This window comes from Paenibacillus sp. plas6, assembly GCF_057221655.1.
The window spans coordinates 1,992,501-2,050,171 of record NZ_CM170151.1; the positions used below are offsets into that span (position 1 = coordinate 1,992,501).

A 57,671-nucleotide genomic window follows, 5' to 3' on the forward strand; every position below is an offset into this window, starting at 1 on the left:
CCTTCTTTATATAACCATCGATGTTGATGCTTGGATCTTGTTCATTAGCGGCATTTAATATATCAATAACAATTGGCTCACCATTTTCTAATTTGCTCGATTCTACTATACTAAAAAACCTTACAATGTTTTTATCGATAATTTTCAACTGATCGTAATAACTTTGACCTCCATCTACTTTTTTCCTTATAACTGAACGATAAGCTTGAATATAGACGATTCCCTTATTATCGCTTTTTTCAACCATTTTATTAATTTCATACCCATCTTTAGTCTTTAAGCGATAAGATATATTTCCGTTTGCTAATTGATATACTTCACTAATTTCGATATCTTTTGGGGCTACAGCAACAACATACCATTGTGTTAAGCCAATATACAGCATGACTAATCCAACACATAGGATGGTTGCAACAACACTTCCCATTATCCATGATAACTTTTTGGATTTATACCACGCTTTTGCGAGTTGTCCAAGCACTTGAGCCTCTTGTTCTTTGTTAATTGGTTGGATAGGCATTATATCTGCCTTCATCATATGAAGCTGCTGGCGACAAGCATCGCACCCGTTAAGATGCTCCTCCACTAATAATTTGCTTGATTCACTGCAACATGAATCTGCGTATAGAGGCAATAAATCTTGAATTACATCACAAGAAACATCTTTCATTGTACGTTTTCCTCCTCTAACTCTTTGACAATCATTCTTTTGGCACGAAAAAAAGTTACTCTTGCCCAGCTTTCTGTTTTGTTAAACAATGAGCTAATTTCTATAAAGGACAGCTCACCAAATATTCTTAATGTAAACACCTCTTTGTAAGGCTCTTTTAACTTATGTAAAATGGCATGTATCTTTAGAGCTGTTTCTTTATGTGCGATAGCCTCTTCCAATGCAAAGACCTGATATCCTCCTTTTTCCTGCTTCTCTTCCCAAGCCAGAAATCGCTTGTGCTTCTTTTGATAAGTGTAAAGCGTGTTTTTGGCAATTTCACATAACCATACTTTCATTCGTGCTCTTCCTTGATAAGAGTCAATATTTTTTAATGCTTTTACAAACGTTTCCTGCGTCACCTCTTCAGCTATACTTTCATTTCCACACATGGAATAAACAAAGCGATATACGTCCTTAAAGTACTGCTCGTATATAAAAGCAAAATCAATCAGTGTCGCTCCTCCTTTCTATTTATAAGACTAAGTAGAGAGGATTTCGTTACAACAAAAATGCAACTAAGAAAAAACGACTCCACCTTCAAAGGTAAGAGTCGTTTTCTTAGTTGTACTATGCAATTGTTAATTATGGTCTCATATGCGGGAACAACAGTACGTCACGAATAGATGCAGAGTCGGTTAATAGCATAACAAGTCGATCAATACCGATTCCTAATCCACCTGTTGGCGGCATACCGTATTCAAGCGCACGCAAGAAATCATCATCCATTTCGTGTGCTTCATCATTACCTTGCTCTTTCTCAGCAAGCTGAGCTTCAAAGCGTTCACGCTGATCAATTGGATCGTTAAGCTCACTAAATGCGTTCGCATGCTCGCGAGCGACAATAAATAGCTCAAAGCGATCGGTAAAGCGTGGATCTTCTTCATTCTTTTTCGCAAGTGGTGAAATTGCTACAGGGTGACCTGTTACAAATGTCGGTTGAATTAATGTATGCTCACAGAACTGTTCAAAGAAAGCATTTACGATATGACCAAATGTCATGTGCGGCTCAACAGGTACATTATGCTGTTTAGCTAGTGCATGTGCTTCTTCATCGCTCATTTGTACGCTGAAATCAACACCTGTAATTTCTTTTACTAGATCAACCATGCTAACTCGACGCCATGGAGGTGTTAAATCAACTTCCATACCTTGGTACTGAATTACGGTTGTGCCTAGAACTTCTTTAGCAATATGAGCAATCATATTTTCTGTTAGAGCCATAATATCTTTGTAGTCCGCATATGCTTCATACAATTCAATCATTGTAAACTCAGGATTATGTCTTGTTGACATTCCTTCATTACGGTATACTCGTCCAATTTCGTATACTTTTTCAAGTCCGCCGACAATCAAACGTTTTAGATGCAGCTCGATTGCGATACGCATATATAACTGCATATCTAGTGCATTATGATGAGTAATAAAAGGACGAGCCGCTGCTCCCCCTGCAATGGCATGCAAAGTTGGAGTTTCAACCTCTAAATAACCTAAGCTGTCCAAATAACGACGCATTGACTGAATAATTTTAGAGCGCAAAATAAATGTTTGTTGAACTTCAGGATTGACGATCAAATCAACATAACGTTGACGATAGCGAAGTTCTACATCCTTCAAACCATGATGTTTATCAGGAAGCGGCAGCAATGATTTTGATAATACTGCTAGCTCCTTAACTTTTACAGATACTTCACCTGTATTCGTTTTAAACACTTTACCTTTTACGCCTACAATATCACCAATATCAAGCATCTCGAACGCAGCAAATTGGTTAGCCTCAACTGTATCCTTGCGTACATAAATTTGAATACGACCGCTTAAATCTTGAATATGGGCAAAGATTGCTTTACCCATACCGCGTCTAGTCATAATTCGACCTGCTAAGCTAACCTCTACACCCATTTCTTCAAGTGTAGGCTTGTCCACATCAGCATATGCTTTCAGCAGCTCTTCCGCATTATTCGAACGCTCAAATTTACTTCCGAACGGATCTATCCCAAGTTCCTTTAAGGAATCTAGTTTATCCCGACGAATTTGCAGCAGTTCGCTTAGTTCTTGTGCATTTTCTTGTACATTGTTATCATGTTCCAAAATTCTCATCTCCTTGAATCTTGCGATAAACGCTCAAAAAGCTTCCTTAGGGAAGCTTTCTCTTGTAATCATTATACCTTATTTTTTAATATCTACAATTTTATATTGAATAGTGCCTGCTGGAACGTTAACTTCAACGATTGTATCTTTTTTCTGACCTAAAATAGCTTTACCTAGAGGGCTTTCATTGGAAATTTTGTTTTCAAACGGATTTGATTCAGCTGTTCCAACAATCGTGTAATCTACACGATCCCCAAACTCTAGGTCTTCTACGGTTACTGTACAGCCTACACTGACAGTATCCACATCAATCTCGTCGTTATTAATGATTCTTGCGTTACGTAACATTTTTTCTAGCTGAATAATACGACCTTCGATAAATGCCTGTTCGTTTTTAGCATCTTCGTACTCAGAGTTTTCGCTAATATCTCCGTAGCCAATTGCAATTTTTATACGCTCTGCTACTTCACGACGCTTGACAGACTTTAGGTTTTCTAATTCTTCTTCATACTTTTTCAAACCATCTTGAGTAAGAATTGTTTCCTTATCATTCATCTTTCCAAGTCCCCTAACATGTGACTTATTTTCATACCAAGTATGAATTCACTTTTAATTAATATATTACGGAAATTTGTTAACATGCCGACTGAAATGTATACGCTATTACGATTTATATTGCAAGATTATATTGCATACGAGAAGGAAATGTCAATGCGGTGGTTTAAAAACTATAAAATATCCGCGATTGCCCTTATACTCTTGTACCTGTTAAGCTGTCGACTGCTGTTTCTGCACATTTAAGGAGCTAACATATCTTTGCAATATCTCAACAAGCGCATCGCGACTTGTTTCTTCCTTAATTTGATCCTTAATTCGCGCCGAACCTGGAAGCCCTTTGAGATACCATGCCAGATGCTTTCTCATTTCTCGCACAGCAATGCGCTCATTACGTAAAGCGATAAGACGATCCATATGCAGCACAGCTACCTCAATCTTCTCCTCAGGAGTAGGTTCCGGGGGAAGTTTACCGTTAGTTAAATATTCGATAGTACGGTAAAGCATCCAAGGATTTCCTAGCGCAGCACGACCAATCATTACGCCATCGACTCCTGTTTCATCGAGCATACGGCGCGCATCCTCGGGCTCAAACACATCCCCATTCCCGATAACTGGAATTGAAACAGCCTGCTTTACCTGTCTAATGACACTCCAGTCTGCCTTACCGGTATATTGTTGCTCGCGAGTACGCCCATGCACACTTACGGCACTACCACCGGCCCGCTCCACCGCTAAAGCATTTTCTATAGCGTAAATATGCTCGGAATCCCAGCCAATTCTCATTTTTACTGTTACCGGCTTTTCAACGGCATCTACGACAGCTGCCACCATCTCATATATTTTATTAGGATCGAGCAACCAGCGTGCACCAGCATCACAACTTGTTACTTTAGGAACAGGGCAACCCATATTAATATCGATAATATCAGCATTCGTTTGTTTATCAACAATCTTAGCTGCTTCCACTAACGAACTTCGATCCCCGCCAACAATTTGCAGACTTAACGGTTTTTCTCGTTCATCGACATATAACATTTCCATCGTACGCTCGTTCCCGTGCAAGATGGCTTTATCGCTGACCATCTCAGCGCATACTAGCCCCGCTCCAAATTCTTTAGCAATTAATCGAAAGGCAGGATTGCATACTCCTGCCATTGGGGCAAGCACAACCTGATTTTTCATTTCAATCGGACCGATTTTCAGCATGCATCTCACTCCTCTCTTGTTAATACCAACTCCTCATAACTAATTCCTAATGTATCAGCAATTTTCTTTAATAATTTATCATCCTGCTTTCTCGTGCCACGCTCAAGCGATCCAAGCACAGCAACAGAGATCCCTAATTCCTTTGCTAGCTCTATTTGTGTATAGCCCTTTAGTTTACGAAATGCTCGAACTCGCTGGGCCAACTGATCGTTTTCCATAACGTAATGCCTTCCTTTCTCAATTTCAACGCTTCCTCAGCAATTGGCTGTACCTGTGGATACAACGGATGCTCTGCCTCGAGCACGTCAAAAAGTGGTACAAGCACAAAGGCTCGCTCCATCATTCTTGGGTGGGGCAATGTTAAAAACTGAGTTTGCACAGTATGTTGACCATACAATAATAAATCTAAATCTATCGTACGAGGTCCCCAACGTATATCTCGAACTCTGCCAAGCTTCTGCTCAATTAGAAGCTGTTGCTGCAACAGCTGCTCTGGAGTAAGCGTTGTTGTCACCTGAATCACCATATTAAGAAACGCATCCTGATCTGTATAGCCGACAGGATCTGTTTCATATATAGCTGATATCGCCTTAACTGTAATATCCGAATGAGCGTGAAGAGCCGCAATTGCTCGTAGCAATGTTTGCTCTCGATCACCCATATTGGAACCAAGTGCGATATAAGCGATCTGCTCATTGACCTTCTTATACATATTCGGCTCGCTTTCTCTTCATTTCAATTGTTACCCCTTCGAATTGCACATCAAACGGTGGATGCGGTTTAGTAACACGAACGGTAACTTCATTCACCATAGTATAAGTCTCTAGTATGCTCGATGCAAGATGAGCAGTTAATGCTTCTATTAGCTTAAAAGGGGTGCCCTCCATAATGCCTTTTACATACGCATGCAATGCTGAATAATCAAGTGCATACTGTAAATCATCTGTTTTTGCAGCCTGCTTCATATCCATAACAAGTTCTAAATCAACAAAAAAGATTTGACCTAAACGATTTTCTTCCGGATAAACTCCGTGATACCCGTAAAATCGCATCCCTTTCAATATCATCTTATCCATATGCTATTGCTCCTTTTTAAGTACACGTTGCTGTACAATTGCATCAGCTAACATTGCCGCCTTTTTCATCGCTGAAACATCATGCACCCGCACAATTTGACATCCTTGCAAAATTCCGACAATATTCGACGCTAATGTTCCTTCACCCGCTTCAGAAGCTTCCACCTGAAGTGTATCACGAATAAATTTCTTGCGAGATGTTCCTAGCAAAACAGGGTACCCAAGCTCCACAATTTCCTCTAAATGAGCATGCACCATTAAATTCTGCTCATAGTTTTTAGCAAAGCCAATTCCAGGGTCTAGCCAAATGTTTTCATCCGGAACCCCTGCAGCTAACGCCTCAGCAACGCTTTGCTTCAAATCTGAAATTACATCAGCTACAACATCTTGATATACAGCCTCACGTCGATTATGGCTTATAATTACTGGGCATCCAAAGCGTGCAGCTACTTCTGCCATTAAGCCATCATATTTAAGGCACCAAACATCATTAATAATATGTGCTCCTGCTTCAAGCGCAGCCGCTGCCGTTTGTGACTTATATGTATCAATCGACAATGGCATATGCGGAAAATGTTGTTTTATCGCTTCAATAACAGGGATAACACGGGAAAGCTCTTCTTCTACAGATATTGGTGTAAAGCCAGGTCTTGTTGATTCACCACCAATATCAATAATATCCGCGCCTTCCTCTATAAGCTGCTCCGCATGCTGCAGCGCCTTATCAATCGAATTATACTTACCGCCATCTGAAAAGGAATCTGGCGTAACATTTAATATTCCCATAATTAAAGTACGCTCTCCGAGCCGCAAACTGGCATGTTCGTTAAACGTGTAGCTTCTTTTATATGGTTGCTTCAAATTTGACACCTCGACTTTTTACGACAAATTTCTTCATTATATATTATATAAATAGATTAATTTACGGTTGCCCTACGATAGGCTGCAGCTAATTGACTAGTAACTGGTCCAGCTTCACCTTGAGAAATAAGTTTCCGTGTTCCATCCCAGTTTACTAGAGTAGTAATTGGCACAAGCTCCTGTATTGAATTGGTAATCCATATCTCTGAACTTTCTGTCAGCATCTCAAAACGATAAAAGCCCTGCTCAACAGTGAAGCCAAGCTGCTCGGCTAATTCAATGACAAACTGTCTTGTAATGCCTGGCAATATTCCTGTATCAAGATGAGGTGTATAGATTTGATCATTATGCACAAAAAATAAATTACTTACAATCCCCTCTGCGAGATACTCTTGTCCATTTAACATTAAGCCTTCTGCACCAGCAATTGTACGCTCACCCATAGAAAGCAATTCTCGCTTTGCCAATATATTATTCATATAATGTAATGATTTAAAACGGTAGCTACCTTCTGGGGTATTGCGCTTAGTCGTAAGAAGCTGCAATGCTTTACCTTGTTTCCAAGCTTCCAGCGTTGGACTAGCTATGCTTTTCACCATAATCACTATCGTTGGCTGCTCATAGTTGGCAGTCGGTAAACCTAACTCACCCGTTCCACCGCTTACAGTTAACCGCACATAAGCCTCGCTCAGTTGATTAAGCATTAGTAACTTGCTGACAATCTGCTGTACTTCACTCGCACTCAGTACTAGTTTTATTCCTAACTGTTCACAGCTCTCTGCCAGACGCTCCATATGGCGTTCTAATAAAAAGCATTTCCCGCCGTAAGTGCGAAATGTTTCAAACAAACCTAACCCGTATAAAAAGCCATGGTCATACACGGAGACCATGGCTTGTTCAGAATTCATCATTTGTCCATTAACATAAATGATACTCATCATTGTTCACCGTCTTATGCATTCACAGCGCGCATTTGCAAAAAGTTTTCTAACATTTTTAAGCCATGCTCAGTAATGATCGACTCAGGGTGGAATTGTAAGCCTTCAATCGGATACTCCTTATGACGTAGGCCCATAATTTCCCCTTCTTCTGTTTCTGCAGTAATTTCTAAACAATCTGGTAATGTTTCACGACGAACAATTAATGAATGATAACGCGTAGCTGTAAAAGGTGAAGGCAAGCCAGCAAATAAAGACTTTCCATCATGATGAATCAACGATGTTTTACCGTGCATAAGCTGCTCAGCACGTACCACTTCGCCGCCAAATGCTTGACCGATCGATTGATGCCCAAGACAAATACCGATAATCGGTATCTTCCCTTTAAAGTGATGAATGGTTTCTAAGCTAATTCCTGCTTCATTAGGGGAACATGGACCTGGAGAAATCATTATATGATCTGGTGCCAACTCCTCAATTCCAGCCATATCAATTTCATCATTGCGCTTAACGACAATCTCTTGTCCTAATTGACCTAAATATTGAACTAAATTGTAAGTAAATGAATCATAATTATCGATTACAAGTATCATCAGAACTCCTCCTCTACATTTTAAACGCGATTTTTTTCAATTTCACTGTATTGAATGGCTTTCCATAGAGCTTTCGCTTTGTTGAGTGATTCATAATATTCACGTTCAGGATCAGAATCAATTACAATTCCAGCTCCTGCTTGAATATGTACCTCACCATCAGCTACTACCATTGTACGAATAATTATATTAAATTCCATATCGCCATTATAATCAATCCAGCCAATCGAACCCGTATATGGTCCACGACGAACAGGCTCCAGCTCCTCAATAATTTCCATCGTTCTTATTTTAGGAGCGCCAGTTATCGTACCGCCAGGAAATGTTGCAGCAATGACATCATAATTGTCTTTACCGTTTGCTAGTTGTCCTTCAACTTGTGATACGAGATGCATCACATGGGAATAGCGCTCAATCACCATTAACTCAGAAACTTTTACTGTACCGTATGCAGACACACGACCAAGATCATTGCGCTCTAGATCAACTAGCATAATATGCTCAGCTATTTCCTTTTCACTGCTTAACAATTCATTTACAAATTGTTCTTCCTCCTCAGCCGTTCGTCCACGACGACGAGTGCCTGCGATCGGTCTTGTCGCTAACCTTCCGCTCACTTGCTCAACAAGCAGCTCAGGTGAAGCAGAAACAAGCTGAAACTTAGGAGTCGAAATAAAGCCCATATATGGAGAAGGATTAAATATCCTTAACCATTCGTACAATTCCGCCGGGCTTACGGAAAGCGACTTGCTTTGGCGCAAAGATAGATTAACTTGAAATACATCTCCAGCAGCGATATATTCCTTAATCCGTTCCACGGCTCTCATAAACGCTTGTTTATTAAAAGGTGAACGTAAGTCTTGCAATTGCTCAATATCAATATGCAGACTCTCACTATCAATAATCCCTTGCTTATAGGCTCGTTCTTGCTCAGCAAGCATTCTTTGCTCTTCCCCTTCAAACCATGTTAACCAGTAATCAAGCATACTACTGGCATGCCCAGCCGCTCGCTCATAACAAGCCTTTAACTGCTCCTCTGTCCAGCTTGCTTCAATTGGGCGATGATAAACACAATAAACAGCCTGCTCTTCATGATCTAGTACCCAGACTTCATTCATACGCATAAACAAATAATCAGGAACTGATAAATCACGCGCAGCAAACTCTGGCAACCGTTCAATCGTACGTATCACATCGTAGCCCCAAAAGCCAACACAGCCTCCATTGAATTTTGGCGCTCCATCTACACGCGGACTCCGATATGGCTTCATCCAAGCGCGGACTAAATCAAGCGGCTTGCCCTCTATCGTTTGCCATTCCTGCTCATAATCACTATCCTCAGCATAATGAATAACCTGTGCTTGCTGAGCTGTCCCTTGAATTACACTTTGAGGAGCTAGCCCAAGATAGGTGTATCTGCCAACCTTGCCGCTTTCTAATACAAAAGCATATGGTGAGGCATCTTTCCAAGCCTCTGTCCATGTTGCAACATAGCCATAATCCTTAAATTCAAGCTCAATCCTTGTTATATAAGGGAGTATGGTATAGCATCCTTCCTGATGCCACTTTTTCCAATTTTCCCAAGACGTCAGTATCATCGCAATCCTCCGATCACACTACTTTCGCCTAGTATACAAAACTGCTTGAAAAAAATAAAGATGAATACATAGAACCTTGCAATTTTTAGCAATAAAAAAGTAGAGGGCCGCCAAATAATAGTTATTGGCATTCCTCTACTTGAATACATAACGGTCTATAAATTAGTTATCAAAATTGAAAAGCGGTGTACTTAGGTAACGTTCACCATTACTTGGAACGATAGCAACAACGCGTTTGCCAGCGCCAAGCTCCTTAGCAACCTTAAGTGCAGCAAAGATAGCAGCACCAGAAGAAATACCGCAAAGAATACCTTCTTCTTTTGCAGCACGGCGAGCAGTTTCAAATGCTTCCTCATTCTCAACTGTAATAACTTTATCATAAATTTCGCGATTCAAAATATCTGGAATAAAGTTTGCACCGATACCTTGGATTTTGTGCGGACCAGGAGCACCGCCAGATAATAATGGCGAAGAAGCTGGCTCAACTGCAACAACTTGAATACCAGGGAATGCTTTTTTCAATACTTCGCCCGCACCAGAAATTGTACCGCCAGTACCAATACCAGCAACAAATGCATCAAGTTTGCCGTCCAAGGAGTTGATTGCTTCAACAATTTCCGGACCAGTAGTTTCACGGTGAATTTTTACGTTAGCTTGGTTTTTAAATTGTTGAGGCATAAAGTAGCCAGGATTTTCTTTAACTAGCTCTTCAGCTTTACGTACTGCACCATTCATACCTTCAGCGCCTGGAGTCAATACAAGGTTAGCACCATAAGCACGTAGCAAGTTGCGACGCTCAATACTCATTGTTTCAGGCATAACTAGAATTGCTTTATAACCTTTTGCAGCAGCTACTAGAGCAAGTCCGATACCTGTATTACCACTAGTTGGTTCTACAATTGTATCACCTGGTTTAATTAGACCTTTTTGTTCAGCATCTTCGATCATGCTAATTGCAATACGATCTTTTACACTTGCACCTGGGTTTTGATATTCTAGCTTAACATAAATTTCTGCACTACCTTCTGGAACTAAACGATTTAAACGAACGAGTGGTGTATCTCCGATAAGTTCAGTAACACTATTAACGATTCTTGGCATGGATATTAATCCTCCTTATTCCGACTAAATTAGTTGGCTTTTATTAATACTATCTTATCAACTTAAAACCTAGTTTGTCAATAAGATTATGCGATCTAATGGCAATGATTGTGTAATTTATTTACGTATTACCGTTACATAATGATTAAGCAGCTCTTGCTTAAACTCTGATAATGAGCCGATTTGCTGCAAAGCTAGCTGCTGCTTGGCCCATGCTCGCTGTTCAGCTTCTGATTTAACAGCTTCTTTTTGCTTGCCAAGAAGTTGAATAATCGCATAACCGTCTGAAACTGCAATCGGCCCAGCGATCGATCCAACCTTTAGCTTTTCTGCTTCAATTAAGATCTCTGCATCATAAAACGGATCGTCACTTTCGATTTCTCCCAAATAACCACCCTGCTCTGCACTATATAGATCTTTTGAATATTGTTTTGCCATAGTTGCAAAATTTGCACCTTGACTAATTTTATCTATCACTTCATTAGCTTGCTCATAAGTATCCGTTAATATCCAGTTAAGTGTATATATGCTTTTCGGTTCACTCGCATGATTTTTTAAAAATTCCGTAATACTTTCTTCACTTACTTCAATATCGTGTGTCGCAATTTTGATAAGTAATGCATCGTCTTCTATCTCCGTCATCACTCGTTTATGCGACATTCCAAACTGCTGCTTCATCATTTCAAAATACTGTTCTTCACTCTCATAGCCGTCAGTTGCTTCGGCAAGTGCTTGGCTCAATTCATCAGCAGATAATGTTATCCCTTTTTCATCTGCTGCCATACGAATTGCTTCATGTATAAGCATCTGCTCTAACATTTGGTCGCCGTACAGCTCGAGCATCTCATCAACAAGCTGTTGACGATATATTTCCTTATCGGCAATAATTGCGATAACTTCATCCTCTTGATGTTTATCGCCCTGTAGTTGATTCGTATCGCTGTTTTTATTATTTGCAGCCAAATACGGAATATAATAAACCATTACAACGACGGCAAGCGCAGTCATCCCAATTGCTTGAACAATAACGGCCAGCTTTAACCAATCGTATTTTTTCATTCTAGGTCAAATCCTTAATTAAAGTGTTGCTTGATCACGTAATTGTTCTAATTCTGCTTGATCAAAGTGGTATTTTTCATTGCAATAGTGACAAACTAATTCAGCTTGACCATCCTGATCAATGATCGACTGCAATTCTTCTTTACCTATACTAAGAAGAACAGCACTAACCCGCTCTTTATTGCATTTACATTGAAAGCGCGGCTCGATTTGTTCATGAATGACATAATTATCACCAACTAGCCACTGAATAATTCCTTCAGGTGTTTCTCCTTGATCTAATAGGCTTGTTACCGGCGGTAATGCAGCAACTGCAGCTTCTAGCCGATCAAGATCTTCATCGCTTAAGCCGGGCAATACTTGTACAATAATTCCACCTGCATGCAAAACAGAGTTATCGACATCAACAAGTACACCTACACCTACAGCAGACGGAGTTTGCTCAGACACTGTAAAATAATAAGTAAAATCCTCTCCAAGCTCTCCTGAAATTATCGGTACGTTACCGCGATATGGCTCTTTCAACCCTAGATCCTTTGTTACATAGATATTTCCGGAAGTACCCACAGCACCAGCAACATCAAGCTTACCATGCTCATTACTAGCATGATGAACGCGCGGATGATCGACATAGCCTCTTAGCTCTCCTGCAGCATTAGCGTCGACTACGATTTGACCAATTGGGCCATCACCTTTAACTTGAATTGTTAATCGTTCATTGCCTTTAAGCATAGCTCCCATCATTGCAGCAACAGCGGTAGTACGTCCTAAAGCTGCTGTTGCTGTAGGGAACATATCATGACGCTTGCGCATTTCTTCAACAATATTTGTAATACGTGTAGCAAACACACGCAATTTACCATCCCATGCAGTGCCTCGCACTAATACATCTTTCTCAGCCATTTCATCACTCCTGATTTCGTTCATATATAATGCGTAAACCCTCAAGTGTAAGCATTGGGTCTACTTCTTCAATTGTTTCCGATTCCGAATAAATTAAGTCTGCTAACCCTCCTGTAGCAATTACACGCGGTTGAACTTGCAGCTCTTTTTTTATTCGGTTGACTATTCCATCAACCTGTCCAACATATCCATAAATAATGCCTGCTTGCATAGAGGCAACTGAATTTCGACCAACGACGCTTTTCGGTTTTACCAGCTCAATGCGCGGCAGCTTAGCAGCACGCTGATACAGAGCTTCAGTAGAAATTCCGATACCAGGAACAATTGCCCCGCCTAAATAATTTCCATCAGCATCAATATAATCAAATGTAGTGGCAGTGCCAAAATCAACAACAATAAGCGGCGCGCCATATTTCTCAATTGCCGCCACTGAATTAACGATTCTATCTGCGCCTACTTCACGTGGATTCTCATAGCGAATATTTAGTCCAGTTTTAATACCAGGACCAACAACTAGCGGAGCTTTTTTCAAGTATTTTAAGCAAATCTGCTCCAGCAGTCCCATTAATGGAGGGACAACAGAAGAGATAGCAACCCCTTTAATACTGTCTAAGCTTAGACCAGCATATTGAAACAGATTATGAATCATAATGCCATACTCATCCACGGTACCTGAACGATTGGTGCTTATCCGCCAATGATGCAGGAGCTCTTTTCCTTGATATATGCCTAAAACAATATTTGTATTACCGACATCAATTACTAAAATCACGTAGCTGCTCCACCCTTCTTCTCGTTCAAATCTAAGCTAATGTCCAACGACTGAAAAGAGTATGTCAAACCTCCAACAGAAATTACATCTACTCCTGTTGCAGCTTTCTCATAAATGGTGTCTAACGTAATACCGCCAGATGCTTCTACTATAACATGTGGAGATTGTGCTTTAATATACATAACCGCTTCCTTCATTGCACTGCTTGACATGTTATCAAGCATAATAATGTCCGCACCTGCAGCAAGTGCCTCTTGAACTTGCTCCATCGACTCGGTTTCCACCTCAATTTTCATCGTATGAGGAATACGCTGACGCGCTGCTTTTACTGCAGCGGTAATGCCACCAGCACCTTTAATATGATTATCTTTAATCATCACAGCATCATACAAGCCAAAACGATGGTTATGACCTCCGCCAACGCGCACCGCATACTTTTCTAATAATCGATGACCTGGCGTTGTTTTTCTTGTATCGACTAAACGAGTTGGCAAGCCTTGCAAGGCATCAACAAACTGCTTCGTTTTTGTAGCAATCCCCGACATACGCTGCATCAAGTTCAGTGCAAGACGTTCGCCTGTAAGTAAGCTTCGCGTGCTGCCCTCTACCTCGATAATGACAGTACCCTTATCAACAAAATCACCATCGTTCACCAATGCTTTAAATTGCAAAGACTTATCAACGACTTCAAATACTAATGAAGCTACATGAATTCCAGCAATAACTCCTGCCTCTTTCATATGAATAATCGCCTTAGCTTGCGAATCTGCTGGAATAGTTGCCTCCGTTGTAATATCGCCATTTCCGATATCTTCAGCAAGCCAATTGCGAATTTGTGCCTTTAGATCCTCAGCATAACCGCCTGTTGTCCATTCAAACATGTTGAATCCACCCTTCTAATTGCCCTTGATTACGATTCATAATGGTGTGCTTATTCCAGTTTAGATCATCTCGTTCTGGAAAATCCTCACGATAATGACCGCCTCGGCTTTCTTCACGATAAAGCGCTGAGGTCATCGTGAGCAATGCGCATGTCAGCATATTGGCAAACTCAAACTCAGCACGCTCCATTAATTCCGTATCAAAAATTGAGCATTGTCGATTCAACTCCTCTAAACCTCTTAACAGCCCTTCCCGATTACGCTTCAAACCAGCAAAACGAACCATTACCTTTTGCAGCTTAAGCCGACGTTCAACAAAAGGCTGCATAGCATGCGGCTGTCGAGCGCTTTTATACACAATATGCGGAGTATATTCGATAGGCTCTAGTTTTGCAATTCTATCAACAATACGTTTACCAAATACAATTGCCTCTGATAAGGAATTACTAGCTAGACGATTTGCCCCATGGACGCCAGTAGAAGATACCTCACCACAAGCAAAAAGTCGAGAAATATTTGTTTCACCATTTAAATCTGTCTGTACGCCGCCCATTAAATAATGCATAGCTGGCGCAACAGGAATCCAGTCTGTTGTTAAATCTAAGCCATAGTTGAGGCAAGTTTTATAGATTGTTGGAAAACGATGCTTAACTAGTTCTGGTGATTCGTGTGTAATATCGATATAGACGAAGGTCGATTTAGTTTCCTCCATTTCACTTACAATCGCACGTGCCACAATATCACGTGGAGCAAGCTCTAGTCTAGCATCATATTTTTCCATAAACCGCTCGCCTTTAATATTACGCAAAATTGCACCTTCACCACGCACTGCTTCAGAAATTAAAAAGCGTGGCGCACCAGGATAACAAAGGGCAGTAGGATGGAACTGCACAAACTCCATATCACGAATCGTCGCACCGGCACGATAAGCCATTGCCACCCCATCACCTGTTGCTACATCTGGATTTGTTGTATAGCGATAAAGCTGCCCTGCTCCACCTGAGCATAACACAGTCGCTTTTCCACGAAGAAACAACCGTTCACCGTTATCCTTTTGAACGATAGCTCCATAGCAAACATTGTTTTCTGTTACAAGATCGATAATAAAGTGATTGTCCCATACTTCAATAGCTGGTGAAGCAATTGCTCTTTCTGATAGAGCACGAACAATTTCATATCCTGTCGCATCACCATTTGCATGCAAAATTCGACGCTGACTATGTGCACCTTCTTTTGTTAAAGCATACTCGCCATTTTCAATATCAAAATGCGTCCCAAGCTGAATAAGATGCTCTACACCCATTGGACCTTCATGCACAAGCACATTAACAGCCTCAACATCACATAATCCTGCGCCGGCAATTAATGTATCTTGTAAGTGATATTCCGGCGAATCATCCTCAGAAATTACCGCAGCAATGCCCCCCTGTGCATAGCGTGTATTGCTATCAAGCAATGATTTTTTTGTCACCAGAACTACCTTTGACGTTTCGCTAGCGCGCAATGCGGTAAATAAGCCTGCTATACCTGCGCCGATCACAATAACATCAGTGTCGACAATCGGCATTTTCTGTAGATCAATATCAACTAAATATTTAGGTATCACTGTAGTACCCTCCGTCAATTCCCTTCATAATAGGAATAACGCATGCTACTATTTAACTAGTAGCATGCGCTCCAATGATTGACGTGCCTGGTCAGCAATATGAGGCGGCACGTAAATTTGAGGCTGCATCGTTTCTAAACATTTCACCAGCTTTTTCAGGTTATTCACTTTCATATTTGGACAAACAAGATATTTCGATGCAAAATGGAATTTTTTATTAGGACTGTCTAAACGAAGCTGGTATCCTGTACCGTCCTCTGTACCAACAATGAACTCCTGACATGGTGATTCCTTACAATATTTAATAATTGCTGTTGTACTTCCTACAAAGTCACCTAATGCCACGACTTCAGGTCGGCACTCAGGATGAACAACAAACTGTGCATTTGGATACTGTGCTTTCATTTCTTCAACATCTTTAACAGTTAACATATCATGCGTATTGCAATAGCCTTCCCATATAATCATCTTTTTGTCGGTATGCTGTTGTACATAATGACCAAGATTTTTATCAGGAACCCAAATCACTTCGTCGCTTTCTACGGAATTAACGACTTTAACTGCATTGGCAGACGTACAGCAAATATCTGTCTCTGCTTTAATCTCTGCTGAAGAATTGATATATGTCACAACTGTGGCATTCGGATGCTGTGCTTTCAGCTTACGTAAGCCTTCTACATTCACCATATCTGCCATTGGACAGCCTGCGCGTTCATCTGGAATAATTACTGTTTTGTTAGGTGCTAATATTTTTGCACTCTCTCCCATAAAATGAACACCGCAAAATACAATGGTATCAGCATCCGTTTGTGCAGCTTTCTGCGCAAGCAAGAAGGAATCTCCTCTAAAATCTGCTACCTCTTGAATTTCATCGCGCTGATAATAATGAGCTAGAATAATTGCATTGCGCTCTTTTTTTAATTCCATCAAGCGTTCACGCAATAGGCGGTTTTGTTCCTGCTTGCGTTCAAGCGCCAAAGTTTCCACAATAATCCTCTCCTTAAGAATGCGTTAGTAAAGCACTTCCATGAGTAGCAACTTTGTGAAATCATGCACTTACTTTTCTAGTCGCTACCAAAGCTTTTAAAAGTTTGTGAACAATTGCAAATGATTCAAGATTTAATTTACATGTGTTACCGCTTCATGTCAATGGAATTGAGCGCAAATGTTCATCAATGTTTAAGAAAAAAATGTAATTAAAAATAAATAGGCTGTATTGCAAGCTCAATATGCTAACAATACAGCCTATCCTAATTTTTTCGGTTAGCGTCTAACTACTTAATGGTGTTATTCTTTCTTGTCGTCATTGTTAGACGGTTGCTCTTCAACAATGCCTTGCTGCTTCTCTGATTCATCTTGCTCACGCTTCTGAATCCGTACTTTTACATCGCCAATTTCATCGACAATTGGCTCAGTCGTTGTAACTTCAGCTACATTTGTCGCTTCTTTATTAGCGCTACTGCTTGATCCGTTATTACTTTTATTACCACCAGAGAATGGCTCAGGCAGTTCGCCTGTAGTAATTAACGATTTAATTTGCTCAAGCTCAAGTGTTTCCACTTCAAGCAAAGTATTTGCAATAAGGTGCATTTCCTTGCTTTTCTCTAGTAGCAACTTTTTCGTACGTTCATAGCAGCTATTAATAATTGATTGCATTTCTTGGTCAATTTCGTAAGCGATTTGATCAGAGTAGTTTTGCTCATGACCTAAGTCACGACCTAAAAATACTTGACCTTGCGAATTACCAAACTGCATTGGTCCAAGACGGTCGCTCATACCATATTCGGTAATCATGCTGCGAACAATAGCTGTTGCTTGTTTAAAGTCACTGTATGCACCTGTACCGATTTCACCAATAAATAGCTCTTCGGCAACACGACCTGCTAGCAAACCACAAACGCGGTCAAGCAGTTCATTTTTCGTTACAAGCATACGGTCTTCTTTAGGTAGCATAATCACATAACCACCAGCACGTCCACGCGGAATAATCGTTACCTTGTGAACTTGATCGGCATGTTCCATGAAAAATCCAGCTACAGTATGACCAGCTTCGTGATAAGCAACGATACGTTTCTCACGCTCACTGATCACGCGGCTTTTCTTCTCTGTACCTACGATAACACGGTCAATCGCATCATCAATATCAACCATATTGATTTCTTTTTTATTGCGGCGTGCTGCAAGTAGAGCCGCCTCATTCAATAGGTTTTCAAGGTCAGCGCCACTAAAACCTGTTGTACGTTTTGCAATTACATCAAGTTTTACGTCACTTGTTAGCGGCTTATTGCGTGCATGCACTTTAAGTACCGCTTCACGACCTTTCACGTCTGGACGATCTACCGTAATTTGACGGTCAAAACGCCCCGGGCGAAGTAAGGCTGGGTCAAGAATATCTGCTCGGTTCGTTGCAGCGATAATAATAATTCCTTCGTTTGCTCCGAAACCGTCCATTTCAACAAGCATTTGGTTCAATGTTTGTTCACGTTCATCGTGACCGCCGCCAAGACCTGCACCACGTTGACGACCAACAGCGTCAATCTCGTCAATAAATATAATACATGGCGCATTTTTCTTTGCATTTTCAAACAGGTCACGAACACGAGAAGCACCGACACCAACAAACATTTCTACGAAGTCAGAACCGGAAATACTAAAGAACGGTACGCCTGCTTCACCAGCAACAGCTCGTGCTAGCAATGTTTTACCTGTTCCCGGAGGACCAACTAACAGCACGCCTTTTGGAATACGTGCCCCTACCATATTAAACTTGCGCGGGTCCTTCAAAAATTCAACAACTTCGACTAACTCTTGCTTTTCCTCATCGCAACCAGCAACATCCTGGAATGTTACGCGTTTTTTCTCCTCATTGTATAGCTTGGCTCGACTTTTACCAAAGTTCATAACTTTACCGCCGCCACCTTGAGCTTGATTCATGAGGAAGAAGAATAAGATAATCATCAACACGAACGGAATTATCGTAATTAGGAAATTCGTCCAGAATCCTGCTGTCTTCATCTTTTCATACTTTAATGTAAAATTATACTGCTGCCTTAACTGCTCAAATTGATCTGGTGCATTTACCCCAGCTCGCGAAGTAAAGTTTTGACTACTGCCATCAGCAGGAGCATCCTTATACTTACCAGTTACTAAATAGGACTCATCCTCATACTTTAAAGTAATTTCTCCTACCTTACCAGATTCGATCGCTGTAATCAGCTCATCAAATCTTATAGGTTTAGATGAATCACTTGAATTATTGATGTAGTTATAAATCCCTATCGTAACTAAAAAAATGATTAAATAATAACCTGTATTACGGATGAACCGTTTCATCCCCTACCTCCTCTCAGACGCTTAAAATATTTTACCATAGCATGACTTTCCATCACAATAGAGGTTGCTCGGAGACTACATGCGTGGTTAAGAATAGATTTCCGGTTTTAAAACACCAATAAACGGAAGGTTACGATATTTTTCTGCATAATCAAGACCATAGCCAACAACAAATTCATCTGGAAGCGTATAGCCTTTGTAATGCGGCTGTAAATCTACCGTACGACGAGCAGGCTTGTCAAACAATGTAGCAATCGTTACGGAAGCTGCATTGCGATGCTCTAATACATCAACTAGGTAACTCAAAGTCAAGCCGCTATCAATAATATCTTCTACAATTAGGACATGACGACCTTCAACCGAGACATCCAAATCTTTAATAATTTTTACAACGCCAGAAGATTTCGTTGATTGCCCATAGCTCGAAACAGCCATAAAGTCAATTTCCAATGGAATTTTAATTTCTTTTACAAGATCTGCCATAAAAATAAAGGCACCTTTAAGAATACAAATTACAAGCGGATTGCGATCTGCGAAATCCTTTGTAAGCTGCTCTCCCAGCTCCTTAACCTTAAGTGCAATGTCTTCTTCGCTATATAGTACTTTCTCAATATCGTTTAACAACTGTGATCCCCCTACACTAAACTATGTTATGTTCATAAACGTGCTTCATTCCAATTCATCGCTTTCAGATGACCAGTACCGATCACATTTAAGATGTAGTAACCATTTTGAATTTTCGTTAACAAGTCCAAACAATGAGCGGCGAATACCTGGCAACCATAAAATCTCACCAGATCCATCAGCAATAATAGGATAATGATCACGCTTTGCTGCTGCAATTTTAGCATCCACGAACATATCTTGCACTTTTTTTGAGCCCTTTAATCCTAAAACTTGCATGCGATCTCCATTAATTCGCTTGCGGATCACTAGTGGCATCGTAAGTGCATCAATATCAAATACAGCTTCGTACTTAGAACGCAGCTGTGGCTGCTCATTTTTGTCAACTAGACAAGCTCGAATAAGCCAATCTCCATATTGCAGCTCGCACGGCAACTGCTCTTGATATAGAAGTAATGGCGTTATCACAGAGCCTGCATTTTCATAATCCTTAATATGTACAAATCGTAATTGTTCATATTCGCGAACACAGATTAAACCTGCACCAATATCCATTCTGCCTACACTTTTAGTGTCTAGTCGCGCCACTGTTCTTATTCGTTCAACACCTTCAAATGACACAACATCTTCATCTTGCGACAGATAACTTAATATTAGTTTAATAAGTCTCCTTTGTAAAGCAATCGGCTCGGCGTTTAACTGCTTGCAACGAATAATATAACTATTTCCATCCCTGGAAACAATTTTATTGAAACGCTGCTCGCATTGCTCCTGTAGCCACGCTTCATCCTCTCCTGCTATTTCCGCCAATCGGCAGAGAGAAGTAACAAGCTGAGGATTAAAGCGTTCGAGTTGAGGGATAATATCCATTCTAAGCGCATTTCTTTGATAATGTCTGCTCTTATTGCTGCTATCCTCTAGAAACGGAACCGCTTGCTGTTGACAGTATGCTAATAGTTCATTCTTTCTCATACGTAGCAAAGGGCGAATTAGTTCCACGTTTTTTTCATTCCGCATTCGTACAATTCCTTTAAGTCCATTCAGCCCTGTACCACGCAAAACATGCATAAGAATGGTTTCCGCCTGATCATCCGCATGATGCGCCAGCGCTATTGCGCTAGCCTTATATTTCGCTGCAACTTCATGAAAAAATTGATATCTTCTTGCACGCGAGGCAGCTTGACTGTTTTCCTTATTGTGCTGAAGATATTCCGGCATATTTAACTCCGCTATTTCTAGCCTAATACCTTGTTTTTTACAGTAGTCTTGCACCAGCTTGGCTTCCGCAGCGGACTCTTCTACACGAAACCCGTGATTAACATGAGCAGCAACTAATGTCAGCTCTGTTGAAGCCAGCACATGATGCATCACGTGCAGCAATGCCATTGAATCAACACCGCCTGACACAGCAACGACAATAGTTGCATTTGTTTTCAATAAACCACTTTCAGCAAGTACTGCCTTTACTTCTTCAACAATCCTCATGCTTCTCACCTTTTATTTTAGTAAGCCAGTATAGTCCAATACATAGAGTGAAGCCGATAATCCGAGCGTAATGATTGAAACAGCAATCAATATTTTTAACCAACGGGGCGTCGCTTTTTGCTTAGTTAACGCATTTTGTTTGTGCGCAAGTCTTCTCCATTCTTCCATTGCTTCCTTACTGCTAGTAAACTTCCCGTTAAATGCTTTTTCTAACCAGCGCGTAAAAGGTTTAAGAGGCGTTGTCTGCTTAACCAGCTCCATCAGCTCTTCATTAGAGCGATTTTGCGGTAATAGTTCTTTCGTCAACTGATGGAGCTTGAACGGAGCAAATAAATGTAAACAGAGCACGGCAAAAGAAAATAGATCATACTGTGGATCGGCTGAGCGGGAGCCGCAATTCCAATAACCTCGATCATAAATTTCCGTAAATTGCTTAACTCCCTTACCGATTTGTGTAGCACCACCAAAATCAATTAGCTCTGTTTCCCCATATTGCCCAACAATAATGTTCTCTAGCTTTAGATCACCAAAAACCCAGCCCGCTTGATGTAATTCTGACAAACAGCGGAGCAAATTAAGTCCCACTATCGGAAACCACTCATTGCCGTGTAATGATAAATATTTAACGATATCTGTTCCTTGTACGTAGCGCATTGTATAAAACGGGATTTCCTTCCCCTGTGGCGTGACCCAATCATCGACATCCTTGAGATAGACTTTCCGCAAACTATTATTTTGCGACAATGCTCTTAACGCATTAATTTCTGACTGCAAATCAACAGTGCTTTGGCCAATTTTCAATGCGTACCATTGCCAATCCTTCGACACTAAAAATACTTTGCCGTTTGCACCTTCACCAAGCAGACGTTCGACTCGATACTGTCCTTTTTTCCATTTGCCTACAATGACACTGCCTTTTTTTATCGGCAAATTAAATGACGTCGTCACCGCGCATCCCTTCCATTTCTCTGTCACGCAACAGCTTGCTCTCTATAAAATGTTCAACCACCTTCATTAGAGCAGGTCCAGTTGGTGTTGTACCACTCATATGCAGCTTAGGAAAGATGGAGTGCACTCCTTTCAAATGTGTTGTCCAGTCCAAATCTAACACGCAATCCTCTTGCTTTGATCCAGGAAAATGAAAAACTGAGATTTCACTTTTACCAGCTCTCGCCTGTAAACTTAACATTAAGTCATGGATCGCTTCCTCTACAGATGCCAGTTTAGGCTTCATACTAGCACTAGCATCAATTAAAAGGGCAACTTGTAAATCACTCGTTTCTGTAAGCTCATCCATTACCTTTACGACTTCTCCTCGCTTCTCAGGTGGCAATGCCTCAATGGAGTCATTACCTAACACTGCTTGCAGCTCTCTTTGAACAGCTAGTTGGATCGTTTGAACAACGGTTTTTCGTGTCATCATTTGAACGGTTTGTGCAAGTTCCTTTGCTTGAACGATTCTGCTAATGCCACCTCCAGCTCTAGCAATCTCATGAATCTCTGAAGCACCGTATTCACCAAGCTCACCATGATCAACAACACCGACAACATTTACTGCGATTCCTTCTGACTTTGCGTGAGCAGCAGCAACGATCGGGCTTACTCCTACGTTTGAACAACCATCTGTAATTAATAGAATTTGCTTCATTGCATTCTCCTCCTTATCCTGCAAACCATAATAGGACTTACGCCTACTAATAGCATTGCCTGATAAAAAGAAGATTAACCCTATCATTCTAGCTTATATACGTTTTATTATACATGAGTTGTGGTTAACAATGCTAATTCTACTAGTCCATAGCACAGCAGATAGCCCTTTCTAGCCTGTAAGCTAAAAAGGGCTATTATTTATGAAGCATGAAATGCTCAGCCAGCATTTCTTTTCCTTTCAATTTTACCAACTCCAGGCCATTTGAAAGTCGCCCACTGCGGCACATAATGATCAATTCTCGTAACAAGCACCGTCATATCATCATGAATTTCTCCATCATGATGGCGTACAACTCTGTCCAGCAAACAATCAGCAATTTCTTGCGGATTATCTGTGCGCAGTTCAGTAATTACTCGCTTCATCCATAGCTCCTTATTAACGGCATAGCCTGGTGCGTCATAGATGCCATCGCTTACCATAATTAATATATCCCCTGCTTGCAATTGCATATGAATAAAATCAACATCAATTTCTTGAATAATTCCTATTGGTAAATTGCTAGCGACAATTGGAATAACTTCATTCCCCCGCTTAATAAAACTTGGCGTCGAGCCAATTTTCAAAAATGTTGTATGTGCAGAATAGAGATCGATAATTGCTAAATCAACTGTTGCATACATTTCCTCTGGTGAACGCAATAGTAAAATAGAATTTACAGACTTTACTGCTAGCTGCTCATTCATTCCTGAGCGTAAAAGCTGTTGTAAAATATTCAGCGCCGCACTGCTTTCTTGGCGGGCACGTTCACCGTTGCCCATTCCGTCACTTATTGCAACCGCGAATTTGCCACTATCCAGCTCCATCATACTAAAGCTATCTCCAGATAATAGATCACCACCTTTAGCTACTCCTGCAACACCAATATCCACTTCAAATTGCTTTGCCGAAGTAAAGACTGCTCTTTGTAAATTATTATGAGGCGAAAGAGCTGTTTCACTTCTTACAGTAATATTTTCACCTAATATTTCACTTAATAGTGGAGCAATAATTTTTCGACATTCTTGAAAGCCTTGATCAAAGGTATGCTGAATTTCGATTTCTACATTGCCAACCTCCAAGCTAATAATATCAATACTATAAATAGACAATCCTAAGGCTTCTACAGCCTGCTTAATTTGCTCTTCTTGACTGTGAAGTGCTTGTCCTTCACGCTTGATTTCGTTCGATAAATCCTCCATCACTTGAGAGACGCCAAGCAATTGGTCTGCTACAAGCCCTTTAAGCTCATGCAGTTGGCGTTGCCATTTATAATTAAGCTGATATAGCTCATACTGGTGACGCATCGCCTGCTGCACCTCCTGCACATGTATACAGTGACTTTGCCATGCTTTCGGTGATTCCTTTAGACCGTGCTGATCTGATTCCATACTGCTCATCATTTCGCTCATCATTTTTCTTGTTTGGAACAGCTTTTCTCCCCAGCAAACCTTTTGGCGATGACAATTGGCGCAACTCTCCTCTGCCACCGCTTCCATAAATTGCGTCACTTGCTCCTCGTGGGTTAGCTCCTTCTCCGTAACATAATTAGGATAAAAGCTATTAGAAAGTGCTTTAAACATCTCTGAAAAATGCATGACTCGTGATGCCGTTGCGTTGCGAATATGCTTGGCATACTCATAGTGTGATTTCGTATGTTCAACCGAACCAGGCACATATTTACTTATCGCGCCAATTATTCCGCGCGGAGTTAATAGTAGTAACAACGCAGCCAGTGCAGATTCCCATACTGAAGTAAACATTTGCTCTTGTGTGCCAATATAGACTGTTAGTATTGTTGATCCTAGCAATAAGCCAAATGCCGCGCCCATCTTGCCACCCTCGCGCAGCAAGCCAGCTAATAAACCTGCGAAGCCCAGCACACCAATTTGCAGTACTGCACTAAAGTCAGCTAGGCTTATAACAAGCCCCGCTATAATTCCAACTGTCGCACCTAATGGCGCGCCACCTGCCATCGCAAAGATTAACAGCATGTAGCGAGACAACACATGCTCGATCGAAATACTTTGAATCGACCAGCCGACGGTTCCTGTCATTACACAAGCCAACAAAATCATGACACAAATAATTTCTTCATTTCTTAATCTGGCAGCTTTGCGAGCTAGTGTTATTACAGGCAAAGCGTGAATAAATACAAGAGTAAACACAAATGCAAGACCAGCTTCAATTAGAACCATCGTTAAGTTATACCAATCAACGACATTTCCAATAAACGCATGGAATAGCTGGACTAAAATGACGGAAATAAATACGATAAGCGGAACCTTGGATATTGACACTTTTTCAAATGCTTGCAAGCCGCGAAACAATAAATAAACAACAAGCAGTTCTAACGCCATCCAGAGCGGTGCTGGCTTAATAGCTAACATGCTACCGAGTACGATTGCAGCTCCTGAGTAAAATGCAACATCCCTTCGCATATAATAGACTACAGCGAAGTAAGCAACTGCAAATGAAATTAATGAATCCAATATAACCGTACGTCCAAGCAAAAAACCGAGTGTAACAAGAACAATATGCCACTTCTTATTCGCAATTTGCTCATACATCGCCTGCATCCATTTGTTTTGCATTAACCGTTCACTAACATTCACTCTTAATAGTGCGCCTTCACTCTTTTTCATCTTTACACCACCATCATTTATTTTCCATACGATTGTGTAACTCTCTATCCGCATCTTCACAATAGACTAGCAGTCTATTACGTAATTACACTATCACTAGACTTAGATTTAATTTCTGGTAGACATGATAGAGTAATTCACTTGTGTTCCTCATTATAGTGGCTTGGACAATCAATGTTTGTCAGATAACGTAAGCCTGAAAAAAGTTTTTTCCGACAAAAACCAAGCTCTTGCAACTGATGTCGGAAGCTTAGCAAATTCAGTTTTTGTAAGGGGTTAAACTTAACATCAGCGAATGCAGCGTATGCTTTGTTTTGTCGCTACAGGCTCAAATTATTGACGAATGATCAAGAGATACAAATCCATATGGTGAAAAGTGGCTAAAAGTTTTCGTTCTAACAAACTCTCGACATCATCCTTTGCAAAATGGCTATCATCGCAGAAAAAGGAACAAAAAAAAGCAGAGCAACATTTGCTCTGCTTATTATATGTTAGGAATGAAATATCATGTCACATGCGCTTTGCGCCACGGCCTCCACGTTTGCCTTCAGTATTCTTTCTCAAAGATGAAATGCGCTCTTCACTATCCTTTAAGAACTTAGACATTTTATCCTCAAATGAAGTTTTTGTGTTACTCGGCTTACCAAAGCCTTGCTTGTTGAATGGACGTCCACTTCGTTCGAAGGAACTATTACCACCAGAACGATTGAATCTATCGCCACTATTCCCACCTGAATGAGATGCAGCTTCTCCTGCTGGACGTTCAACAGCTTGTTTAATCGAAAGGCCGATTTTTCCATCCTTGTCCACATTAATTACTTTCACTGTAACAACATCATCAATTTTCAGGTGATCCTTAACGTCCTTAACGTAGTTATCAGCGATCTCAGAAATATGAACCAGCCCAGTGACACCTCCGGATAAATCTACAAAAGCTCCGAAATTTGTAATACCTGTCACTTTTCCTTCTAATTTGGCGCCCACTTCAATTGCCATAAAATAAAATGTTCCTCTCTTAAAGTATTATTAATTCTCCTGTCAGCTTAGCTAAACAAGAGCTTATATCGTGATTATAACCGAAGGAACGAAATCAGGTCAACAGACAGGCGTCATGGTTATTCACTAAAAATTTGCTGTTCGCCCTCTTTGAGCATACCTTGTTCTTTTGTTGCAAGCTGACTCATATACTCAGGGTCATTGAGCAGCATTACTTGATTTTTTAAACCATCTATCTCCTGCTGTAATTGATTGCGTTCATTTTGCAGTGTCATTAGTCTTTCATTCAAGCTATCTTTTTGATTCATTTGATTAATTAACGTATAAATCGTCCAGCCTGCAAACGCCACAATGAGAAATAGCCATATTCTTAATCTACGCTTTGTTCCAGCTTGTACAGTTTTTGCTTGCACCATGTGCTACTCCCTCCTTAACCATGACGGCAGCTTATTCTTTACCACCTGCCATGATTGACGTAGCCTATCGCTGATCTGAAGGCTTTGCCAATATGGAGACAGTTTTCTCCATAGCGGCTTCGTGATCGGTGACAATATCCATAGCAGCAACTTTACGATAGGACGTAGTAATTGTAGCACAAATTTACCAATTCCAATAGTGAGCTTAGTCCCAAGATTGAAAAAATAATGGAGTACTGCCCATATGAACAAGAGCGGTTTCACAACGGTGTAATGGAAAATATTAATGATTAATGCCACTAGCCATTTGACTGCGGCTATCATCCAGTGGGTTAGCTTAACTGTAAATTTGCTAAATAACCAGTAATAAAGCAATGCCCCTAAAGCTAGTCCGATAAATACATATGCACGTACCTCGCCATTATTACTTGCATATAGCATTCTAAATACGAGAATAGCCGAGACGATCCAATATACTAGATCTAGCAATGAAAGCGTCCAACGCGGGAATTTTAGCTCAGTGGATACAACCCGATAGCCATCAAATAAAATTCCCATGCCGATCCCAGACATCAGCATGACGCCTAGTGTTAACCATTGAATACTTAGACTCATTTGAATAGCTTACCTAATAAGCCTTTGCCTTTATTGGCAGTGGCTCCATCAGAATAGGCGAGTGATTGGATCATACCCTCTATTGAAACTAACCCCTGCTCAAGACTTAAATGTTTCATGTGCAAATTATGCCCCGTAACCGTCAACATCCCTAGCTCTGTATTCAGTAAAAATAATTGGCTATCAAAGCTTTCTACCTTTGTTACACCAGTAAGCTCCAATAGCTTACGATTAGTGAGCTTTAGCTCTTGCTGTTTAGGCTTCTTGTGCAGTTCCGACATAGACTCGTCCTCCACTTCCATTAATCTCCTTACTTAAACGTATGGAGCTGGAGGCAAATTTAGAACAGTAAACCAATAAAAAAAGAGGCTGGGACAAAATAACCCAGCCTAACTAAAAACGGCGGTGACGTTTACGAAAGTAAAATGTCATCGCCGTTAAATTTTTAAACACAAAAGGAACACCATCTGTTAAAATTTTAGTACTCCTACAAAAACATTAAAGAAGGTGTTCCTTATGTACAAACAGTATAACATGAACCAATTAGTTTTGCCTCTAAATTTAGAAGTTAAATTAAATGAAAAAGATATTGCGTTTGCCATTCATCATTTGGTCGAAAGTATTCCCGATGAAGCGTTTCGTTCGTTTGTTCGTCGTGATGGTTGTCCATCCTATCATCCTCGCATGATGCTCAAGATCATTCTATGTGGCTACACCCAATCTGCCTTTTCTGGTCGTAAAATTGAAGCTCTAACGAAAGACAGTATTCGGATGATGTGGTTGGCACAAGGCTACGAACCTTGCTACCGCACAATCAATCGTTTCCGTGTTCATCCTGAGATGAAGGAATTAATCCGCCAGTGCTTTGTTCAATTTCGCTCGAAGTTAGTAGAAGAAAAGATCATTCACCAAGAAGCGATTTTCATTGATGGTACAAAGATTGAAGCGAATGCCAACAAGTTTACGTTTGTATGGAAAAAAGCCGTGGACAAGCATCATACTCGTCTAATCGAGAAGTCGAATCAATTGTACAACGAGTTATTGGAACAAAAGATTATTCCAGAGCTCGAACATGAGCAGGAACTCTCTACGGAAAACTTGTTGGAGATCGCAGAACACCTCGAACACGTGGTTGAAAGCTATACAGAAAAGATGGAAGCATCCGAAAATACGAGCGAACGAAAGCAATTACGAAGCAAGCGTAAAGTGCCAAAACAAATGCTCAAGCAAGTCCGTGAATGGATTGAACGAAAGAAAAAATACAAGCAGCATCAACAACAGTTTGGAGATCGAAACAGCTATTCGAAAACCGATCCGGATGCGACGTTTATGCGGATGAAAGATGACTATATGAAGAATGGTCAGTTAAAGCCTGGATACAACGTACAAATTGCGACAGAAGGACAATATACACTGGCGTATGGGATCTATCCTAATCCAACAGACACGAAGACGCTCATTCCTTTTCTTAATGAAATTGAAAACCAATACTTCGACTTACCTACCTACATCGTGGCGGACGCAGGCTATGGAAGTGAACAAAACTATGAGGATGTCATCACCAATCGCAAGCGTGTTCCATTGATGAAGTATACGATGTATGAGCGCGAACAAAAGAAGAAGGTAAAGAACGATCCCTTTCAACCGAGAAACTGGCAGTACGATACGGAGGAAGATCGATATACCTGCCCTAATGATCAATATCTCACCTTTCAACGCTATGCTACTCGTAAAGATAAAGGCGGGTTCCAACGTCAGTTTAAGATCTATTCATGTTCGGATTGTACAGGCTGTTCCTTCCGAACAAGCTGCACAAAGGCAGGAGAAGGACGAAATCGACAACTGTTAATAAACGATCGTTGGGAACAACAAAAAATATATGTACAAGAACAGCTTTCAGAAGAAAAAACAGGTGAACTCTACCGTCAACGTAAAATCGACGTAGAGCCAGTTTTTGGATTCTTGAAGGCTAATTTAGGTTTCACTCGTTTTTCAGTTCGTGGAAAACGAAAAGTAGAACATGAGATAGGACTAGCCTTAATGGCAGTAAATTTAAGAAAATATGTGTTACGAACGTAGACGAGTACAGAGAAAATAGAACTTAAAATAGGAAAAAGGTGAAATCCACTTGCGGATTTCACCTTTTTCTTGCTTTAGAGACTAGTTATGTCCCAGCCTCTTTTCTGTCTATTCCCAATCTAGAAGATTTTCTTTTGGTCTAGCTTCTTCTTTCAGCAAGGTATACATTCCAGCAGCTTCATCTTTGCGTGAGGTTTCAGCAATTCGCTCTACTCTAACCGTCACGATTTTTTGACCGTATTGGATTTGCAGTTCATCACCGACCTTCACTGTACTGCTTGCCTTAGCCTCGCGACCGTTAATCCAAACCCGCCCTTGCTCGGACACGTCCTTTGCTACCGTACGACGCTTAATGAGTCTTGATACCTTGAGAAATTTATCAAGTCGCATCGTATTACTTAATTGCTTCTTTCAACTTGTTACCAGCTTTGAAAGCAGGAACTGTTGATTCAGGAATTGTTATATCTTCACCTGTTTGCGGGTTGCGACCTACACGGCTAGAACGTTTACGAGTTTCGAATGTACCAAAGCCAATTAGTTGAACTTTATCACCTTTAGCAAGTGCTTCAGTTACTTCAGAAATAAAACCATTAATTACAGTTTCAACGTCACGTTTAGTTAGACCATTTTTTTCAGAAATGTTATTGATTAGATCTGTTTTGTTCATTAGCTATATTCCTCCCGACAATATATACGTAGTTTGGGGCTAGCGCCATTAGTGAGGGCCAGTATGTACGTCCTGTTCTCACGAAGATTAATAATTCAACTAAAGTTTACAAAATCCTTCTTGCCTCTATTAAAATTTTACAAGATTTGCTGAATTAACAGTCTTTTTGACGACTTTAGTCTAATATTAGTCTTTTTGAACTACGACTTTAGAATGCTAAATCCAGTAGTTTTATGATTGTTCGCTCTGCTTCTTGGCCTCTTCCCACCATTGATCCATCTCTATTAGATTAGTATGGTCAAAGCTTTTACCATTTATACGAAGCTGCTCTTCAATATATTGAAATCTAGATTTAAATTTAAGATTCGTTTGTGCTAGACAAGCTTCAGGATCGGCTTCAATAAAACGAGAAGCATTAATTACAGCAAATAGCAAATCACCTAGCTCAGCAGCTTGCTTATCTTTATTGCCACTAGCAATTTCTGCTTTAAGCTCCTCTAACTCTTCTGCAATTTTATTAAGTACAGGATCAATCTCATCCCAGTCAAAGCCAACTTTTGCAGCCTTTTTCTGCAGCTTATACGCCGTTAAGAGCGCTGGTAAATCTTTTGGAATACCATCTAGCACAGAAGGACGTTTATCGGCAATTCCGTTTTTCTCCTGCTCCTTCGCCTTCATTGCTTCCCAGTTTTTTAGTGCTTCCTCAGCATTACTAGCAGCATTATCACCAAATACATGAGGATGACGATAAACAAGCTTTTCGTTTAATGTTTGTAGCACATCATAGACGGAAAAACTGCCGACCTCTTCTTCCATCTGACTATGCAACATAATTTGCAATAATACATCGCCAAGCTCCTCCTGCATTGCTTCCGGATCGTCAGCATCGATTGCCTCTAACGCTTCATATAACTCTTCGATAAAGTTTTTACGAATCGACTGATGCGTTTGCTCCATATCCCATGGACAGCCGCCTGGACTACGTAAAATGTTTACAATTTCATGCAAACGATCAAACGTACGATTGCGCAATGCGTCATCTGTGGAGCGCGGTATATAAATAACTGATAAATTGTGATAACCGTCAATTCGATCCAGCTCGTAAATTGGCAGCTTTACAATTTGCTGCTGACCTTCTACCCCCAGAGCATGACCAACGATTACTTCGTAATCATCAGGATAACGCTCCATTAATGCCAGCTTAACATCAGAAGCAGTGTACTGGTCATATACTTGACCAATTAACGTATGCAGCTCTGGTTGCAAATGACTTGGTTTCAAATTCGTAGCGTCTAGTAAACAAAAACCCTCTATTGGATCAAATTTGAGCGCACTAAATGCAGCATCTAAAAAGCTTTCTCCGCCACGTATCGTTAACTGAATACCTTCGGCCTCACAACGTTTTAAAAGCTGCTGCACGGTGCTTTCTGCTACCATTGGATGACCTGGCACCGCGTAAATGATATGAGCAGTTTCTTTATCACCAAACTTATTTACGTTTGCAATTAATGTTTCAACGATTTCCTCATATACCGCTGGAAAATTACTATGCTTTTCATAAACATCATCAAAACTTTGATAAGCGATCCCTTCCTCATCGAGTGACGATACTACAGGATGATGCTTTGTGCGAAGATATATAGTATTTGCTGACTTTAGCAGCTTCCAAATGCCAAGTGTAAGCTGATCTGCACTGCCTGATCCTAATCCAACAACTGTAATCTGTTTCACTTTACCAACTCCTCCGTTCTCTAGGTTAAGCTTGCTCAAATTTTATTTGGTGCATACGAGTTGTCCAACATTTATCCTAACTCTTTCCATTCCTTGCTGTTTAGCGTGCGACTTAGTAACAAAATAATGCCATAGACAATTGCCCCTGCGCTAACCGTCACTAAACTATAAAAAGTCATATCAATTCTTGTTTGTAGCTCTGTCCACCACAATTGCTTAAACAGCTGCAACACAACCCACATTATTGCTATTCCGACGATAACTGTAACAAATGGAGTGAGGATCTCTCGATAAAAACGTCTAGTTGCCTTTTCATAGCCAAGCTGCATCCTTGTCGCCGTGCGATAGAGCATCCAGCAGCCAAGCAAAGCTGGAATGAATAGAGCTAAATTGGCAGCAATGGCTGCACCTTTAATCCCATATTGCGGAATAAGCAAGTAATTCAATCCGATTTTTCCTACTGCCCCGATAAGCAGCAAATAAACCGGCAACCTAACGATTCCAGCACCCTGCAATAGCGGAGCAAGTACTGCTAATAAACTGCTGGCAACAGCAGTAAGCGCCAATAAACGAAAGGTTTCAATACCTGCACTATCCACATAAAGCATAATATTAATCGGCTCGGCTAACAAAAATAATCCCGCTGCCGCTCCACAGCTAACTAGCCATGTCGTACGATGAATAAGCAGCAAGCGCCTGCCTAATAATTGTTTGCTTGTACCAGCACTTGCTTGCTGCAGCCAGCGCGGTAAAAAACCTGCTGCCAATGCTGCAAGCAGCATAGATACAAGCTGGATAAGCGGCTGAATCCGACTATATTGTCCATATAACGTCATCACCTCGGCCATATTTGCTCCGCTCGCTCCTAATAAACGAGGTATCGTAAAAGAGTCGACAACCGCAACAATCGGTACTACAATCGCTCCTAGCGCTGTTGGCAATGCTAAGCGTAATAGTTTAAATGCCTCCTGCCTCCACGCTGAATGCAGCTGACGTATACGATAACGGCGAGGCTGTCGCATACTAAACCAAACTAACGCAGCGAAAGCACCGATTACAGAACCCCACATCACTGCTGTGGACATTGTTGAATCGCTCCAATTAAGTTGCAAACCCAGCCATAAGAGCAGCACCATACAAGTAACCCGTACAAGCTGTTCAATTAATTGTGAAATAGAAGATGTTTTGGCATCGTCGATCCCTTGATAATAACCACGAAAAACAGCAATGCTTGGCGTAAGGAAAAGGGCAATTGCCAATACTCGCAAAGAACCGCTTACTTCCTCATATCCAATCAGCTTTCCAAACAAAGGAACTAAAGCTAGCATCATAAGTGCAATAATAAACGAGGCAATACTGCTTAAGAGTAAAGCTATCCTAAATGTGTTCTCTTGTTCCTGTCGTTGTTGACCTGCTATGTAAGATGCTAACGCTGTTGGAATGCCTGCAACCCCCAAAGCCATCATCATTTGATAAATTGGATAAACGATATTATAAATTCCAAATACAGAATCTCCCGCTAAATTTTGCAGCGGTATTTTTTGCAGCACACCAATTAGCTTTGTTAAGAGTGTAGCTGCCGTTAACCATAAAGCACCAAACCCTGTAAGCTTTCGCCATTTACTCAAGTGATGATCACGTACTTTCCTATAACTCGATTTTTTACATCCTCCATTATAGGTGAAAAAAGCTTCCTCTGCCATCTAACCAATAATAGCTGAGGAAGCTTATATGTTTCACGTGAAAAATGTCGACTACTGCTCCATCTGCTTGGCCAAAAACGCTGCTGCTGTTTCCGCCATTTTTTGCTCTAGCTGTCCAATTTTTGAACTTTCGTCCTTGCTGATGATAACAACTGTTCCTATAGGGTCTCCGCCTGCAATAATAGGGGCCGCAACATACGAACTATAATTTTCATGATGGTCCTTAATAATTTCATAGTTGCCAGCGTTAGCTTCAATTTGTGTCTTACGATTTTCCATGCAGGCTTCAAGGATACTACCAATCGGACGATCAAGCAATTCTTTCTTTGATGCACCTGCTACTGCAATGATGGAATCACGATCTGAGATCACTGTTGTATGTCCTACGCTTTCAAATAAGGATTCCGCATACTCCTTGGCAAAATCACCAAGTTCGCCAATTGGAGAATATTTTTTTAAGATAACCTCACCATCGCGATCAACAAAAATTTCTAATGGATCTCCTTCACGAATCCTTAATGTGCGGCGAATTTCCTTAGGAATAACAACACGACCTAGATCATCAATACGACGAACAATACCAGTAGCTTTCATCCTATATACCTCTCTTTCATATCGTTTAACATGGCCTGGAATGCCCTTGTATAAAAACCTAAATGTACAATTAGAGTTTTAGACCGCGCCGATTATGCCAGCAATGACAGCTATAACAAGCCAGCTGATAACTAGCGCTTCGTTCAATGACCAATGTACTTTTTCAAATTGGACAGCTTCTTATTAACTGTTACAGCGCAGTCAAAATCTGAATCTGACCATAGTATTTATCCTACATTGTCATCTTATACATAATGAGTAATGAATTTTAATTAGTTCCAAACAGTCTGACCGTCCACATTAGACTATTTCCTGCAAAGTTTGTGATCAACCGCCCAATCATAACTTCTTATTCATAACTCCTTATTTTCCGCAATAAAAAACTGCCCTCCCATAGACTGTTGTAAGTCTAATCGAGGGCAGCTCATGTCTAATTTTTAGCTGCTAACCATCTTTAGTAATTATTGCGCAGCATTATCAGTTGCTTCTGGTTCTGCAGCTCCTTCATCGCTTGCTGCATCGTTACCAGCATTTTCTGAACCGTCAGTGCCTTCTGTGCTGTCTGTTCCTTCAGTGGACTCAGTGCCTTCAGTAGCGTCTGTTCCTTCTTTATCTTCTACTGGAGGTAAATTAATGTTTAATTCCAAGCCAGGAAGCTCGTCCGTAATAAATTTATTCATTACATCATTCGACAACACATAACGAATCATATCAATTGTTGTTTCTGGTAGACTTTCGAAGTCTAAAATATCACGTCCTTCAACCATAATAACGTGATAACCGTCAGCAGCTAACACAGGTTCATCAATTTGGTTAAGCTCTTGTGTATAAGCTGCTTGCTTCACCTCGTCATACCATCTCCCGCCAAAATAATCGGTATATACACCGCCGCTGTCTTTAGTGGTTGTATCGTCAGAATATTCCTTGGCTAACTCTTCCCAACTGCCGCCAGCCTCCAGCTTTTGTTTAACCTCTTGTGCACGTGCCAAAGCTTCTGCTTCCGTACGCGTCACTGTGTCACCAGTAGTTGCATCTTGCACAGAAAGATTAACAACAATTTGACGAATATCAAATAGCGTATAATCCGCTTTATTTTCTTCGTACTCAGCCTTCATCATCTCATCAGTAATTTGTGATTCAATGTACTTTGTAGCTGCGCTTCCCATCAAAAAGAAAGTTGCTACATCATTACGAGTCAAATCGTAGCTTTCCAGTTGCTCTTTAAGATCCATACCGCTGCTTTCCATACTTTCTTCAAATTGAGAGAAGCTTGTTAATGCCTCTTCCTTAGCAGCATCCTGTTGCTCCTGAGTTGCGCGACCAGCTAGTACTTTATAAATAACGTATTGCTCTAGCATATATTCACGGTAGCCTTCCATATCAAGAATAGATGGATCCATACCTTGGGAAAAGGCTAGAGATGATTTGAATTTGTTGAATTCAAGATCGGTTACTTTTCCGTCCTTATATGTAGCAACTTCCTCACCGCCTGCTGCCTCAAAGCTTATTTCTGGGTTAAGCTTATCATTGTCCTTGCCGCATCCTGCCAGCAAGCTGATTGCCATAATACCCGAAACCATCAGCATTAGCCATTTACTACGTTTCTGTTTCTTAGCTGTAAAATTGTAAAGCATGTGTAAGCCCCTTTCAAAAATTAGAATCTGCTACCCATTGTAGCAGATTCCTAAGCTAAAAAGCCAATTCTAAGAAGGTATGCTTCTTTGAACAGCGTCTTCTTTCTGTAAAACATCAAGATAATCGAACAAAAACTTTTCTGTAAGATAAAGCTTTTGCTCCATCGTCAATCCTTTTCCTCGTAAATCAACATAGTACGGATTTTCATCATCACGTGCCTGCTTGAAACGATTTTCCAGCTTTAAGCACAGCTTATCAATTTCTTTACGAATTGATTTTTTCTTCGGTGCGCTATCAAACACAAGACGAAAATCATCGTTGCGGCTACTGATGCTAACAATTCCTAAAGTCGAACCTAGCACTTTTAAACGAGCAACTGTCATTAGATTTAATACAGGCTGCGGTAAATCTCCAAAACGGTCTATTAATTCGCCTATTAAATCGTCAGATTCCTCTATCGTTGTAATTGACGCTGTTTTCTTATAAATTTCAATTTTTTGAATACTATCATAAATGTATTCGCTTGGTAAATAAGCATCTACACTTAAATCGATGTTTGTCGTAATAGGTTTCTTCTCTTCGACTTCCTCGCTGCCCATTTGTAGCTTTCTAAGCTTAATTTCTTCAGCAAGCATTTGCGAGAACATCTCAAAACCAACAGAGGCAATAAAGCCGTGCTGTTCTGCACCGAGCAGATTCCCTGCACCACGAATCGCAAGGTCGCGCATGGCAATCTTAAACCCTGAACCAAGCTCGGTAAATTCTTTAATTGATTGTAGACGTTTTTCTGCAACTTCAGTTAACACCTTATCACGTTGATAGGTGAAATAAGCATAAGCAATTCGATTAGAGCGCCCGACACGTCCACGCAACTGATAAAGCTGAGATAGTCCCATTTTATCGGCATCATGAACAATTAACGTATTTACATTAGGGATGTCGACGCCAGTTTCGATAATTGACGTACTAACCAAAACATCTGACTCTCCGTCTAGAAAGTCAAGAATCGTTTTTTCCAACTCCTGCTCACTCATTCTACCATGAGCCACGGTCACTCGAGCATCTGGTACAAGCGCACTTATTTCCTCTGCCATCTGATAAATACCTTGTACGCGATTATATAAGTAATATACCTGTCCGCCTCGTGCTAGCTCACGCTCAATCGCTTCACGAACAAGCGCCGGACTATGCTCTAACACATAGGTTTGCACAGGGAAGCGATTCTCTGGAGGAGTTTCGATAACGGATAAATCACGAACCCCCAACATTGACATATGTAGTGTACGAGGAATTGGCGTAGCAGTTAATGTTAGCACATCGACGCTTGTTTTCAGCTTTTTCAGCTTTTCCTTATGCGTCACGCCAAAGCGCTGCTCTTCATCGACAATGACTAAGCCAAGAGAAGCAAATACAATATCTTGAGATAATAGTCGGTGTGTTCCAATTACTACATCAACCGTTCCATTTTTTACGCCTTTAATTGTTTCATTCTGCTCTTTGCGTGAACGGAATCGACTCAGTACTTGTACATTTATCGGATAACCATTAAACCGCTCCTTAAACGTCTCATAATGCTGCTGAGCAAGAATCGTTGTCGGAACCAATACAGCTACTTGCTTACCCTCCATAGCAGCTTTAAAGGCTGCTCGTATCGCTACCTCTGTTTTCCCATAACCAACGTCGCCGCATAACAAACGATCCATTGGTCTTGGCTTTTCCATATCGCGCTTAATTTCTTCAATAGCTCTTAACTGATCAGCTGTCTCCTCATATGGAAACATCGCCTCAAATTCCTTCTGATAAACTGTATCAGGTGCGAATGCATAGCCTGGAGTTGCTTGACGTTCAGCATATAGCTTAATTAGATCATCAGCAATATTTTGAACTGATGCACGTGCTTTATTTTTTGCCTTCGTCCATTCACTGCCGCCAAGCTTATTAATTTTTGGCTCCTTATCCTCTGATCCAACATACTTCTGAATAAGGTCTACCTGCTCTACAGGAACAGATAACTTGTCACCACCTGCATAAACAATATGCAGGTAATCACGATGAATGCCGCCTATTTCTAGCGTACCGATACCTACGTATTTACCGATACCGTGGTTTTGATGAACAACGTAATCACCAACTTTAAGCTCAGTATAGCTTTTGATGCGCTCCGCATTATCAAGCTTTTTATCGACACGTCTTACTTTACGCTGCTTTTGTGTGAACATTTCCCCTTCAGTGATGACGACAAGGTTAGAGGACGGCATTTCGAAGCCCTGCTGCAAGTTTCCTTCCAGCAAAGTTGGTATATGAATACTGTAATCCTCCAGCACTCGACGCATCCGCTCTAGGCGCTCTTTATTTCCAGCAAGCATAAATATATGACTGCCATGTTTATGCCAACGCTCCATTTCTGACTTCAACACATTCATTTGTCCATGGAAGTTTTGCATAGTACGAGTTGTTATATTTACGATATTTTGTGGCTGTGTATGCGGAATTTGCTTTAAAAATAATTGTAAAAATAGCGTTGGGTACGGCCGATGCTGTAAGATGTCATTCGTATCGCGTGCAAGTACTAGACTCGGCAACGATTTGCCGTTTTGCAACAGATGTAAGTTCCACTCTGTTTCATCACGTTCAAGCTGCCTTGCCGTCTCAATTAATCGGCTAGGTTCATCTAACACTAGCAGCATGTCTTTAGGCATATAATCAAGAATTGTCTGCTTTTCTGGATAGAGCAAGGAAATATATTTATATATTTCTGAAAAATAGATTCCTTCTTTTAACTTGCCAAGCTCAGACTCTATTTCCTCGCGCAGCCTTTCTTTTGCTGTGCGATCATTCATTTTGTCTAGTTGAGCCTCTAAAAGGTTAGCACCATGTCTTGCTGCTGTTACCATTCGTTCTTTGGTGGCAAGAATTTCTTGAGCAGGTGTAACGGTATATTGCTGCAAGCGATCCACTGTGCGCTGATCTGTTGTATCAAAGGTTCGAATAGAGTCTATTTCATCGCCAAACCATTCTACACGAATCGCTAGCTTTGAAGTCAGCGGATAAAAGTCAATAATCCCGCCTCTCACACTAAATTCGCCCTTCGTTTCTACCATATCTGCTCGAGAATATCCTAACTCAACTAGTTTATTTATAAACTGCTCCGTTGATAGCTCTTCGCCAACAGCAATCGAAAGTTCAGCTTCAATAATCGCTTCTTTTGTAGGTAAATAGCGACGTATTCCTGAAAATGGAACGACAACAATCCCGCGAAAGCCTTTAGCTAGCGAGATTAACACATCCATACGCTGTGCCAGCGTTTCAGGACTAGATATAGCTGCCTCAGCAGCCACTAATTCATTTGCTGGATAAAGCAGCACTTGTTCACTCGATAAACATTCTTGTAAATCTTCTGCTATTTTTTGAGCTGAAAACATATTATGGGTTACGACAAGCAACGGCTTACCTAGCTGTTGCTGCAAGGCAGCAAGAAACACCTGACGTGAGGAACCTGCAAGTCCAGATACCATTTGCTCTTTCATGCCTTTTGCGTAACCAGTAACAACAGATTTTAATTCTGAATCCTCATTAATTAAATCAATTAGCGCTTTCAAAGCGTAGAGGCACCTCATTTCCTAGCTACAAGAGTGCTCAACTCATGCTGTAACCATGTTTTCCTAAACTGCACAACAAGCCATCCATAAACATCACTGTTTTATGGACGGCCCCTAAAACTTGATTGATTGTCACTATTGTAAAGGATTGTTTACTAGATTGAGTTCAGGGTTGCTGTTTAATGCTTCGTTACAATAATCGCAAACTAAATGCACGACAAGATGACCATGCTCATTGTAAGTTACCATCTCTTGACGTTCAGCAGCGGTCAAAGAATGAAGACCTAACTGCTCCTCGGAAACCCCGCCATTAATGGAGCCTATCTCGGTTTTGCAATATCTGCAAATATAGTTTACAGCCATGTTATGCCTCCTGAAGATCATTTATACCTTCAGTATGCCCATTTCTACTCAATCTATTACTTATTATTATACTTACCCATTGTATCCTGAAAATGATGCGTTAAGCTATATTCTATCGCATCACATGCATGATTAATCATAGCTGATAAAGCTTCTTGCTCTTGTTTAGAGAAGTTGCTCAGTACATAGTCTACAATAGCAAATCCAGGCTCTGGTCGAGAAATTCCCATACGCACACGATTAAAGTTTTGTGTATTCAAATGAGCGATAATTGATTTTATACCGTTATGACCGCCTGCACTTCCTTGATAGCGCAGACGAATTTTACCAATCTCTGTGTCCATATCGTCATAAACAATTAGCCCATCATCAATTTCTTGCTTGTAATAATCAAGAAAGGCTCGTACAGACTCCCCAGATAGGTTCATAAACGTCATCGGTTTAATAAGAGCGACCTTTACACCGGCAACATGTCCTTCGCCAATTAACGCTTTGCATTTGTTCTGCGTAACACTGATATTCCATCTGCGAGCAAGCTCATCAATGACCATAAAACCGACATTATGTCTTGTTTTTTCATATTTGGAGCCAGGGTTGCCTAAACCTACAATCCATTTCATTTTGCTTGCGCTCCTCTACTTCGATTCCTTCTTCGCTCTAGCTCTCGCTCTAATTTTTTCAGCATAGCTTGGTTTATTTTCTTGACGTTGACGCGCAATAGCCAGATCACCAGCAGGTACATCCTTCGTAATAGTAGATCCTGCTACTACATAGGCTCCTTCACCAACTTTAACCGGTGCAACTAAGTTAACATTGCTTCCGATAAACGCTCCGTCACCAATTTCAGTTTTGAACTTATTAATGCCATCGTAGTTTACTGTAATTGCCCCGCAGCCAATATTGACATCTTTACCTACAGTAGCATCCCCTACATAGCTAAGATGAGAAACTTTACTGCCGTCGTCAAGCGATGCATTTTTTAACTCAACAAAGTCGCCGACTTTGCAATTTTTACCTACTTTACTTCCAGGGCGCAAGTAAGCAAAAGGTCCGATGCTGCTTCCTTCATCAACTGTTGCTTGATCAAGTACAGAATGCTTCACTTGTACTCCATTAGCAATTACGCTATTTGTAATATCAGATTGAGGACCAATGACACAGTCTTCACCAATTGTTGTATTACCGCGCAAAATAACTCCTGGATAAATAACAGTGTCTGCGCCAATTTTTACATCAGCTTCGATATAGGTTGAAGCTGGATCAATAATTGTTACCCCATTGATTAAATGCTGACGATTTATTCGCGCGCGCATTAAGCTTTCTGCTTCAGCTAATGCGACACGGTCATTAACGCCAATCGCTTCTGCTAGATCAGTTGTATTATAGCCTTGTACAACATCCCCTGCTGCTTTTAAGATGCTAATAACATCAGTTAAATAATATTCACCTTGGGCATTGTTATTGTTAATTTTACTAAGAGCTGCAAACAGCTTTTTATTATCAAAGCAATAGGTACCCGTATTAATTTCACGCACTGCTGCTTCCTCTGGCGAACAGTCCTTTTGCTCAACAATTTTTTCAACAAAGCCCTCGCTATTACGAATAATTCGACCATAACCTGTTGGATCTTCAAATGTTGCAGTTAAAATTGTTGCCCCTGCTCCACTTTGTTGATGAAGCTCTAGCATTTGCTTAATTGTGCTGCTTTTGACGAGCGGTGTATCGCCGCAAATCACAATCGTTGTTCCCTCTTCATTTCCAAGCAATGCTTCTGCTTGTTGCACTGCATGACCTGTTCCAAGCTGCTCCTCTTGTTTAACAAATTGTGCTTTGTCTCCAATATAAGCCATTACTTGCTCTGCTCCGTGGCCAACCACGACAACAATACGCTCACTATTCGCTTCTTTTACTGTATCTAAAACATGGCCTACCATAGGTTTTCCGCAAACATGATGAAGAACTTTATATTGCTTAGACTTCATTCGTTTGCCTTGACCTGCTGCCAATATGATTGACATTAATTTCATAAGACACACTCCTTTGTCATTTAACCCACAACACTATATATCATTATACAAAAAAAGAAAAGAGAGCGTTAGCTCTCTTCTCCCCCTTGGTAATCATTGTACTTTTGAATAAGTTATACAACTTCTTCGATTGCAACTTCTTCAGCTGCACGCTCGTATTCTGCCAATACAGCAGATTGAATCTTCTCTCTTGTAGCAGAAGAGATCGGATGAGCGATATCGCGGAATTCTCCGTCTGGAGTACGCTTACTAGGCATTGCGACAAACATACCGTTGTTGCCATCGATTACACGAATATCATGAACAACAAATTCGTTGTCAATCGTGATAGATGCGATTGCCTTCATACGTCCTTCAGAGTTCACGCGGCGGAGTCTTACATCTGTAATTTGCATTGTGTTCACCACCTTTGTCTATTGGAGACTTGGTGTATAATTCCACATTTCAAATCCAAATCCTCCTTGTTTTTTGGAAAATTTTATTGTTTTTTTAAAAAATTTTTTAGCATAATAGAATTATCGCCGCTTTTCGACAATTTGCGATGATTTAGCTTAACTATCGACAAAATCGACTATCTCTGAACTAGCTCTATTTTTTCTTCAAACAGTGCTCTTAATTTCTTTTTTTAGCAAAATTAAGCAAAATAATTTCCAGGTACTACTTCAGCCTGCTTTGTTTTTAAATCAATCGCAGTTAATTTAGCTAATGACACATAGTCTTGTAGTAGTCGTTCCTCATGCTCAATTCCACCGGCTTCTACAAAAACTCCAACTCCAGCCACCGTTGCATTAAATTCATGAAGTAAATCAATCATGCCTTGAATAGTTCCGCCAACCTTCATAAAATCGTCGATAATTAGTACGCGAGATTGTTCTTTTAACGCTCGTCTTGCTAGAGACATTGTCTGTATCCGCTTCGTTGACCCAGATACATAGTTGATGCTCACTGCTGATCCTTCGGTCACTTTATTATCTCTTCTAACAATAACAACAGGAATATTCATACAAGCTGCTGTAGCATAAGCAAGAGGAATTCCTTTTGTCTCAACCGTCATAATAATATCAATTTCCCGATCTGCAAAAGCAGTAGCAAACATTTTACCTATATCAGCTAACAACTCGGGCTGACCTAGCATGTCTGTCATATACAAGTAACCACCGGGAAGCACACGGTCAGGTTGTTGCAGCATCTTACATACCCGCTCTATAATAGCAAGTGATGTACCTTTTGGCATCATCGGCTTGAATTTTACACCACCGGCAGCACCCGCCAATGTGTGGAGTTGACCTATGCCCTCCTCCTCAAACACTTCTTTAATTATTGCAAGATCCTCACTAATGGATGATTTTGCAGATTGATAACGCTCTGCGAAGGCGGTCAAAGAAATCAACGTATGGGGATGAGCAAGCAAGTACTGTGTCATTTCTACAAGCCGTGAGCTACGCTTTAATTTTTTCAACGCATTCTCTCCCCTTAAATCCGAATATTATAAAGTAAATATTACATAATTATACGGATTTAATCAAGTTTTTTGCGTCAAACATCATCCGTAAGCTTTCAAAATTCTATTTTTTAGCCACAACAAAAAAGCTCAGGCTAGATGAAAGCAATTTTGGAGCGCAGCGTACGCAGTTCGCACGTGAGCACCGCAAATTTCCGCTGAATTCAAAATTCGATGCCGACTTTACTGCAACGCTCCTCTTCGTCATCACCTTTAAGCTACATCTACTTTAAGTCAGCATACGCACTACATATACCTCTTTACAAAACCCACGCAATCCATTGTAAATTCGCGACAGCTTCGCCTGCTTACTCACTAGACCAAAAACTGTTGGACCGCTACCCGACATTAATACACCGTCAGCTCCAAGCCGTATCATACTTTCCTTAAGCTGTCTTACCTCAGGATATAAATTCAGCGTAACCTGCTCCAAAACATTGCCAAGAGAATTACACATTGAATTAAAGGATCCCGCTTCTAAAGCAGCAATCATTTCTGATACTGAAGGATGCTTTTCAACTTTGTTTACTCTAAAGCGGCCGTAGACATCGGCTGTAGAGACGTTTATCGGAGGCTTAGCAAGTACAACCCAGCATTGCGGAGGGTTAGTAATTCGCTCTAGCTTTTCTCCTCTTCCAGTAGCTAGCGCTGTACCTCCAGTTACACAAAAAGGCACATCTGAGCCAAGCTCTGCTCCTAATTGGCATAGCTCCTCTTCAGAAATACCAAGTTTCCATAAACGATTTAATCCTCGCAATGTTGCGGCAGCATCGCTGCTACCACCTGCTAAACCTGCAGCAACCGGAATTTTTTTATCAAGATGAATATAAACTCCTTGCTTTACGCCATAGCGCTCTTTAATTAGCTGTGCTGCCTGAAAAGCTAAGTTTTTTTCATCCAGTGGAATATAGCCAACTTGTGAGCTTATAATAATTTGGTCGCGAGCTAATGGTTCCATTTCCAATCTATCAGCCAAATCAACCATCGTCATAATCATTTCAACTTCATGGAAACCGTCTTCTCGCTTGCGTAAAACATCTAATATTAAATTGATTTTGGCTGGAGCCTTTTCATAAATTTTCATTATTCCCTGTTCACCCGTCCATTTTAGCATAGGTACATTATAACAAAGGAATAAAAGAAAAGCTAAGGCTTGCACACATCATGCCTGCAAACCTTAGCTCTTATCATTACTGCTTAGCATTGCGCGCTGCAGCTTCTTCAGCCATTTGAATTGCACGTTTAACAATATTGCCTGCATCCTTTGCTTTAATCGCTCCCCAGCCATGTTGCTCAACGGTTGGCAGGATGCCAAGCTCACGGGCAATTTCTAGCTTTAGCTGTTCAGACATTACTGATTTCCGTCTACCCATGCTTAAGCCCTCCTAAAACTCAATACTTAACTAATACACACAATAGCGTGCAAGTTACACTGAGTTTATTTTGAAAAAAAAGTATAGACCTAGTATGTGCTACAAGGAAGCAGCAATGCATTGCAATTTCAGGAAAAAAATAAGACGCAAACAATCGCGTCTTTATATACTTTCAATCATGTTATCTATACAATACGTGAATCTAGGTTATTGCTGAATATGAGCAATACGAATTTGTCCCTCGTCATTACATACTGTAACTTCTACCGATTCCGTTAGTATATCTGCATAGCTATAGGACACGCGTTTAAATGCGTGCTGATCTTCATCAAGTTTCACGATGAAGACAGAAGGGTAGGTTTCTTCTAACGTGCCAGTACGCTCAACTGTCTTGCGTCGACCACCATTTGCTCGTAGCATAATTTTTGAACCAACATGAGATTCTAAACTACGTTTTATATCCAATAGCGCATTTTTTGCCATTGCGACTACCACCTCTTTCCTAGTACATTATAACGAAAAAAGGGGGTCTTGTCAAATTAGCAAAATATTATATCAGCCGAATATATTTCTTGTCAACGGGTAAAATATACTTTTCAAACATTTTTTATAAATTCCGATAAATCATCGTTAGTTAGCCTTTTATCCGTGGAATCGTGGACGTGGATAACCGACACGATACCGTCCAAATGTTTCAATGCCGCCTACTCCATCAATCCCACTAATTGAATTTGAAACGAGCTCCGGTAAGTCGATAACATCTCGTAGTGGCGTATAGCTGGCTTTAATCGCAATATATACAGGATCTAAGGCATGAATTAATATTCTGCCTGGCGAGCTAGCAAAATTTGCTCCTGCGTGCAGAAGTGCCTCATAATGAGATTGACATGCTCCTGCAACAACAATCAAACTATCACGATTACGCTCATATTCCCTTGCAATACGGACAGCATTAACGAAGTGCTGAGAGTTTTTATAACTGCTTAAGCTTGTCAAATCAACACCTTGGCGGTTTTTCAGCACGCCATCATGTCCTGTAATTACAACAATATCGGGTTCATATTGCGGTAATAAATGAATTAGAGCATCCGCCATTTTTGATTCACTAACAAAGTATCCTTCAGCTGGTACCTTCATAGCTTCATACAACTGCATGCTCTTTTTTAAGTAATTGGCATCTCCATCTAGATGCAATACTTTACCTGGCCATTCAAAATATAAACTATCCTCATCGCTGCCTGTTCTCTCCTCAAAATGCGGTTTGTATTCTGGCAAACGATCTATTGTAGCATGCATCTGTCTAAAGGCTCGATTCATACGATGACGCACCATACTCGAATGATAGCGATATGCTGAATCATGTATAGACATTAAGTCATGTATTGGCGCATCCGCCAACAGACGATAATCTAAGCCCTTTAATATGACATTTTCACTTTGCAACAGTTCAATGCGAAAAATAACATCTCCGCCATAGGATTGACGAACGACAAGATCACCTTGCTTCATAGGCTAATCACCTCTTCATCTATCGTATGGATGATCAAGAGGAATGGTGCTTACTTATCGTTCAAACGAAAAGAAAATCTATTTCACAAGACCAGACGCATTTAATGCCTCGCTTAGCTTTGCATACTCTTCAAGACTTAACGTTTCTCCCCGACGTCCCGGATCAATTCCAATCCTATCTAAAAGCTTCGTAAGCTGCTCGCGTTGATCTTTTCCAGTTAGCATCAATAAGTTGTTAATTAAAGTTTTACGTCGTTGGGCAAATGCACTTTGCACCACTCTAAAGAAAAATGCTTCGTCTTCAACTTGAACGGCAGGCTGTTCACGTAAAGTAAGCTTTATTACCGCAGAATCAACATTAGGTTGCGGGATAAACACGGTATGCGGAACTGTACAAACCACTTCTGTTGTACAGTAGTACTGCACTGCAATGGACAGGCTGCCATAATCTTTACCGCCTGGTTTGGCTGCCATTCGCTGTGCAACTTCCTTCTGAATCATAACAACAATATGCTCAAGCGGCAACTTTTCTTCTAGCAGCTTCATCAAAATCGGGGTAGTTACGTAATATGGCAAATTAGCAACGACACTTACTTTATCATAGCCACTAAATGACTCAGAAAACAGCTTTTTTAGATCGAGCTGCAGTACATCACCATGTACGACGTTAACATGCTGCTCATCCTGCAAAATTTCTTCCAGTATCGGAATAAGACGTTGATCAATTTCAATCGCAGTTACTTTACCTGCTGCTTGAGCTAGTCGTTGAGTCAATGCACCAATTCCTGGTCCTATTTCGAGCGCGGCTTTTTCCTTGCTTAATTCAGCAGCGTTCACAATTCTTGTTAAAATATTGCTATCAATCAAAAAATTTTGTCCTAAGCTTTTTTTGAATGAAAATCCATGCTTTTGAATAATTTCTTTTGTTCGCTTCGGTGTTGACACCTCTAATTGTTTCATACGTCGTTTTCCTCCAGCCTATAGCCTAATTGGTCAACTGCTGCATAGAATTCTGCTTTTGTAATACTAAAGCTTGTACAACGCTTAAAAAACTGTTTTCCATTTGCATAACCAATGCCTAACAGCTTACCGAGCTGCAGACGTCGTTCTGAAGCCTGAGGATGGACGAGGAGCCCTGCTTTCATTAAATCATCAAGAGTGATTTCTCCCTCAATGTTGTCCGTTTCCGTACGTAATGACGACAATGCTTGACGAATCGCTTCAGGGCTCGCATTTTCAATTCCAATATCCCCTTTGTAGCTAGCAAGCTCTTGCGGTAAAAACGCATGCTTGCAGCCTGGTGCATGGCTTGCTACAATTTTGCGAATTCGTTCTCCCGCATGATCAGGATCTGTAAAAATAATAATACCGCGTCGTTCATTGGCTAATTTAATACGAGCTAGCACATCTTCTCCGATCGCAGAACCATTTGTTTCAATGGTATCCGCTTCTACAGCACGCTTAATTGCTACGGTATCATCTTTGCCTTCTACAACGATTACTTCTTTTATCAACCTTATTTCCACCCTTCTATCAGGCCCAATGTATAACCTTCTCATCTAGTATAGCCGATAGGTGTCACGAACATAAATAACTGCCTTAAATACGCCTGTTTGAAAAAAGATTAGCGTACACAAAAAGACGCTTCCTTTCGCCACATATTCTGTAGCTTAGGAGGCGTCATATCATACATATGTTCAATGATTGACCAGCTAGAGCAAGTCGATAACTAGCTTGCTGTCGGCTTATTCGGTCCAATGACGTATACCGTCACACCTTTTTTCTTGCCAAACTTTGTAGCTGTGTCTACATCATCAAAGTAAACGTCAATCTTGTTGCCCTTAATGGCTCCGCCTGTATCTTCAGCTCTTCTTAAGCCGACTCCTTCGATATAAACCCACCAGCCCATTGGAATGACTGAAGAATCGACGGCGATTGTACGCCCTTCTTTTACCGTTGTTCCTGAGGCTGTAATTCCGTAGTCTTTATCGCCTTTTCTTTTTCCAGTCGATTCAGGTCCTGCGGTATAAGCGGTTAAAGTAACATTCTTTAACACCTGTGAAGCCTTAAACGTATAATCCCCAACGGTAACTGTTTGTGCTGAATCAGTTTTATTAGACAGCGTTGTTATTGCTGCTTTCGCTTTGGCTGTGCCAACAGCAATAACTTGATCAACTGCCTCTTCTTTCACGATTTCATTAATCACTGAATCAGCTACAAGTACGCCATCCTCATAGCGCTGCTCGATTTGCTCGATAACAACTCCAACCTTACCTGTCTGTACTACCTTTTCTGTCCCCTTGGTCAAACTGTTATCTTCTTTCTTCACAATAGAGAATGGCACTGTCTTTTCTTGAGACATTACTTTGGTTTCAACACGTACGATTTTAATCGTGTCATTAGCCTTCAATTTACTATCCAGTGAAGGCTCAACTTTATCTTGACTGCGAATCGATATATTTAACTGCTTGATCGCTGCCTGCACCGTTTTCTCTGTTGTGTATTGCTTAGACGTTTTTCCGTCCGCTACTACGTTAATCGGAATCGCATGATTAATTTCGATTACATCGCCATCCTTAATAGGGGTGTTGAGTGATGTCGATACTTCATCATGAGGTCCTAACGTAATAGCTTGTTCATCCAGTAGGCGTTGCAGAACCCATTGTTTTGTCGTCACAACGGTTTCTTTTCCGTTCACTACTAAGGAGACGTTCTTTTCCGTCTGCCCGTACAACAACACCAAAAACATGAAAGTCATAGCGATTGAGATTGAAATGCTCAAAATAATCAAACGCAAGTTTCCATGCTTCCATCGCATTGCGAAAGTCATGCTGGATGATCGTTTGCCATGGGTGTCCTTTACTGGAAATAATCCCACTTCATCGGTCCTCCTTCATAGCCCCGCCGCCAATTATTGCATGTTACAACTGACGTGACTACACCTATATGGCGTGCATTTTGCACGCTTCCTAATTTTCTCATTGTCCTCCTCTCTCATCAATATCTCTATGATCTCTATTTCTTGTTTATGCAAAATCAATAGAACGATAGAACGAGGTATTTGAGAAAATTGGAAATTCAATACAGAGTACAAAGTACTGAAATGAATCATACCTTGTTAAAGGTGGACTTGTAAAGAACAGATAAAATGCGATTTTTATTAAAAAACTAGGTTAAATGAGAATAATATATTAAATTCTGCAACAAAAAATAGTTTTATCGTACGAAAAGTCTTTTTTTCTTTGATTTTCAGCGCTTTCTACTCAATTCCGAAACATTTTTTTCCATTTTGCAATGTAATTTGCGCTAATTCCTCTAGGGAAATTTCCTTAATTTGTGCAGCTGCTTCTGCCACAAGTGCCACGTAAGCACTCTCATTTCTCTTACCACGATATGGATGAGGTGTAAGATATGGGCAATCTGTTTCAATCAATAATTTGTCAATTGGAACATTTTTTAACACTTCTTTAGGCACTCTTGCATTCTTAAAAGTGACAGGTCCGCCGAAGGAAATATAGAAGTTCATATCGAGGCATTGTTTTGCAACTTCCCAGCTTCCAGAGAAACAATGCATAATACCTCCGACCTCAGCAGCTCCTTCCTCCCTAAGAATGTTAACAATATCAGCATGCGCATCTCGATTATGAATAATTATAGGTTTATTTACTTTTTTTGCTAAAGCAATTTGCTCTCTAAATACGCGATGTTGTACATCTTTAGGCGATGTGTCCCAATGATAATCAAGTCCGATTTCACCAATTGCAACTACTTTTGGATGCTGACAAAGCGATTCTATCCATGCCAAATCTCCATCTTCCATATAGATGCTTTCGACTGGGTGCCAGCCAACAGCAGCGTAAATAAAATCATATTTTTCTGCAAGTTCCATTGTTGTTGGAATTGTATGTCGATCAAATCCAATATTTACAATTAACTCTACTCCCGCTTCCCTAGCGCGCGCGATCATTTCTTCGCGATCCTCGTCAAATTGAGGCGCATCTAAATGAGCATGTGTGTCGAATAATTTAACCATTTGTAAACTGCTCTCCTACCCTTATATATTAAAAATTTGTTTCATTTTAGCACTTAATTGGTGACGATGTCTAATTAACGCTTCTTCCGGATAATACAAATGGTAACTACCATGATGCAGACCACTGATTGAGGCAATAATATCCGATTTTGAAGCAATTTCTGACAAACTTCCATCCTTTTCTAATAGCATAATTGGAGCTTTTTCATTGCCGTGATGTTTCGTTTTTTCCAAACGATATACGTCATACGGACGGTCGATCGGATAATCAATTTCCATATGATATTCAGGGTCAAGTCCGATGTCAATAAATGAAGTTTTTATCTCTTCCATACATTCATCCGTCATTGCTGTAAATGTAATATATTTATATAGTTTTCGATTTAAAAAACGCTCACACAATTCTGCTAGTAATGAATCAGATTCATGCTGCCAACGACTAAATGTGTATTGAACTAACGCTTCATCTAGACTCAAGTAAGACTTAAGTGTAATCGTACCTTCTATTAAAGAAAATATCGCATCGTCCATCCATTGGAAGTTGTAATTTTCCTTATATAATTGTTTAGCTCGTTTAAATATTTGACGTAAAATAATTTCCGAGCTTCGTGTAACAGGATGAAAATAAACTTGCCAATACATTTGATAACGCGACATTAAATAATGCTCAATGGCATGCATCCCGCTTTCCTTCACAACAATCGTTCCTTGATGCGGGCGAAGTACACGTAAAATTCGCTCTAAATCAAAGTTTCCATAATCTGTTCCTGTAAAATATGCATCACGCAATAAATAATCCATACGATCTGCATCAAGCTGACTGGAAATAAGACTAACTACAATTGATTGATCATACGTTTTTCTAATAACATCCGCTACCTTTTGTGGTAAATCGGAGGAATAAGATGAAAGAATAGAATTGATTTCTGTTTGCCCCAATAAAATTTTTACAGTCCAATCTTCATGATCCGTCTCAAAAATATCTTCTATTGAATGAGAAAATGGAGCATGTCCAATATCGTGCAGCAGGGCAGCGCATAAGGCAACAATTCGTTCCTCTTTCGGCCAATCAGGATAGCTGTTTCGCTCAAATTGAGAAATAATCCGCCTTGTAATCTCATAAACACCTAATGAATGAGAGAATCGACTATGTTCTGCACCATGAAAAGTTAAATATGTAGTCCCCAATTGACGAATTCTCCGTAAACGTTGAAATTCTTTACTATTAATTAAGTCCCAAATTAACTTTTCTCGTACATACACATAACTGTGTACAGGATCTTTAAATACTTTTTCTTCCTTAAGCATAAGATATATTCCCCCTCCTTGTTCAAATTTTTGTCAAATTAATTGATTAATTTTGTCGAATAATGTCGTAAAAATATATGCAAATTGTCGAAAATATAGTATTCTATTACATGGAACAAATCATCTAAATATGATGAATTCTTAATCTATATACGTAATTATTACGGCAAAAAATGATATTGACTCTATTGGTAAGAGTTGGTATTATTATTGTAATTTAACACGAACAATGTCGAATTATGACAGAATTCAATTTGTGAGAGGACGGAAAATTTAATGATGAAATCAACTGGTATTGTACGTAAAGTAGATGAGCTAGGTCGTGTTGTTATTCCAATTGAACTACGCCGCACACTTGGCATTGGCGAAAAAGATGCATTGGAAATTTACGTTGATGGCGAACGTATCATGTTGAAAAAATACGAACCTGCTTGTATTTTCTGTGGCAATGCTGAAGACGTGACTTACTTTAAAGGAAAAATTGTTTGCCAAAATTGTTTATCAGAAATGCCATCTCCTGTGACAAAATAAAAAAAATAAGGTATACTATAATTATCGACATGTTAATTCTAACCTTTTTATACTCCTTGATGCCTTCCTGGACACAATTTGCCAGGAAGGTCTTTTTTTATTTATGAATTTGATTGTACACCTCGCGCTTAGATATATTCCGATCTGCTGCTACTTTTTTTAATGCTTCTTTGTGAGACATCGTAGCTTCATAATGCTGCACATGTTCATCTAAAGTTAATTTTTGCCACCAGCTTTGTGACTCTGCTTCTAGCTTTATACGCTCATCCTCACTCATTCCTTCTATTATAATACAGCATTCACCAAGCGGCTCATGTTGCTCAAAATGAGCGATGCATTCAGATAATTTGCCTCGAACAAATTCTTCATGCTTTTTCGTTAATTCACGTGCGATTGATGCATGGCGATCCCCCCAACACTCCAGCATATAAGAGAGTGTCTTCGTAAGGCGATAAGGTGATTCATAAAAAATAAGTGTCTCCCGATATGTACTGACTTCTTCTAAGATTGAAGTAATGCTTTTTTTATCTCGTGGTAAAAAACCAATAAAGCTAAAGCGATCAGTATTTAGTCCCGAAACAATTAATGCAGAAAGTGCAGCATTTGCCCCTGGTATAGGAACAACATTAATTCCGTTTTCGATTGCATCTCGAGCAAGGTCAGCACCTGGATCAGAAATTGCAGGCAAACCCGCATCGCTCACTAAAGCAATATTTTCTCCTTGCAGCAACAATTTAATTAACTCTGCCCCGCTAGCTTCCTTATTATGCTCATGATAGCTAACTAATTTTGTTTTTATATCAAAATGTGTTAGCAGCTTACGTGTATTTCGCGTATCCTCAGCTGCAATAAGCGATACCTCCTGCAACGTACGGATTGCTCTCATTGTCATATCTTCTAAGTTGCCAATCGGCGTTGCAACAAGATAAAGAGTACCGTAAGCTGTACTAGCCTGAAAGCTTTTTTGAATATTCATATCATTTGTTCTCCCGCTTCATTATATACAATTTGTGGAGGCAGTACGCGAAGGTCTGGTTTGCCATCACGAATTGCCTCAATTAGCACGATATTTGCTTCACCCTTACTATTTGGATGAACAAATTGAATAATTTTAGGTTCTATTCTCCAGTTTCTTAGAGCAACGATAACATCTGCTAAACGTGATGGTCGATGCACCATAAATAGCTTTCCACCTGGACGAAGCAACTTGCAACTTGCTTTTGCAATATCGTCAATTGTGCAAGTTAACTCATGCCTAGCAATTGCATAATGTTCATTTTCATTTTTATCTCCTGCTGCACTCCTCATATAAGGAGGATTGACAGTTATCGCGTGATATATCCCATTGCCAGCATGGAGCGCATACTCACGCAGATCTTCCTCGATCACTTCAATCTGAGCCTGCAAGCCATTCATTAATACGTTTCGTCTTGCCATATCGGCAAGTCTTGGTTGTATTTCAATAGCGTCAATTTTCGCTTCTGTTTTATCGGAGCATAGCAAGGCAATAACACCATTACCAGTACAAAAATCAGCCACTCTTCCTCGCTTTGGTAGCTTAGCAAAGCGTGAAAGCAACACAGCATCAATGGAAAAACTAAACACTTCTCTGCTTTGAATAATTTTTAATCCTGACTCCGTCAGTAAATCGTCAATTCGTTCTCCCCCGTAAAGTGGAACCTCCTGCTTGTTCGTCAATCATATTCCCCTTTCAAACTATTCTCAATCTTCTCAAAAAAAACCGCCCTTACATAGCATTGAACTGCTCCCTGTCAAGTAGACAGTAGAAATAACAAAAATCGTAATGTCTGGACTCCGTTAATTACGGGGTCCATTTTTATGCTGCATTTTCAAGCTGCTGACGGTAGGTCATCGGAGGCAGCTTGTTTAACCTTTTCTGTCTACGCTTGTAATTGTAAAAGTGTATGTAGTCCTCAATTGCCTTAGCAAGGCTTTCGTAATTCTCAAAATGTCCGTTCAGGTAGTACATCTCACATTTGAGGATGCCCCAGAACCCTTCCATTGGGCCGTTATCGATACAACGACCTACACGCGACATGCTCTGCGCCATCCCCGCCTTGTCTAATCTGGCTTTAAATTGTTTGCTGGTATACTGAAATCCCCTGTCGCTATGAAAGATGGGGCGTGCATCAGGGTATCTGGATACGGCTAAGTCAAAGGTGTCGAATACTAGTCGGTTATTATTGCTCTTGCCCATGGCAAAGGAGATAATGCTGTTATCCTTCAGATCGAGAATCGCACTTAAATACAATTTTTCGTTATTGCCATACTTGAATTCTGTGACATCAGCTAACCATTTCTCATTTAGTTTCTCAGCCGTAAAGTCTCGATTCAATATGTTTTCTGCCGTAACCTCTGGTGTGAAACGCTGGTAATGTGGACGCTTTCTCCGGATCACCGCTTTGATGCCAGCTAGCTGAGTCAGGCGGTAAATTCGCTTGTAGTTGTACTGGGTCTCGTACCTTGCGTTCAGTTCATCTGTCAGTCGCCTATATCCATATATCCCATAAACTTCTGCGTAGATAGCCCCAAGCTTGTGGAGCAAGTCTTCATTCTCTCGCTCCCGAGCACTTTTTTCGCGGCGTAGCCATTTGTAGTAGGATGATCTGTTTAAGTCCAGGAACTCGCAAATCTTTGCGATCGGATATCCTTCTTGTTCATGAAGCTCTTTTACAACTAGGTAAAGCTTTTCCTGGCGTACTCCGCTTAGTACCGCCTCCTTTCGATTTCCTGAAGCTTTTTTAAGATCGCATTCTCCATTTCCTTTCGTTCGATTTCGGCTCTAAGCATTTTATTCTCTGCCTGTAACCGTTCGACTTCACTCATTTCGTCTAGCGTTTTACGTTTCCCCCGCCTGTCAATGAGTCCATCTACACCTCGTTCTTCGTATTTACGTACCCAGCTATAAATCTGTTGATAGGATACGTTGTACTTCTCCATGGTTAAGCCATAGTCTTTGCCTTTAGCTAAGCAGAAGCTTACCATTTCGATTCGCTCGTCCAATGTGGTAGCTCGTCCCTTGGTCATATAGAACCCTCTCCCTTGGCTTTTTTCCCATCGATCTATATGACCATTATTATACAACGTGATCCAGTTGCGAAGCTGTGTTCTACTACGGATTTTAAATTTCTTGCAAATCTCCTCCAGACTTCCTTCTCCACGAAGATATGCTTGGACCGCTGCGGTTTTCAACCCTGCAATATATCGTTTGTTTGTATTCGTAGTGAGAAGTCCTGATGGACCCATGGATTCATAATTCGCGATCCACTGCCGAAAAGTAGTTTTCCCGATTCCGTATTCACGTGCAATACTTCGTAGACTTCCTTGTCCACGGAGATATTTTTCTACTGCCTCTAATTTTAGTTCATAGCTAATTCCTTTTCCTTTTCTACTCATAGAAAACTCCCCTCAAAAGTAGTCCTGATTTTTGTTATTTCAGGTGTCTACTTTGAGGGGAGCATATCACATAAGGAGCGGCAAATAATTTTATTTATTAAGGAAAGATAAGCAAAATAAGCAATCTCCCTCGGTACGAAGATGTCCATAATAAACATTACAGATATGAAATCCTTCGTAGTAAAGCTTAGTCAGGTTATCGTAACCTTCGCCTATTTCATGCGTACCCTCAGCATGTTGAGTGGTGTCTTCATCTGCATGTTTATCAGTTACAGCAGCTTGAACAGACTGTTCCTGTTGTTCATGCTCCTGTCGTAAAATGGCTCTAAGCTGTTCATTCTCTTGTAATAATCGTTGATTTTCTTCTAGCAAGGCAACGACCTGCTGCTTTAATAAACCGAGCTCTTGGTGCATAGCTCCAGCACGATCTTCTAATTCATTCAATTGTACGAATATATCTTTCATCTCTAAGTATCCACCCCAGAGTTACATGCTAAGCTACAAAAAATAAGTCCTTACTTGGTAACTACATCGTCCAAAGAAAGCTCTTTTGGCTTTCCTGGATAATCAAATAATTGAACGAAGACGGTTTTTGTTGAAGGATTAATTCCTGTTACTTTACCTTCTCCATACGACGTAATAACAAGCTTTCCAACAGTTGGCAACTCTTCTCGCACACTTTCATAGTTATCATGCTCATATTTCAAGCAGCACATTAAACGTCCGCAAAGTCCGGATATTTTTGTTGGATTTAGCGATAAATTTTGATCTTTTGCCATCTTTATAGACACAGGCTCAAAATCACCTAACCATGATGAGCAACATAGTACTCGTCCACATGGCCCGATTCCGCCAAGCATTTTCGCTTCATCTCTAACACCAATCTGCCGCAATTCGATTCTTGTACGGAATACACTAGCTAGATCCTTTACAAGCTCACGAAAATCTACGCGACCCTCTGCTGTGAAATAAAAGATAATTTTGTTGCGATCAAATGTATATTCAACATCGACTAGCTTCATTTGAAGCTGATGATTTTGAATTTTCTCCAAGCAAGTTGTAAAAGCTTGTGCTGCTGCGTTGCGATTTTCATCAACAACTTGAGCATCAGCCTCGTTAGCAATGCGTATAACACGCTTTAACGGTAAAACAACATCTTCTTCTCCAACCTGCTTTTGTCCGATAACTACTTTTCCGTATTCAATTCCGCGAGCCGTTTCAACAATAACATGTTGCTCCTTCTCTACAGGATGATTGTCAGGATCAAAGTAGTATATCTTTCCCGCCTTCTTAAAGCGAACACCTATTACATTATACAAGGATTAGCCCTCCTGTAATTTTACCAAAAGTTGCTCAAAAGAAAGCTGTGGCGTAACATTTGCTTTCATACGCTTGTCTGCTTCTAGTACATGTTCCATACATGCAACCCAACCAGCAAACGAACGTGTAAAAGCATGTGCACTAATCCAGTCCAGCTCATCAATAAATACAATTCTATCTTTTCTGCCGGCCTGAAATTGTGTCATATCTTTATACCAAAGCAACAGTAGCGCAAGCACAAGCTCTATTTGATCTGCAAAGTCCCCTTTATTAAATAGCTTCTGTGCAGCGGTTACCATTGCTGCAGTGTACTTTGTAATGCTTTCCTTTCCTAATTGTATCACTAGCGTTCTAATTTCTGCAAACCCATTCTTTGCTAGTATTGCCCTTGCTCCGTCAATTCCCGAGCTTAGTTGAACAGCTGCTCTTGCTAGCGTTGGGGCAGCTCCCTCTTTAATCAGTTGTTCCAGCATAAAGTCGGGAGACAATGGAGTAAAGGGAACTCTCATTGTACGAGAACGTATGGTG

Annotated in this window: 58 protein-coding genes and 1 pseudogene (2 of these 59 cut by a window edge); 2 read left to right on the forward strand and 57 right to left on the reverse strand. The window is 40.5% G+C overall.

Annotation, left to right across the window (positions count from 1 at the left end; translation table 11 throughout):
• The 29 genes from AC2TDL_RS08915 to yabP all read right to left on the reverse strand — a co-directional run.
• Positions 1-670, reverse strand: partial view of a zf-HC2 domain-containing protein gene (locus tag AC2TDL_RS08915; RefSeq protein WP_484700434.1) — the 5' portion only. It extends 110 nt beyond the left edge of the window; 670 of the gene's 780 nt are visible here — the first part of the coding sequence; it begins with the start codon at positions 668-670; its stop codon lies off the left edge, out of view.
• Positions 667-1,164: an RNA polymerase sigma factor gene (locus tag AC2TDL_RS08920; RefSeq protein WP_484701112.1), complete on the reverse strand. Its 498-nt coding sequence runs from the start codon at positions 1,162-1,164 to the stop codon at positions 667-669. The genes AC2TDL_RS08915 and AC2TDL_RS08920 overlap by 4 nt, the downstream gene beginning before the upstream one ends.
• A gap of 130 nt (positions 1,165-1,294) precedes the next feature.
• Positions 1,295-2,800: a lysine--tRNA ligase gene (lysS, locus tag AC2TDL_RS08925; RefSeq protein ID WP_484700436.1), complete on the reverse strand. Its 1,506-nt coding sequence runs from the start codon at positions 2,798-2,800 to the stop codon at positions 1,295-1,297.
• Between the two features lie 78 nt (positions 2,801-2,878).
• A complete protein-coding gene (greA, locus tag AC2TDL_RS08930) occupies positions 2,879-3,355 on the reverse strand; it encodes a transcription elongation factor GreA (protein ID WP_484700439.1) in 477 nt (158 codons plus the stop codon).
• Positions 3,356-3,568: 213 nt separating this feature from the next.
• Positions 3,569-4,564 carry a tRNA dihydrouridine synthase DusB gene (gene dusB / locus AC2TDL_RS08935; RefSeq protein WP_484700442.1) on the reverse strand — a complete coding sequence of 332 codons (996 nt, stop codon included), beginning with the start codon at positions 4,562-4,564 and terminating at the stop codon, positions 3,569-3,571.
• A gap of 5 nt (positions 4,565-4,569) precedes the next feature.
• Positions 4,570-4,782, reverse strand: a complete 213-nt coding sequence (locus tag AC2TDL_RS08940; RefSeq protein WP_484700444.1) for a helix-turn-helix domain-containing protein — start codon at positions 4,780-4,782, stop codon at positions 4,570-4,572.
• Positions 4,734-5,276: a 2-amino-4-hydroxy-6-hydroxymethyldihydropteridine diphosphokinase gene (gene folK, locus AC2TDL_RS08945; protein ID WP_484700446.1), complete on the reverse strand. Its 543-nt coding sequence runs from the start codon at positions 5,274-5,276 to the stop codon at positions 4,734-4,736. The genes AC2TDL_RS08940 and folK overlap by 49 nt, the downstream gene beginning before the upstream one ends.
• Positions 5,269-5,640 (reverse strand): dihydroneopterin aldolase, encoded by a 372-nt coding sequence (folB, locus tag AC2TDL_RS08950; RefSeq protein ID WP_484700449.1) that lies wholly within the window; start codon positions 5,638-5,640, stop codon positions 5,269-5,271. Before folB ends, folK begins: the two co-directional genes overlap by 8 nt.
• A gap of 3 nt (positions 5,641-5,643) precedes the next feature.
• Positions 5,644-6,501, reverse strand: coding sequence for a dihydropteroate synthase (gene folP, locus AC2TDL_RS08955; protein WP_484700451.1), 858 nt, complete (start codon positions 6,499-6,501; stop codon positions 5,644-5,646).
• Positions 6,502-6,557: 56 nt separating this feature from the next.
• On the reverse strand, positions 6,558-7,442 hold the full coding sequence (pabC, locus tag AC2TDL_RS08960; RefSeq protein ID WP_484700453.1) for an aminodeoxychorismate lyase: 885 nt from the start codon (positions 7,440-7,442) through the stop codon (positions 6,558-6,560).
• Positions 7,443-7,453: 11 nt separating this feature from the next.
• On the reverse strand, positions 7,454-8,032 hold the full coding sequence (gene pabA, locus AC2TDL_RS08965) for an aminodeoxychorismate/anthranilate synthase component II (RefSeq protein ID WP_484700455.1): 579 nt from the start codon (positions 8,030-8,032) through the stop codon (positions 7,454-7,456).
• 20 nt (positions 8,033-8,052) lie between these two features.
• Entirely contained in the window at positions 8,053-9,630 is a 1,578-nt protein-coding gene (locus AC2TDL_RS08970) for an anthranilate synthase component I family protein (protein ID WP_484700457.1), read from the reverse strand.
• A 162-nt stretch (positions 9,631-9,792) separates the two neighbouring features.
• Positions 9,793-10,731: a cysteine synthase A gene (gene cysK, locus AC2TDL_RS08975; protein WP_484700459.1), complete on the reverse strand. Its 939-nt coding sequence runs from the start codon at positions 10,729-10,731 to the stop codon at positions 9,793-9,795.
• A gap of 117 nt (positions 10,732-10,848) precedes the next feature.
• On the reverse strand, positions 10,849-11,790 hold the full coding sequence (locus tag AC2TDL_RS08980) for a peptidylprolyl isomerase (RefSeq protein ID WP_484700461.1): 942 nt from the start codon (positions 11,788-11,790) through the stop codon (positions 10,849-10,851).
• Positions 11,791-11,808: 18 nt separating this feature from the next.
• Positions 11,809-12,693 carry an Hsp33 family molecular chaperone HslO gene (hslO, locus tag AC2TDL_RS08985; protein ID WP_484700463.1) on the reverse strand — a complete coding sequence of 295 codons (885 nt, stop codon included), beginning with the start codon at positions 12,691-12,693 and terminating at the stop codon, positions 11,809-11,811.
• Between the two features lie 4 nt (positions 12,694-12,697).
• Positions 12,698-13,465 carry a type III pantothenate kinase gene (locus AC2TDL_RS08990; protein WP_484700465.1) on the reverse strand — a complete coding sequence of 256 codons (768 nt, stop codon included), beginning with the start codon at positions 13,463-13,465 and terminating at the stop codon, positions 12,698-12,700.
• Positions 13,462-14,346 carry a carboxylating nicotinate-nucleotide diphosphorylase gene (nadC, locus tag AC2TDL_RS08995; RefSeq protein ID WP_484700467.1) on the reverse strand — a complete coding sequence of 295 codons (885 nt, stop codon included), beginning with the start codon at positions 14,344-14,346 and terminating at the stop codon, positions 13,462-13,464. Before nadC ends, AC2TDL_RS08990 begins: the two co-directional genes overlap by 4 nt.
• Complete coding sequence (gene nadB / locus AC2TDL_RS09000; RefSeq protein WP_484700469.1) at positions 14,339-15,952, reverse strand: L-aspartate oxidase; 1,614 nt, start codon at positions 15,950-15,952, stop codon at positions 14,339-14,341. Before nadB ends, nadC begins: the two co-directional genes overlap by 8 nt.
• Positions 15,953-16,000: 48 nt before the next feature.
• Complete coding sequence (gene nadA / locus AC2TDL_RS09005; RefSeq protein ID WP_484700471.1) at positions 16,001-16,939, reverse strand: quinolinate synthase NadA; 939 nt, start codon at positions 16,937-16,939, stop codon at positions 16,001-16,003.
• A 300-nt stretch (positions 16,940-17,239) separates the two neighbouring features.
• Positions 17,240-19,285: an ATP-dependent zinc metalloprotease FtsH gene (ftsH, locus tag AC2TDL_RS09010; protein ID WP_484700473.1), complete on the reverse strand. Its 2,046-nt coding sequence runs from the start codon at positions 19,283-19,285 to the stop codon at positions 17,240-17,242.
• A gap of 87 nt (positions 19,286-19,372) precedes the next feature.
• The gene (gene hpt / locus AC2TDL_RS09015; RefSeq protein WP_484700475.1) at positions 19,373-19,909 is read right to left on the reverse strand and encodes a hypoxanthine phosphoribosyltransferase; all 537 of its coding nucleotides are present in this window, start codon (positions 19,907-19,909) and stop codon (positions 19,373-19,375) included.
• A 45-nt stretch (positions 19,910-19,954) separates the two neighbouring features.
• Positions 19,955-21,394 (reverse strand): tRNA lysidine(34) synthetase TilS, encoded by a 1,440-nt coding sequence (tilS, locus tag AC2TDL_RS09020; RefSeq protein WP_484700477.1) that lies wholly within the window; start codon positions 21,392-21,394, stop codon positions 19,955-19,957.
• Between the two features lie 12 nt (positions 21,395-21,406).
• Positions 21,407-22,342: a serine/threonine protein kinase gene (locus AC2TDL_RS09025; protein ID WP_484700479.1), complete on the reverse strand. Its 936-nt coding sequence runs from the start codon at positions 22,340-22,342 to the stop codon at positions 21,407-21,409.
• Entirely contained in the window at positions 22,326-23,042 is a 717-nt protein-coding gene (locus tag AC2TDL_RS09030) for a vWA domain-containing protein (protein WP_484700481.1), read from the reverse strand. Before AC2TDL_RS09030 ends, AC2TDL_RS09025 begins: the two co-directional genes overlap by 17 nt.
• 218 nt (positions 23,043-23,260) lie before the next feature.
• The gene (spoIIE, locus tag AC2TDL_RS09035) at positions 23,261-25,726 is read right to left on the reverse strand and encodes a stage II sporulation protein E (protein ID WP_484700484.1); all 2,466 of its coding nucleotides are present in this window, start codon (positions 25,724-25,726) and stop codon (positions 23,261-23,263) included.
• Positions 25,727-26,236: 510 nt separating this feature from the next.
• Complete coding sequence (locus AC2TDL_RS09040; RefSeq protein WP_484700486.1) at positions 26,237-26,722, reverse strand: S1 domain-containing RNA-binding protein; 486 nt, start codon at positions 26,720-26,722, stop codon at positions 26,237-26,239.
• A gap of 119 nt (positions 26,723-26,841) precedes the next feature.
• The gene (locus tag AC2TDL_RS09045; protein WP_484700488.1) at positions 26,842-27,138 is read right to left on the reverse strand and encodes an FtsB family cell division protein; all 297 of its coding nucleotides are present in this window, start codon (positions 27,136-27,138) and stop codon (positions 26,842-26,844) included.
• 3 nt (positions 27,139-27,141) lie between these two features.
• A complete protein-coding gene (yabQ, locus tag AC2TDL_RS09050) occupies positions 27,142-27,753 on the reverse strand; it encodes a spore cortex biosynthesis protein YabQ (RefSeq protein ID WP_484700490.1) in 612 nt (203 codons plus the stop codon).
• Complete coding sequence (gene yabP / locus AC2TDL_RS09055; RefSeq protein ID WP_484700492.1) at positions 27,750-28,034, reverse strand: sporulation protein YabP; 285 nt, start codon at positions 28,032-28,034, stop codon at positions 27,750-27,752. The genes yabQ and yabP overlap by 4 nt, the downstream gene beginning before the upstream one ends.
• A 235-nt stretch (positions 28,035-28,269) precedes the next feature.
• Here yabP and AC2TDL_RS09060 point away from each other — a divergent pair, with 235 nt between their 5' ends.
• Positions 28,270-29,832 (forward strand): IS1182 family transposase, encoded by a 1,563-nt coding sequence (locus AC2TDL_RS09060; RefSeq protein WP_484697438.1) that lies wholly within the window; start codon positions 28,270-28,272, stop codon positions 29,830-29,832.
• A 108-nt stretch (positions 29,833-29,940) separates the two neighbouring features.
• On the opposite strand, the gene AC2TDL_RS09065 is transcribed toward AC2TDL_RS09060, so the two are convergent.
• The 21 genes from AC2TDL_RS09065 to AC2TDL_RS09165 form a co-directional block, all read right to left on the reverse strand.
• Positions 29,941-30,222, reverse strand: coding sequence for an RNA-binding S4 domain-containing protein (locus AC2TDL_RS09065; protein ID WP_484700494.1), 282 nt, complete (start codon positions 30,220-30,222; stop codon positions 29,941-29,943).
• A gap of 4 nt (positions 30,223-30,226) precedes the next feature.
• A complete protein-coding gene (locus AC2TDL_RS09070; RefSeq protein ID WP_484700499.1) occupies positions 30,227-30,499 on the reverse strand; it encodes an HU family DNA-binding protein in 273 nt (90 codons plus the stop codon).
• Between the two features lie 231 nt (positions 30,500-30,730).
• Entirely contained in the window at positions 30,731-32,230 is a 1,500-nt protein-coding gene (yabN, locus tag AC2TDL_RS09075; RefSeq protein WP_484700501.1) for a bifunctional methyltransferase/pyrophosphohydrolase YabN, read from the reverse strand.
• A gap of 71 nt (positions 32,231-32,301) precedes the next feature.
• Positions 32,302-33,858, reverse strand: coding sequence for a putative polysaccharide biosynthesis protein (locus AC2TDL_RS09080; RefSeq protein WP_484700503.1), 1,557 nt, complete (start codon positions 33,856-33,858; stop codon positions 32,302-32,304).
• A gap of 126 nt (positions 33,859-33,984) precedes the next feature.
• Complete coding sequence (gene spoVT / locus AC2TDL_RS09085) at positions 33,985-34,527, reverse strand: stage V sporulation protein T (protein WP_484700505.1); 543 nt, start codon at positions 34,525-34,527, stop codon at positions 33,985-33,987.
• A 461-nt stretch (positions 34,528-34,988) separates the two neighbouring features.
• The gene (locus AC2TDL_RS09090; protein WP_484700507.1) at positions 34,989-36,161 is read right to left on the reverse strand and encodes a peptidylprolyl isomerase; all 1,173 of its coding nucleotides are present in this window, start codon (positions 36,159-36,161) and stop codon (positions 34,989-34,991) included.
• 69 nt (positions 36,162-36,230) lie between these two features.
• Complete coding sequence (mfd, locus tag AC2TDL_RS09095) at positions 36,231-39,779, reverse strand: transcription-repair coupling factor (RefSeq protein WP_484700509.1); 3,549 nt, start codon at positions 39,777-39,779, stop codon at positions 36,231-36,233.
• 117 nt (positions 39,780-39,896) lie between these two features.
• Entirely contained in the window at positions 39,897-40,124 is a 228-nt protein-coding gene (locus AC2TDL_RS09100) for an anti-sigma-F factor Fin (RefSeq protein ID WP_484700511.1), read from the reverse strand.
• Positions 40,125-40,180: 56 nt separating this feature from the next.
• Positions 40,181-40,744, reverse strand: a complete 564-nt coding sequence (pth, locus tag AC2TDL_RS09105) for an aminoacyl-tRNA hydrolase (protein ID WP_484700513.1) — start codon at positions 40,742-40,744, stop codon at positions 40,181-40,183.
• A 15-nt stretch (positions 40,745-40,759) separates the two neighbouring features.
• A complete protein-coding gene (glmU, locus tag AC2TDL_RS09110; RefSeq protein WP_484700515.1) occupies positions 40,760-42,151 on the reverse strand; it encodes a bifunctional UDP-N-acetylglucosamine diphosphorylase/glucosamine-1-phosphate N-acetyltransferase GlmU in 1,392 nt (463 codons plus the stop codon).
• Positions 42,152-42,264: 113 nt separating this feature from the next.
• Positions 42,265-42,546: a septation regulator SpoVG gene (gene spoVG, locus AC2TDL_RS09115; protein WP_213520565.1), complete on the reverse strand. Its 282-nt coding sequence runs from the start codon at positions 42,544-42,546 to the stop codon at positions 42,265-42,267.
• Positions 42,547-42,785: 239 nt separating this feature from the next.
• Positions 42,786-43,610 carry a pur operon repressor gene (gene purR, locus AC2TDL_RS09120; protein WP_484700518.1) on the reverse strand — a complete coding sequence of 275 codons (825 nt, stop codon included), beginning with the start codon at positions 43,608-43,610 and terminating at the stop codon, positions 42,786-42,788.
• Between the two features lie 271 nt (positions 43,611-43,881).
• Entirely contained in the window at positions 43,882-44,736 is an 855-nt protein-coding gene (gene ispE, locus AC2TDL_RS09125) for a 4-(cytidine 5'-diphospho)-2-C-methyl-D-erythritol kinase (protein WP_484701114.1), read from the reverse strand.
• Between the two features lie 106 nt (positions 44,737-44,842).
• Complete coding sequence (locus tag AC2TDL_RS09130) at positions 44,843-45,025, reverse strand: small, acid-soluble spore protein, alpha/beta type (RefSeq protein ID WP_484700520.1); 183 nt, start codon at positions 45,023-45,025, stop codon at positions 44,843-44,845.
• Between the two features lie 207 nt (positions 45,026-45,232).
• Entirely contained in the window at positions 45,233-45,508 is a 276-nt protein-coding gene (gene veg / locus AC2TDL_RS09135; protein ID WP_484700522.1) for a biofilm formation stimulator Veg, read from the reverse strand.
• A gap of 159 nt (positions 45,509-45,667) precedes the next feature.
• On the reverse strand, positions 45,668-46,534 hold the full coding sequence (gene yabG, locus AC2TDL_RS09140; RefSeq protein WP_484700525.1) for a sporulation peptidase YabG: 867 nt from the start codon (positions 46,532-46,534) through the stop codon (positions 45,668-45,670).
• A gap of 78 nt (positions 46,535-46,612) precedes the next feature.
• Positions 46,613-47,494, reverse strand: coding sequence for a 16S rRNA (adenine(1518)-N(6)/adenine(1519)-N(6))-dimethyltransferase RsmA (gene rsmA, locus AC2TDL_RS09145; protein WP_484700527.1), 882 nt, complete (start codon positions 47,492-47,494; stop codon positions 46,613-46,615).
• Complete coding sequence (gene rnmV / locus AC2TDL_RS09150; protein ID WP_484700529.1) at positions 47,491-48,048, reverse strand: ribonuclease M5; 558 nt, start codon at positions 48,046-48,048, stop codon at positions 47,491-47,493. Before rnmV ends, rsmA begins: the two co-directional genes overlap by 4 nt.
• A gap of 215 nt (positions 48,049-48,263) precedes the next feature.
• Entirely contained in the window at positions 48,264-49,412 is a 1,149-nt protein-coding gene (locus AC2TDL_RS09155) for a resuscitation-promoting factor (protein WP_484700531.1), read from the reverse strand.
• A 381-nt stretch (positions 49,413-49,793) separates the two neighbouring features.
• Positions 49,794-50,567, reverse strand: coding sequence for a TatD family hydrolase (locus AC2TDL_RS09160; protein WP_484700533.1), 774 nt, complete (start codon positions 50,565-50,567; stop codon positions 49,794-49,796).
• Positions 50,568-50,588: 21 nt separating this feature from the next.
• On the reverse strand, positions 50,589-51,875 hold the full coding sequence (locus AC2TDL_RS09165) for an HD domain-containing protein (RefSeq protein ID WP_484700535.1): 1,287 nt from the start codon (positions 51,873-51,875) through the stop codon (positions 50,589-50,591).
• Between the two features lie 276 nt (positions 51,876-52,151).
• On the opposite strand from AC2TDL_RS09165, the gene AC2TDL_RS09170 reads away from it, so the two are divergent.
• Positions 52,152-52,406, forward strand: coding sequence for an AbrB/MazE/SpoVT family DNA-binding domain-containing protein (locus AC2TDL_RS09170; RefSeq protein WP_213520473.1), 255 nt, complete (start codon positions 52,152-52,154; stop codon positions 52,404-52,406).
• A gap of 97 nt (positions 52,407-52,503) precedes the next feature.
• On the opposite strand, the gene rsmI is transcribed toward AC2TDL_RS09170, so the two are convergent.
• The 7 genes and pseudogenes from rsmI to holB form a co-directional block, all read right to left on the reverse strand.
• On the reverse strand, positions 52,504-53,382 hold the full coding sequence (rsmI, locus tag AC2TDL_RS09175; RefSeq protein WP_484700538.1) for a 16S rRNA (cytidine(1402)-2'-O)-methyltransferase: 879 nt from the start codon (positions 53,380-53,382) through the stop codon (positions 52,504-52,506).
• Positions 53,379-54,104: a tRNA1(Val) (adenine(37)-N6)-methyltransferase gene (locus AC2TDL_RS09180; protein WP_484700541.1), complete on the reverse strand. Its 726-nt coding sequence runs from the start codon at positions 54,102-54,104 to the stop codon at positions 53,379-53,381. The genes rsmI and AC2TDL_RS09180 overlap by 4 nt, the downstream gene beginning before the upstream one ends.
• Before the next feature lie 139 nt (positions 54,105-54,243).
• Positions 54,244-55,113: pseudogene (locus tag AC2TDL_RS09185) on the reverse strand (IS3 family transposase); the annotation flags it as partial.
• A 20-nt stretch (positions 55,114-55,133) separates the two neighbouring features.
• Positions 55,134-55,823 (reverse strand): helix-turn-helix domain-containing protein, encoded by a 690-nt coding sequence (locus AC2TDL_RS09190; RefSeq protein ID WP_484696083.1) that lies wholly within the window; start codon positions 55,821-55,823, stop codon positions 55,134-55,136.
• A 90-nt stretch (positions 55,824-55,913) separates the two neighbouring features.
• On the reverse strand, positions 55,914-56,288 hold the full coding sequence (locus tag AC2TDL_RS09195; protein WP_484700543.1) for an initiation-control protein YabA: 375 nt from the start codon (positions 56,286-56,288) through the stop codon (positions 55,914-55,916).
• Between the two features lie 50 nt (positions 56,289-56,338).
• Complete coding sequence (locus AC2TDL_RS09200; RefSeq protein ID WP_484700546.1) at positions 56,339-57,142, reverse strand: PSP1 domain-containing protein; 804 nt, start codon at positions 57,140-57,142, stop codon at positions 56,339-56,341.
• Between the two features lie 3 nt (positions 57,143-57,145).
• Positions 57,146-57,671, reverse strand: the 3' portion of a protein-coding gene (gene holB, locus AC2TDL_RS09205; RefSeq protein WP_484700549.1) for a DNA polymerase III subunit delta'. The gene runs 461 nt beyond the window's last position; 526 of the gene's 987 nt are visible here — the last part of the coding sequence; the start codon falls outside the window, past its right edge — the gene reads right to left on this strand; the stop codon is at positions 57,146-57,148.

Coding starts and splice junctions, on each gene's coding strand:
- mfd (WP_484700509.1), bottom strand. CDS start 39,779: ATGAGGTGCCTCTACGCTTTGAAAGCGCTAATTGATTTAATTAATGAG.
- yabG (WP_484700525.1), bottom strand. CDS start 46,534: ATGAAGCAAGGTGATCTTGTCGTTCGTCAATCCTATGGCGGAGATGTT.
- folB (WP_484700449.1), bottom strand. CDS start 5,640: ATGGATAAGATGATATTGAAAGGGATGCGATTTTACGGGTATCACGGA.
- ispE (WP_484701114.1), bottom strand. CDS start 44,736: ATGAAAATTTATGAAAAGGCTCCAGCCAAAATCAATTTAATATTAGAT.
- ftsH (WP_484700473.1), bottom strand. CDS start 19,285: ATGAAACGGTTCATCCGTAATACAGGTTATTATTTAATCATTTTTTTA.
- AC2TDL_RS09165 (WP_484700535.1), bottom strand. CDS start 51,875: ATGCTTAAGGAAGAAAAAGTATTTAAAGATCCTGTACACAGTTATGTG.
- pth (WP_484700513.1), bottom strand. CDS start 40,744: ATGAAATGGATTGTAGGTTTAGGCAACCCTGGCTCCAAATATGAAAAA.
- tilS (WP_484700477.1), bottom strand. CDS start 21,394: ATGAGGATTGTTGAAGAAGTAAAGGCAGTACTTGCTGAAAGTGGTTTA.
- folK (WP_484700446.1), bottom strand. CDS start 5,276: ATGTATAAGAAGGTCAATGAGCAGATCGCTTATATCGCACTTGGTTCC.
- spoIIE (WP_484700484.1), bottom strand. CDS start 25,726: ATGAAAAAGAGTGAAGGCGCACTATTAAGAGTGAATGTTAGTGAACGG.
- veg (WP_484700522.1), bottom strand. CDS start 45,508: ATGGCAAAAAATGCGCTATTGGATATAAAACGTAGTTTAGAATCTCAT.
- yabQ (WP_484700490.1), bottom strand. CDS start 27,753: ATGAGTCTAAGTATTCAATGGTTAACACTAGGCGTCATGCTGATGTCT.
- rsmI (WP_484700538.1), bottom strand. CDS start 53,382: ATGAATATTCAAAAAAGCTTTCAGGCTAGTACAGCTTACGGTACTCTT.
- AC2TDL_RS09070 (WP_484700499.1), bottom strand. CDS start 30,499: ATGAACAAAACAGATCTAATCAATAACATTTCTGAAAAAAATGGTCTA.
- pabA (WP_484700455.1), bottom strand. CDS start 8,032: ATGATACTTGTAATCGATAATTATGATTCATTTACTTACAATTTAGTT.
- pabC (WP_484700453.1), bottom strand. CDS start 7,442: ATGATGAGTATCATTTATGTTAATGGACAAATGATGAATTCTGAACAA.
- AC2TDL_RS09100 (WP_484700511.1), bottom strand. CDS start 40,124: ATGGCTGTAAACTATATTTGCAGATATTGCAAAACCGAGATAGGCTCC.
- nadC (WP_484700467.1), bottom strand. CDS start 14,346: ATGTTTGAATGGACAACAGGCGGTTATGCTGAGGATCTAAAGGCACAA.
- spoVT (WP_484700505.1), bottom strand. CDS start 34,527: ATGAAAGCTACTGGTATTGTTCGTCGTATTGATGATCTAGGTCGTGTT.
- yabP (WP_484700492.1), bottom strand. CDS start 28,034: ATGTCGGAACTGCACAAGAAGCCTAAACAGCAAGAGCTAAAGCTCACT.
- glmU (WP_484700515.1), bottom strand. CDS start 42,151: ATGAAATTAATGTCAATCATATTGGCAGCAGGTCAAGGCAAACGAATG.
- AC2TDL_RS09045 (WP_484700488.1), bottom strand. CDS start 27,138: ATGGTGCAAGCAAAAACTGTACAAGCTGGAACAAAGCGTAGATTAAGA.
- AC2TDL_RS09060 (WP_484697438.1), top strand. CDS start 28,270: ATGTACAAACAGTATAACATGAACCAATTAGTTTTGCCTCTAAATTTA.
- AC2TDL_RS08940 (WP_484700444.1), bottom strand. CDS start 4,782: ATGGAAAACGATCAGTTGGCCCAGCGAGTTCGAGCATTTCGTAAACTA.
- AC2TDL_RS09160 (WP_484700533.1), bottom strand. CDS start 50,567: ATGGTTAAATTATTCGACACACATGCTCATTTAGATGCGCCTCAATTT.
- cysK (WP_484700459.1), bottom strand. CDS start 10,731: ATGCCAAGAATCGTTAATAGTGTTACTGAACTTATCGGAGATACACCA.
- hslO (WP_484700463.1), bottom strand. CDS start 12,693: ATGGCTGAGAAAGATGTATTAGTGCGAGGCACTGCATGGGATGGTAAA.
- greA (WP_484700439.1), bottom strand. CDS start 3,355: ATGAATGATAAGGAAACAATTCTTACTCAAGATGGTTTGAAAAAGTAT.
- AC2TDL_RS08970 (WP_484700457.1), bottom strand. CDS start 9,630: ATGATACTGACGTCTTGGGAAAATTGGAAAAAGTGGCATCAGGAAGGA.
- AC2TDL_RS09170 (WP_213520473.1), top strand. CDS start 52,152: ATGATGAAATCAACTGGTATTGTACGTAAAGTAGATGAGCTAGGTCGT.
- rsmA (WP_484700527.1), bottom strand. CDS start 47,494: ATGAAACAATTAGAGGTGTCAACACCGAAGCGAACAAAAGAAATTATT.
- AC2TDL_RS09090 (WP_484700507.1), bottom strand. CDS start 36,161: ATGCTTTACAATTTTACAGCTAAGAAACAGAAACGTAGTAAATGGCTA.
- AC2TDL_RS08980 (WP_484700461.1), bottom strand. CDS start 11,790: ATGAAAAAATACGATTGGTTAAAGCTGGCCGTTATTGTTCAAGCAATT.
- AC2TDL_RS09190 (WP_484696083.1), bottom strand. CDS start 55,823: ATGAGTAGAAAAGGAAAAGGAATTAGCTATGAACTAAAATTAGAGGCA.
- AC2TDL_RS09040 (WP_484700486.1), bottom strand. CDS start 26,722: ATGGCAATTGAAGTGGGCGCCAAATTAGAAGGAAAAGTGACAGGTATT.
- AC2TDL_RS09195 (WP_484700543.1), bottom strand. CDS start 56,288: ATGAAAGATATATTCGTACAATTGAATGAATTAGAAGATCGTGCTGGA.
- AC2TDL_RS09130 (WP_484700520.1), bottom strand. CDS start 45,025: ATGGGTAGACGGAAATCAGTAATGTCTGAACAGCTAAAGCTAGAAATT.
- AC2TDL_RS09030 (WP_484700481.1), bottom strand. CDS start 23,042: ATGAAGCAAATTCTATTAATTACAGATGGTTGTTCAAACGTAGGAGTA.
- spoVG (WP_213520565.1), bottom strand. CDS start 42,546: ATGCAAATTACAGATGTAAGACTCCGCCGCGTGAACTCTGAAGGACGT.
- dusB (WP_484700442.1), bottom strand. CDS start 4,564: ATGCTGAAAATCGGTCCGATTGAAATGAAAAATCAGGTTGTGCTTGCC.
- AC2TDL_RS09065 (WP_484700494.1), bottom strand. CDS start 30,222: ATGCGACTTGATAAATTTCTCAAGGTATCAAGACTCATTAAGCGTCGT.